The organism is Roseixanthobacter glucoisosaccharinicivorans, assembly GCF_043195095.2.
Classification (GTDB): Bacteria; Pseudomonadota; Alphaproteobacteria; order Rhizobiales; family Xanthobacteraceae; genus NCEH01.
Genome location: NZ_CM195538.1, coordinates 57,672 through 115,342 on the forward strand (window position 1 = coordinate 57,672; position 57,671 = coordinate 115,342).

Annotated in this window: 45 protein-coding genes (1 of these 45 only partly in view); 21 read left to right on the top strand and 24 right to left on the bottom strand. The window is 67.4% G+C overall.

Annotated elements, in window-relative coordinates; translation table 11 throughout:
* Positions 1–805, top strand: the 3' portion of a protein-coding gene (speB, locus tag V5F78_RS00265; protein ID WP_394069589.1) for an agmatinase. It extends 152 nt beyond the left edge of the window; the window shows 805 of its 957 coding nt (coding positions 153–957); its start codon lies beyond the left edge, outside the window; it ends in the stop codon at positions 803–805.
* 2 nt (positions 806–807) lie between these two features.
* On the opposite strand, the gene lhgD is transcribed toward speB, so the two are convergent.
* Both lhgD and V5F78_RS00275 read right to left on the bottom strand, forming a co-directional pair.
* Entirely contained in the window at positions 808–2,007 is a 1,200-nt protein-coding gene (gene lhgD, locus V5F78_RS00270) for an L-2-hydroxyglutarate dehydrogenase (RefSeq protein ID WP_394069587.1), read from the bottom strand.
* Positions 2,008–2,089: 82 nt separating this feature from the next.
* Positions 2,090–3,061: a D-2-hydroxyacid dehydrogenase family protein gene (locus V5F78_RS00275; RefSeq protein ID WP_394069585.1), complete on the bottom strand. Its 972-nt coding sequence runs from the start codon at positions 3,059–3,061 to the stop codon at positions 2,090–2,092.
* Positions 3,062–3,207: 146 nt separating this feature from the next.
* On the opposite strand from V5F78_RS00275, the gene edd reads away from it, so the two are divergent.
* Positions 3,208–5,049, top strand: a complete 1,842-nt coding sequence (edd, locus tag V5F78_RS00280; RefSeq protein WP_394069583.1) for a phosphogluconate dehydratase — start codon at positions 3,208–3,210, stop codon at positions 5,047–5,049.
* A 181-nt stretch (positions 5,050–5,230) separates the two neighbouring features.
* Here the strand turns inward: edd and V5F78_RS00285 are convergent, their stop codons facing one another.
* Both V5F78_RS00285 and V5F78_RS00290 read right to left on the bottom strand, forming a co-directional pair.
* Positions 5,231–6,484, bottom strand: a complete 1,254-nt coding sequence (locus V5F78_RS00285) for a Zn-dependent hydrolase (protein WP_394069581.1) — start codon at positions 6,482–6,484, stop codon at positions 5,231–5,233.
* A gap of 862 nt (positions 6,485–7,346) precedes the next feature.
* Positions 7,347–8,006: a GntR family transcriptional regulator gene (locus tag V5F78_RS00290; protein ID WP_394072131.1), complete on the bottom strand. Its 660-nt coding sequence runs from the start codon at positions 8,004–8,006 to the stop codon at positions 7,347–7,349.
* Positions 8,007–8,118: 112 nt separating this feature from the next.
* Between V5F78_RS00290 and V5F78_RS00295 the strand changes: the two genes are divergently transcribed.
* The 8 genes from V5F78_RS00295 to V5F78_RS00330 all read left to right on the top strand — a co-directional run bounded on the left by V5F78_RS00295 (position 8,119) and on the right by V5F78_RS00330 (position 16,787).
* Positions 8,119–8,526 (top strand): cobalamin B12-binding domain-containing protein, encoded by a 408-nt coding sequence (locus tag V5F78_RS00295; protein WP_394042894.1) that lies wholly within the window; start codon positions 8,119–8,121, stop codon positions 8,524–8,526.
* A gap of 17 nt (positions 8,527–8,543) precedes the next feature.
* Positions 8,544–9,977, top strand: coding sequence for a phenylacetate--CoA ligase family protein (locus tag V5F78_RS00300; protein WP_394072130.1), 1,434 nt, complete (start codon positions 8,544–8,546; stop codon positions 9,975–9,977).
* Entirely contained in the window at positions 9,977–10,963 is a 987-nt protein-coding gene (gene meaB, locus V5F78_RS00305; RefSeq protein WP_394072129.1) for a methylmalonyl Co-A mutase-associated GTPase MeaB, read from the top strand. Before V5F78_RS00300 ends, meaB begins: the two co-directional genes overlap by 1 nt.
* Positions 10,950–12,638: a methylmalonyl-CoA mutase family protein gene (locus tag V5F78_RS00310; protein WP_394072128.1), complete on the top strand. Its 1,689-nt coding sequence runs from the start codon at positions 10,950–10,952 to the stop codon at positions 12,636–12,638. The genes meaB and V5F78_RS00310 overlap by 14 nt, the downstream gene beginning before the upstream one ends.
* Before the next feature lie 2 nt (positions 12,639–12,640).
* Entirely contained in the window at positions 12,641–12,931 is a 291-nt protein-coding gene (locus V5F78_RS00315; protein WP_394072127.1) for a hypothetical protein, read from the top strand.
* Positions 12,928–13,974, top strand: a complete 1,047-nt coding sequence (locus V5F78_RS00320) for a gamma carbonic anhydrase family protein (RefSeq protein WP_394072126.1) — start codon at positions 12,928–12,930, stop codon at positions 13,972–13,974. Before V5F78_RS00315 ends, V5F78_RS00320 begins: the two co-directional genes overlap by 4 nt.
* Positions 13,975–14,077: 103 nt before the next feature.
* Entirely contained in the window at positions 14,078–14,653 is a 576-nt protein-coding gene (locus V5F78_RS00325; RefSeq protein ID WP_394072125.1) for a cob(I)yrinic acid a,c-diamide adenosyltransferase, read from the top strand.
* Positions 14,654–15,086: 433 nt separating this feature from the next.
* On the top strand, positions 15,087–16,787 hold the full coding sequence (locus V5F78_RS00330) for a hypothetical protein (RefSeq protein ID WP_394072124.1): 1,701 nt from the start codon (positions 15,087–15,089) through the stop codon (positions 16,785–16,787).
* A 127-nt stretch (positions 16,788–16,914) separates the two neighbouring features.
* Here the strand turns inward: V5F78_RS00330 and V5F78_RS00335 are convergent, their stop codons facing one another.
* From V5F78_RS00335 to V5F78_RS00380, 10 genes are all read right to left on the bottom strand, one after another.
* Positions 16,915–18,120 (bottom strand): ABC transporter substrate-binding protein, encoded by a 1,206-nt coding sequence (locus tag V5F78_RS00335; RefSeq protein ID WP_394072123.1) that lies wholly within the window; start codon positions 18,118–18,120, stop codon positions 16,915–16,917.
* A gap of 207 nt (positions 18,121–18,327) precedes the next feature.
* Complete coding sequence (locus V5F78_RS00340; protein ID WP_394072122.1) at positions 18,328–18,663, bottom strand: GIY-YIG nuclease family protein; 336 nt, start codon at positions 18,661–18,663, stop codon at positions 18,328–18,330.
* Positions 18,664–18,755: 92 nt separating this feature from the next.
* Complete coding sequence (locus tag V5F78_RS00345; RefSeq protein ID WP_394072121.1) at positions 18,756–19,421, bottom strand: SRPBCC family protein; 666 nt, start codon at positions 19,419–19,421, stop codon at positions 18,756–18,758.
* Between the two features lie 19 nt (positions 19,422–19,440).
* Positions 19,441–20,262, bottom strand: a complete 822-nt coding sequence (locus V5F78_RS00350) for an XdhC family protein (RefSeq protein WP_394072120.1) — start codon at positions 20,260–20,262, stop codon at positions 19,441–19,443.
* A 14-nt stretch (positions 20,263–20,276) separates the two neighbouring features.
* A complete protein-coding gene (locus V5F78_RS00355; RefSeq protein ID WP_394072119.1) occupies positions 20,277–21,485 on the bottom strand; it encodes a vWA domain-containing protein in 1,209 nt (402 codons plus the stop codon).
* On the bottom strand, positions 21,485–22,363 hold the full coding sequence (locus V5F78_RS00360; RefSeq protein ID WP_394072118.1) for an AAA family ATPase: 879 nt from the start codon (positions 22,361–22,363) through the stop codon (positions 21,485–21,487). Before V5F78_RS00360 ends, V5F78_RS00355 begins: the two co-directional genes overlap by 1 nt.
* 55 nt (positions 22,364–22,418) lie before the next feature.
* Positions 22,419–24,857 (bottom strand): aerobic carbon-monoxide dehydrogenase large subunit, encoded by a 2,439-nt coding sequence (locus V5F78_RS00365; RefSeq protein WP_394072117.1) that lies wholly within the window; start codon positions 24,855–24,857, stop codon positions 22,419–22,421.
* On the bottom strand, positions 24,854–25,354 hold the full coding sequence (locus V5F78_RS00370; RefSeq protein ID WP_394072116.1) for a 2Fe-2S iron-sulfur cluster-binding protein: 501 nt from the start codon (positions 25,352–25,354) through the stop codon (positions 24,854–24,856). Before V5F78_RS00370 ends, V5F78_RS00365 begins: the two co-directional genes overlap by 4 nt.
* 27 nt (positions 25,355–25,381) lie before the next feature.
* Positions 25,382–26,248 (bottom strand): FAD binding domain-containing protein, encoded by an 867-nt coding sequence (locus tag V5F78_RS00375; protein ID WP_394072115.1) that lies wholly within the window; start codon positions 26,246–26,248, stop codon positions 25,382–25,384.
* Between the two features lie 193 nt (positions 26,249–26,441).
* Positions 26,442–27,737, bottom strand: a complete 1,296-nt coding sequence (locus V5F78_RS00380) for an MHYT domain-containing protein (RefSeq protein WP_394072114.1) — start codon at positions 27,735–27,737, stop codon at positions 26,442–26,444.
* 188 nt (positions 27,738–27,925) lie between these two features.
* On the opposite strand from V5F78_RS00380, the gene ku (V5F78_RS00385) reads away from it, so the two are divergent.
* Entirely contained in the window at positions 27,926–28,873 is a 948-nt protein-coding gene (ku, locus tag V5F78_RS00385) for a non-homologous end joining protein Ku (RefSeq protein WP_394072113.1), read from the top strand.
* A gap of 236 nt (positions 28,874–29,109) precedes the next feature.
* Here the strand turns inward: ku (V5F78_RS00385) and ku (V5F78_RS00390) are convergent, their stop codons facing one another.
* Positions 29,110–29,916: a non-homologous end joining protein Ku gene (ku, locus tag V5F78_RS00390; RefSeq protein WP_394072112.1), complete on the bottom strand. Its 807-nt coding sequence runs from the start codon at positions 29,914–29,916 to the stop codon at positions 29,110–29,112.
* Between the two features lie 85 nt (positions 29,917–30,001).
* Here ku (V5F78_RS00390) and ligD point away from each other — a divergent pair, with 85 nt between their 5' ends.
* Complete coding sequence (ligD, locus tag V5F78_RS00395) at positions 30,002–32,770, top strand: DNA ligase D (protein ID WP_394072111.1); 2,769 nt, start codon at positions 30,002–30,004, stop codon at positions 32,768–32,770.
* Positions 32,771–32,788: 18 nt separating this feature from the next.
* On the opposite strand, the gene V5F78_RS00400 is transcribed toward ligD, so the two are convergent.
* The 3 genes from V5F78_RS00400 to V5F78_RS00410 form a co-directional block, all read right to left on the bottom strand.
* Positions 32,789–35,077: a TonB-dependent receptor gene (locus V5F78_RS00400; protein ID WP_394072110.1), complete on the bottom strand. Its 2,289-nt coding sequence runs from the start codon at positions 35,075–35,077 to the stop codon at positions 32,789–32,791.
* 49 nt (positions 35,078–35,126) lie between these two features.
* On the bottom strand, positions 35,127–35,549 hold the full coding sequence (locus V5F78_RS00405) for a DUF2946 family protein (protein WP_394072109.1): 423 nt from the start codon (positions 35,547–35,549) through the stop codon (positions 35,127–35,129).
* Positions 35,550–35,797: 248 nt separating this feature from the next.
* Positions 35,798–38,713, bottom strand: coding sequence for a GAF domain-containing hybrid sensor histidine kinase/response regulator (locus tag V5F78_RS00410; protein ID WP_394072108.1), 2,916 nt, complete (start codon positions 38,711–38,713; stop codon positions 35,798–35,800).
* A gap of 359 nt (positions 38,714–39,072) precedes the next feature.
* On the opposite strand from V5F78_RS00410, the gene V5F78_RS00415 reads away from it, so the two are divergent.
* On the top strand, positions 39,073–40,380 hold the full coding sequence (locus tag V5F78_RS00415) for an HdeD family acid-resistance protein (protein ID WP_394072107.1): 1,308 nt from the start codon (positions 39,073–39,075) through the stop codon (positions 40,378–40,380).
* Here the strand turns inward: V5F78_RS00415 and V5F78_RS00420 are convergent.
* The 3 genes from V5F78_RS00420 to V5F78_RS00430 form a co-directional block, all read right to left on the bottom strand.
* Complete coding sequence (locus V5F78_RS00420; protein ID WP_394072106.1) at positions 40,310–41,299, bottom strand: LysR family transcriptional regulator; 990 nt, start codon at positions 41,297–41,299, stop codon at positions 40,310–40,312. The genes V5F78_RS00415 and V5F78_RS00420 overlap by 71 nt on opposite strands.
* An 88-nt stretch (positions 41,300–41,387) precedes the next feature.
* Positions 41,388–42,062 carry a YoaK family protein gene (locus V5F78_RS00425; RefSeq protein WP_394072105.1) on the bottom strand — a complete coding sequence of 225 codons (675 nt, stop codon included), beginning with the start codon at positions 42,060–42,062 and terminating at the stop codon, positions 41,388–41,390.
* A 115-nt stretch (positions 42,063–42,177) separates the two neighbouring features.
* Positions 42,178–42,759 (bottom strand): Dps family protein, encoded by a 582-nt coding sequence (locus tag V5F78_RS00430; protein WP_394072104.1) that lies wholly within the window; start codon positions 42,757–42,759, stop codon positions 42,178–42,180.
* A gap of 607 nt (positions 42,760–43,366) precedes the next feature.
* Between V5F78_RS00430 and V5F78_RS00435 the strand changes: the two genes are divergently transcribed.
* The 7 genes from V5F78_RS00435 to fghA all read left to right on the top strand — a co-directional run bounded on the left by V5F78_RS00435 (position 43,367) and on the right by fghA (position 54,081).
* Complete coding sequence (locus tag V5F78_RS00435) at positions 43,367–45,223, top strand: PHA/PHB synthase family protein (RefSeq protein WP_394072103.1); 1,857 nt, start codon at positions 43,367–43,369, stop codon at positions 45,221–45,223.
* Positions 45,224–45,231: 8 nt separating this feature from the next.
* Complete coding sequence (locus V5F78_RS00440; protein ID WP_394072102.1) at positions 45,232–46,638, top strand: bifunctional enoyl-CoA hydratase/phosphate acetyltransferase; 1,407 nt, start codon at positions 45,232–45,234, stop codon at positions 46,636–46,638.
* Positions 46,632–47,825 (top strand): acetate/propionate family kinase, encoded by a 1,194-nt coding sequence (locus V5F78_RS00445; protein WP_394072133.1) that lies wholly within the window; start codon positions 46,632–46,634, stop codon positions 47,823–47,825. Before V5F78_RS00440 ends, V5F78_RS00445 begins: the two co-directional genes overlap by 7 nt.
* On the top strand, positions 47,822–48,595 hold the full coding sequence (gene fabI / locus V5F78_RS00450; protein WP_394072101.1) for an enoyl-ACP reductase FabI: 774 nt from the start codon (positions 47,822–47,824) through the stop codon (positions 48,593–48,595). The genes V5F78_RS00445 and fabI overlap by 4 nt, the downstream gene beginning before the upstream one ends.
* A 25-nt stretch (positions 48,596–48,620) precedes the next feature.
* Entirely contained in the window at positions 48,621–51,125 is a 2,505-nt protein-coding gene (mgtA, locus tag V5F78_RS00455) for a magnesium-translocating P-type ATPase (protein WP_394072100.1), read from the top strand.
* 1,007 nt (positions 51,126–52,132) lie between these two features.
* Positions 52,133–53,245: an S-(hydroxymethyl)glutathione dehydrogenase/class III alcohol dehydrogenase gene (locus V5F78_RS00460; RefSeq protein ID WP_394072099.1), complete on the top strand. Its 1,113-nt coding sequence runs from the start codon at positions 52,133–52,135 to the stop codon at positions 53,243–53,245.
* Positions 53,245–54,081, top strand: a complete 837-nt coding sequence (gene fghA, locus V5F78_RS00465; protein WP_394072098.1) for an S-formylglutathione hydrolase — start codon at positions 53,245–53,247, stop codon at positions 54,079–54,081. The genes V5F78_RS00460 and fghA overlap by 1 nt, the downstream gene beginning before the upstream one ends.
* Before the next feature lie 76 nt (positions 54,082–54,157).
* Here the strand turns inward: fghA and V5F78_RS00470 are convergent, their stop codons facing one another.
* Positions 54,158–55,099 (bottom strand): 2-hydroxyacid dehydrogenase, encoded by a 942-nt coding sequence (locus V5F78_RS00470; RefSeq protein ID WP_394072097.1) that lies wholly within the window; start codon positions 55,097–55,099, stop codon positions 54,158–54,160.
* A 217-nt stretch (positions 55,100–55,316) separates the two neighbouring features.
* Between V5F78_RS00470 and V5F78_RS00475 the strand changes: the two genes are divergently transcribed.
* Complete coding sequence (locus tag V5F78_RS00475) at positions 55,317–55,709, top strand: hypothetical protein (RefSeq protein WP_394072096.1); 393 nt, start codon at positions 55,317–55,319, stop codon at positions 55,707–55,709.
* Between the two features lie 143 nt (positions 55,710–55,852).
* On the opposite strand, the gene V5F78_RS00480 is transcribed toward V5F78_RS00475, so the two are convergent.
* Both V5F78_RS00480 and V5F78_RS00485 read right to left on the bottom strand, forming a co-directional pair.
* The gene (locus V5F78_RS00480) at positions 55,853–56,998 is read right to left on the bottom strand and encodes a zinc-binding metallopeptidase family protein (protein ID WP_394072095.1); all 1,146 of its coding nucleotides are present in this window, start codon (positions 56,996–56,998) and stop codon (positions 55,853–55,855) included.
* 236 nt (positions 56,999–57,234) lie between these two features.
* The gene (locus V5F78_RS00485; protein WP_394072094.1) at positions 57,235–57,555 is read right to left on the bottom strand and encodes a hypothetical protein; all 321 of its coding nucleotides are present in this window, start codon (positions 57,553–57,555) and stop codon (positions 57,235–57,237) included.
* Between the last annotated feature and the right edge of the window lie 116 nt (positions 57,556–57,671).

A 57,671-nucleotide genomic window follows, 5' to 3' on the forward strand; every position in this document is an offset into this window, starting at 1 on the left:
CGGCGCCCGCTCGGGCCCGCGGGCGATCCGCGACGCGTCGACCCTGTTCGCCTTCGGCCATTCCGGCGCCTATGACCATGAGGACGACGTGGTCTATCTGCCCGCCGGGGCGGCGCGCATCGTGGACATGGGCGATGCCGACATGATCCACACCGACACCGCCCAGAGCCACGCCAATATCGAAGCCGGCGTGCGGGCGATCCTCAAGGCGGGCGCGCTGCCGGTGGTGCTCGGCGGCGATCATTCCATCAACATCCCCTGCGTCGCCGCCTTTTCTGACGAGGCGCCGGTGCATCTGGTGCAGTTCGACGCGCATCTGGATTTCGTCGACGAGCGGCACGGCGTGCGCAACGGCCACGGCAGCCCCATGCGCCGCGCCGCCGAGCGACCCCACGTTACCGGCCTGACCCAGCTCGGCATCCGCAACGTCTCCTCCACCGCGCGCGAGGGCTATGAGGATGCCCGCCGCATGGGCAGCGACATCCTGAGCGTGCGGCAGATCCGCAAGCTCGGAACCGAGGCGGTGCTGGCGCGCATCCCGGCGGGCGCGCGCTATTATGTGAGCATCGACATCGACGGCTTCGACCCCTCCATCGCGCCGGGCACCGGCACGCCCAGCCATGGCGGCTTCGCCTATTACGAGGTGCTGGAGCTGCTGGACGGCCTCGCCAAGCGGGGCACCATCGTCGGCGTCGACCTGGTGGAGGTGGCCCGCGAATATGATCCGGCAGGCGTCACCGCCATCCTCGCCGCCCAGATTCTGCTGAATCTCATCGGCCGCATCCTGCACCAGCGCGGCCGCTGAGTTCAGGCTGCCCGTGCGCCCATGAGCTTGTCGGCAATCATCTCGCCGATGGGCAAGGCGGCGGTGGCGGCGGGTGAGGGCGCGTTGCAGACATGCAGCGAGCGCGGCGTCTGCTCGAACAGGAAGTCGTGCACCAGCGTGCCGTCGGCGAGCACCGCCTGAGCGCGGATGCCGGCTTCATAGGGCTGAAGGTCCGCCATGGTCAGGTCCGGGCAATATTTGCGGCATTGCTCCAGATAGCCCGCGGGCATGAGGGAGTTCTTCAGTTCCTTGATCGCGGCGCCCGGATTGTTGGCGAGCGTGCGCCAGAAGCCGGGAAAGGTGAGAGTATCCGCAAGGTCTGCGGCATTCACCGAGAGCTTGGGATAGCCCTCGCGCGCCATGCCCAGTACCGCATTGGGGCCGACCGTTACCGAGCCGTCGATCATGCGGGTGAGGTGGATGCCGAGGAACGGCAAGGTGGGGTCCGGCACCGGATAGATCAGGTGCTTGACGATGGCATTGCGGCTCGGCGGCAGGCGATAATATTCCCCCCGGAACGGCACGATGCGGTGGGTGACCTTCAGCCCGGCAAGGCGCGCGATGCGGTCGGATTGCAAGCCGGCGCAGGCCACCAGCATCTTGCTGCGATGGGTGACGCCGCCGCTGCGCACCTCCACGTCTTCCGCCCCCTCGCGGATCGCATCCACCTTCGCACCCAGCAGGATGGTGCCTCCGGCGGCCTCGATCTCGCGGGCGAGCGCGGCGCAGACCTGCTTGTAATCGACGATGCCCGTGGAGGGCACGAACAGCGCGCCGATGCCGGTGATATTGGGTTCGCGCCGCCGCAGCTCGGCGCCGTCCAGGCGCTCCACTTCCACGCCGTTTGAGGCGGCGCGCTGGTAGAGCGCATCCATGCGCGCCAGTTCCTCGGCGTCGGTTGCGACCAGCAGCTTGCCGCAGGTTTCAAAGGCGATGTTGTGGGCGCGGCAGAAATCCTTGGTCGCCTGGGCGCCGACGCGGCACAGCTCGGCCTTGAAGCTGCCGGGGGCGTAATAAATGCCGGCATGGATGACGCCGCTGTTGTGCCCGGTCTGGTGGCGCGCGAGGCCGCCTTCCTTCTCCAGCAGCAGCACGCCCGCGCCGGGCTGGCGGCGCAGGATTTCCCGCGCCGTCGAGAGGCCGACGATGCCGCCGCCGATGATGATGAAATCATAGAGCATGATGCTCTTTTCCTCCCACAAGTCCGGGCTGCGAAGCGCCCGTGTTTTTCCGGCGGTGTGTCCCGCCGGCTTTTGGCGTGTCTCAGGGCGCCAGCACGCGGATCGGCGCGCCGCGCTGCCAGGCGGCGATGTCTTCGACGATCTGCGGGAAGGCCGTGCGATAGGTGTTTTCCGTAACATAGCCGATGTGCGGCGTCGCCAGCACATTGGGCAAAAATCGGAACGGATGATCCACCGCCAGCGGCTCGGTGTCGAACACGTCGAGCGCGGCGCCGGCAATCCGCCGCTGCATCAGCGCGTCCACCAGGGCCGGCTCGGAAACGATCGGCCCGCGCGAGGTGTTCACCAGGAAGGCGGAGGGCTTCATCCGGCCGAGCTCCGCCGCGCCGACGAGATCCTGGGTGCGGGCGCCGAGCTTCAGATGGATGGTGAGCACGTCGGCGCGGGCGAACAATTCGTCCTTCTCCACCCGCTCCACGCCGCACTCGGCCGCCCGCTCGGCGGTGAGATTCTGGCTCCAGGCGATGACCTTCATGCCGAAGGCCTGGCCGAACTTCGCCACCTCCGCGCCGATGCGGCCGAGGCCGAGCACGCCGAGCGTCTTGCCCGCGATATCCATCCCGAGGCCCACTTGCCAGCCACCGGCGCGCACGGAAGCTGCCTCAAGGTGCAGGCCGCGCGTGACCGCCAGCACCAGCGCCCAGGTAAGCGCGGGGGTCGCATGGGGCTCGCCGCCGGCGGTCCCGCTCACGACGATGCCGCGCGCCTGCGCCGCCGCGATATCAATGGAGGCATTCCACAGGCCGATGGTGGTGATGAGCTTGAGGTTCGGCAGCCGGGCGATCAGCGCCGCGTCCACCGGCGTACGCTCGCGCGTGAGGACCAGCGCGTCGAAGGGCTGGAGGCGGGCCGCGAGGCGGTCCGGGTCGGCCACGTGATCGTGGAAGAAGACCGCTTCGGCATTGGGCTTCAGCGTGTCCCAATCGGCCATGGCAGCGGCCACATTCTGGTAATCGTCGAGGACGGCGACGCGGGCGGGGGCGGGTTCTGTCATTGAAATGCTCGCTATCGGGCGCATGTGTTGCGGATGCCCTTGATCCGGCTTCGAGGCTAAAATGGCAATCTCTGTCCTTGAATCGGATCGCGCCGGGACCGTCGCGGTTTTCCGCCCTTCCCCCACCCGCCAGCCAGGAGGTCCCCATGACCGCCCAAGCCAATCTCAATGCCCGCATCGGCGAGGTGACGCAGCGCATTGTTGAGCGCAGCCGCGACAGCCGCGGGCGCTATCTGGACCGTATCGCCGCCGCCGGAGAGGCCGGCCCCCGCCGCCGGGCGCTCGGATGCGCCAACCAGGCCCATGGATTTGCCGCCTGCCTGCCCGGCGACAAGGCCGAGCTGCGCACCGGCGAGGGCGGAAATCTCGCGATTGTGACCGCCTATAACGACATGCTCAGCGCCCACCAGCCCTATGAGCGCTTCCCCGAGCTCATCCGGGAAGCCGCCCGCGACGTGGGCGGGGTGGCGCAGGTGGCGGGCGGGGTGCCGGCCATGTGCGACGGCGTCACCCAGGGCGAAGCGGGCATGGAACTGTCCCTGTTCTCCCGCGAGGTGATCGCCCTCTCCACCGCAGTGGCGCTCTCGCACCAGACCTTCGATGCCGCCGTGTTCCTCGGCATCTGCGACAAGATCGTGCCGGGCCTGATCATCGGCGCGCTCTCGTTCGGCCACCTGCCGGCGGTGTTCATCCCGAGCGGTCCCATGACCTCGGGCCTGCCGAATGACGAGAAATCCCGCATCCGCCAATTGTTCGCGGAAGGAAAGATCGGCCGCGACGCGCTTCTGGAGGCGGAGTCCAAGTCCTACCATGGCCCCGGCACCTGCACCTTCTACGGCACCGCCAACACCAACCAGATGATGATGGAGATCATGGGCGTGCATTTGCCCGGCGCCTCCTTCGTCAATCCTAACACGCCGCTGCGCGACGCGCTGACGCGGGAGGGCACCAAGCGGGCGCTCGCCAATAGCGCGCTCGGCAATCACTACACCCCGCTCGGACGGATGCTGGACGAGAAGGCGTTCGTGAACGGCGTGGTCGGCCTCCATGCCACCGGCGGCTCCACCAACCACACGCTCCATATCGTCGCCATGGCGGCGGCAGCGGGCATCGTGCTGACCTGGAACGACTTTTCCGATCTCGCGGACGTGGTGCCGCTGCTCACCCGCGTCTATCCCAACGGCAAGGCGGACGTGAACCATTTCCATGCCGCCGGCGGCATGGGCTTCGTCATCCGCGAACTGCTCTCCGCCGGACTTCTGCACGAGGATGTGGAGACCGTGTGGGGCACCGGGCTTTCCGGCTATACGGCCGAGCCGGGCCTGGACGAAAACGGCGCCCTGATTTGGCGCGACGCGACTGCGGCAAGTGGCGACGAGGCGGTGCTTCGCCCGGTTGCCGGCGCCTTCCAGCCCACCGGGGGGCTGAAGGTGCTGGACGGTAATCTCGGGCGCGCGGTCATCAAGACCTCGGCGGTGGCGCCGGAGCGGCACGTCATCGAGGCGCCGGCCCGCGTGTTCCATTCCCAGGAGGCGCTGCAGGCGGCGTTCAAGGCCGGTAGCCTCACGGGGGATTTCGTCGCCGTGGTGCGCTTCCAGGGGCCCAAGGCCAACGGCATGCCGGAATTGCACAAGCTGCTGCCGCCGCTCGGCGTGTTGCAGGATCGCGGGCAGAAGGTGGCGCTGGTGACTGACGGGCGCATGTCCGGCGCCTCGGGCAAGGTGCCCTCGGCCATCCACGTGACGCCGGAGGCGGCGGCCGGCGGGCCGATCGGCAAGATCCGCGATGGCGACCTGGTGCGCGTCGACGGGGTCGCCGGGCATCTCACCGTGCTGGTGGATGCGGACGAATGGGCCGCCCGCGCTCAGGCGGAGGAGGACCTTTCCGCCTCCCACGTCAATGTGGGCCGGGAATTGTTCGCGCCGTTCCGAAATGCGGTTGGGACGGCGGATACCGGGGCGAGCATCTTTTCGCTCACCGCGGCCTGACGAAACCAAGGCATTGCAAAGGTTTCGCGTCCGAGATGTTTCACGTGAAACACCCAGAGCCACGGACGAACACCGGATTCCCGTGAATGAAACCTGCGATGACGCTCGATTTACGTGAATTTCGTCGCCGAATTCCATGCAGACTTCGGCGACGAACGCATTTCGCCCACGGACCAGCGATTTATCCCTTCGCCTGCGCCTCCAGCTTCGCGTCGAAGGCGAGCACCGCGTTCAGCAGCACGGCCGCGCCGGCGGCGCAATCGGCGGGGGAGGTGTCTTCCGCCTCATTGTGGCTGATGCCGTCCTTGCAGGGCACGAACACCATGGTGGCCGGCGCCACGCGGGCCACATAGGCGGCGTCGTGCCCGGCGCCCGAGACGATGTCGCGATGCCCGTAGCCGAGCGTCTCCGCCGCCGCGCGGATGGTGGAGACCAGGGTCTCGTCGAAATGCACCGGCGGCGCGTTCAGGATGCAGTCGAGTTGCAAGGTCAGGCCCAGCGCGGAAATCGCCGCCTCGATCTGCGCGCACAGCTCGCCATGCATGGTGTCGAGCACCCCCTGGTCGGGGTGGCGCATCTCGATGGTGAGGAAGACTTCGCCGGGAATGACATTGCGCGAATTGGGCGTCACTTCCATCAGCCCAACCGTCGCCACCGCGAGCGGGGGATGGGCAAGGCCCACCGCATTGACGATCTCCACCACTTTGGCGGCGCCCAGCAGCGCATCCTTGCGTCGCGCCATGGGCGTGGTGCCGGCGTGGGAATCGACCCCAGTGATCGTCGCCTCGTACCAGCGGATGCCCTGCACGCCGGTGACGACGCCGATGGTCTTGCCCTCGGCCTCCAGGATCGGCCCCTGCTCGATGTGCAATTCGAACATGGCCGACATGGGATGGCCGCCGAGTGGCTTGTCGCCACGATAGCCGATGGCATCCAGCGCATCGCCGAAGCGGATGCCCTCGCGGTCGCGCTGGTCCATCACATATTGCTTCTCGAACACCCCGGAAAAGCCACCGGACGCCAGCATGGCGGGGGCGAAGCGGGAGCCTTCCTCATTGGTCCAGTTGATCACCTCGATCGGCGCCAACGTCTCATAGCCGCTGGCCTGGAGCGCGCGCAGCACTTCGAGCCCCGCCAGCACGCCCAGCACGCCGTCGAACTTGCCGCCGGTGGGCTGGGTGTCCAGGTGGGAGCCGATGCAGATGGGCGGCAGGGAATTATCGCGGCCGGGCCGGCGGGCGAACATATTGCCGGCCTCGTCCACGGAAACGGTGCAGCCGGCGGCGATGCAGGCGTCCTTGAACCAGTCGCGGACCTGGCGGTCCTCCTCGGTCAGGGTGAGGCGGTTGATGCCGCCCTTCTCGGTGCCGCCGAAACGGGCGGTCTCCATCAGCGCGGCCCAGAGGCGGTCGCCGTCGATCGTCAAATTCGCCATGTCAAACTTCCGTTGGGGTCGGATCGGTTTGCGCCAGTGCATGCAATCGGCATGCCCGGAGAGAATGGTCTCGCGCAATCGTCATGCCCGGGCTCGTCGCGGGCAGCCATGCCGGGAGGCCGGTGCGGTGCGCGAAGGCGGACTCCGGCGGCGCGTGGATGGCCGGGACGCGCCCGGCCATGACGGCGCGAGAGAAGCGAAAGGGGCGGTCCGGGCGCCGGTGCAAGTGCTTTGCAATGGGGCAGGGGACCTGTGCATTCTGAACAATCGTCATGCCCGGGCTCGTCGCGGGCAGCCATGCCGGGAGGCCGGTGCGGTGCGCGAAGGCGGACTCCGGCGGCGGCGCGTGGATGGCCGGGACGCGCCCGGCCATGACGGCGCGAGAGAAGCGAAAGGGGCGGTCCGGGCGCCGGTGCAAGTGCTTTGCAATGGGGCAGGGGACCTGTGCATTCTGAACAATCGTCATGCCCGGGCTTGTCCCGGGCATCCACGCCTTGAGGCCGGTGCGGTGCGCGAAGGCGGACTCCGGCGGCGGCGCGTGGATGGCCGGGAGGCGCCCGGCCATGACGGCGCGAGAGAAGCGAAAAGGGCGGTCCGGGCGCCGGTGCAAGTGCTTTGCAATGGGGCAGGGGACCTGTGCATTCTGAACAATCGTCATGCCCGGGCGTGTCCCGGGCATCCACGCCGTGGGGCCGATGCGATGTGCGAAGGTGAGCTCCGGCGGCGCCGCGTGGGTGGCGGGGACGAGCTCGGCCATGACGGTTGGAAAAGACGACGCCCACGCTCGGGGCAGCGGTCTTGGTGGTGGGCAGGCCGTGGCCGGCGCCTGCGGTTTGGGCCGGCGCCTTTTTTGCGGGCAGGCTCAGGTGATGTCCTTCTCGCCCATCATCACGCGGCGATAGGCGCCCACAAGATGGTTGCGCATGAGGTCCGCCGCGACCTTCGCCTCGCCCCGTATCATCGCTTCCAGAATCTCCTCATGCTCGCGCCACACGCGGATGGAGAGGCCGGGGAAGGAGAGGATTTCCCCCATGGCGCGGCGCAGATGCTGCCAATTGAGGCGCATCGTGTCGATCACCAGCGGATTGGCCGAGAGATCATAGATGAAGGAGTGGAACTCCATGTCCGCATGGACCACGCCCTTCTGGTCGTTGGCGAGCACCAGGTTGCGCCCGTGCACCACGAGGTCGCGGCCCTTGCGGATGTGCTCGGGCTTGAGATTGGCGGTGGCCAGCTCCGCCGCCAGCGGCTCCACGGCGGAGCGGAACTCATAGATCGCCTTCAATAATTCCGGCTGCACCGGCGCCACGGATACCCCGCGCTTGCCCGATTCGATGACGAAGCCCTGGGAGCGCAGGATCACCAGCGCATGGGTCACCGGCTGGCGCGAAACATTGAGGCGCGCGGCGATATCCTCCTGCGTCAGGCGCTCCCCCGGCTTGAGGGTGCCGTCGCAGATGGCGTCGAGGATGACCTCGTAGGTCTGTTCAACCAGGCGTTTCGGTGCGGCCAGAGTTTCCATGAAGTCTGCATATCGCGTGCGCCCGCCGTTTTCCATCTTGACCATCTCCTGGGAACCTGCGACCGTTTGTTGAACTCGGAATTCAGAATTCAATAATGAACGAGGGATGGAAATGGCTCAACCCATTCGCGTGCTGCTCGCCAAGGTGGGACTCGACGGTCACGATCGCGGCGTGAAGGTTGTCGCGCGCACCTTGCGTGATGCCGGCATGGACGTGATCTATTCCGGCCTGCACCGCACGCCGGAGGAAGTGGTCACCGCCGCGATCCAGGAAGACGTGGACGTGCTCGGCGTCAGCCTGCTGTCGGGCGTGCAGCTCACGGTGTTCCCCAAGATCTTCAAGCTCCTGAACGAAAAGGGCGTGGACGATCTGATCGTGGTCGCCGGCGGCGTGATGCCGGACGAGGACGTGGTCGCCCTGAAGGAGATGGGCGTGAAGGAGGTGTTGCTTCAGGACACCCCGCCCGCCGCCATCGTCGCGACCCTGGAACGCCTCGTCACCGAGCGCGGCGCGCGCTGAGCGCGGGAGGATATCCCATGGAAGACTGGTCCTTCCCGCCGCGCTATGACGAAACCTATCTGCCGCCGTCAGACGCGCGCTATTGGTTTGCCAAGCGCGAAACCATGCACCCCGCGGACCGCGACGCGGCGATCCTCGCCCGCCTCCAGCAGGTCTGCGCCTATGCCTATGAGACCGCGCCCTTCTATCGGCGCAAATGGGACGAGGCGGGCTTCCACCCCTCGCACCTGAAGTCGCTGGAAGATTTCGAGGACAAGGTGCCGGTCGTCACCAAGGCGGACCTGCGCGCCAGCCAGGCGGCGCATGCCCCGTTCGGCGATTATCTGTGCGTGCCGGATGCCGAGGTGTTCCACGTGCACGGCACCTCCGGCACCACCGGGCGGCCCACCGCCTTCGCCATCGGCCGCAACGATTGGCGCGCCATCGCCAATGCCCATGCCCGCATCATGTGGGCCATGGGCCTGCGCCCCGGCGACATGGTGTGCGTCGCCGCCATCTTCAGCCTGTACATGGGCTCCTGGGGCGCGCTGGCCGGTGCGGAGCGGCTCGGCGCCAAGGCGTTTCCGTTCGGCGCCGGCGCGCCGGGCATGAGCGTGCGCTGTGCCCAATGGCTCGCCGCCATGAAGCCGGCCGGCTTCTACGGCACCCCCACCTATGCCCTGCATCTGGCGGAAACCGCCATCAAGGAAGGGCTCAATCCGCGCGATTTCGGCCTGCGGGTGATGTTCTTCTCGGGCGAGCCCGGCGCCTCCATTCCCGGTGTGCGCGACCGCATCGAGGATCTCTACGGCGCCAAGGTGTTCGACAGCGGCTCCATGGCGGAGATGACGCCCTGGATGCATGTGGGCGGCTCCGCCGAGACCCCCGGCATGCTGTGCTGGCAGGATGTGGTCTATACCCAGGTCTGCGACCCGCGCACCTTCCGCCGCGTGCCTTATGGCGAGCGGGGAACGCCGGTCTACACCCATCTGGAGCGCACTTCCCAGCCCATGATCCGCCTCGCCTCGGGGGATCTGACGCTGTGGAGCGACGCGCCCAACCCTTGCGGGCGCACCTATCCGCGCCTGCCGCTCGGCATCTTCGGGCGCATCGACGACATGTTCACCATCCGCGGCGAGAACGTCTATCCGAGCGAGATCGATTCCGTGCTCAACCAGACCGCCGGCTATGGCGGCGAGCACCAGATCGTCATCACCCGCGAAGCTGCCATGGACGAATTGGTGCTGCGGGTGGAGGCCGACGCGGTGACGCTCGCCCTCGGGCGCGACCATGTGGAGAAATTCCGCGGCGACATCGCCAAATCCATGCAGAAGCTGCTGGGCCTGCGCGCGGTGGTGGAGATCGTGGAAGGCGGCACGCTGCCGCGCACGGACTTCAAGGCCCGCCGCGTGGTGGACGACCGCGCCGTGTTCCGCGACATGCATGCCCAGCTGAAAGCGGGGGGTGCCTGATGGGCCGCTACGTTCCCTCGCTGGACCTCATCCCGCGCGTTGAAGCCGGGGAGATGGGCGCCATCGGCCGGCTCATCTCGCGCGCGGAATCCGGCACGCCGGAAGCGCGCGAGGCGCTCGCCACCATCTATCGCCGGGCCGGCAAGGCCCATGTGATCGGGATTACCGGCGTGCCCGGCTCGGGCAAGTCCACCCTGGTCGCCCATTTCGCCAAGCTCTTGCGCGAGCAGGGGCTGAAGGTGGGCATCGTCGCGGTGGACCCCTCCAGCCCGTTCTCCGGCGGCTCGATCCTCGGCGACCGGGTGCGCATGACCGAGCTTGCCACCGATCCCGGCATCTACATCCGCTCCATGGCGACACGCGGCGCCATGGGCGGCATGGCCCGCGCGGCTTTGGACGCAGTGGACATTCTCGATGTCGGCGGCTTCGACACGGTGATCATCGAGACCGTGGGCGTGGGGCAGGACGAGGTGGAGATCGCCCGTGCCTCCCACACCACGGTGGTGGTCTCCGCCCCCGGCCTCGGCGACGAGATCCAGGCCATCAAGGCGGGCATCTTGGAGATCGCCGACATCCATGTGGTGTCGAAATGCGACCGCTCAGACGCCAACCGCACGCTCACCGACCTCAAGAGCATGTTGACGCTGGGCGCCCTCACCTCCGAGCGGGGGGAATGGGCGGTGCCGGTGGTGGGCGTGTCCGCCATCAGCGGGGAGGGGTTCGAGCAGCTCCTGGCCAAGATCAACGCCCATCGCCGCGTCGCCTTCGAAACCGAGACCGGCCTTGCCCGGCTCGCCCGCATCGCCCGCTTCCGCCTGGTGAAGACGGCGGAAAATCTCCTCATCGAGCGCTTCACCCATGCGGCGGAGCGCCTGGCCCCGAAGCTCTCCGCGCGCCTCCAGCGCCGCGAGAGCGATCCCTACACCCTTGCCAACGAGATGCTGCTCTCGTCCGCCCAGAAGGAACTCGCAGATGAGCATGCTTGAGACCCGCACCCTCGCCAAGCTCAGCGATGACGTGCGCGACTGGGAAGAAAACGAAGTCGCCGCCTTCCTGAAGAAGCAGGCCGAGCGCAAGGAGCAATTCTTCACCCTCGGCGATTTCCCGGTGAAGCGCACCTACACCGCCGCCGACCTTGCCGAGACCCCGCCTGAGGACATCGGCCTGCCGGGCCGCTATCCCTTCACGCGCGGCCCCTATCCCACCATGTACCGCTCGCGCAACTGGACCATGCGCCAGATCGCCGGCTTCGGCACCGGCGAGGACACCAACAAGCGGTTCAAATATCTGATCGCCCAGGGCCAGACCGGCATTTCGACCGACTTCGATATGCCGACCCTCATGGGCTACGACAGCGACCATCCCATGAGCGAGGGCGAGGTGGGGCGCGAGGGCGTCGCCATCGACACGCTGGAGGATATGGAGGCCCTGTTCGAGGGCATTGATCTCGAGAAGATCTCGGTCTCCATGACGATCAATCCCTCCGCCTGGATCCTGCTCGCCATGTACATCGTGCTGGCGGAAAAGCGCGGCTACGATCTCAACAAGCTTTCGGGAACCATCCAGGCGGATATCCTGAAGGAATACATGGCGCAGAAGGAATATATCTATCCCATCGCGCCGTCGGTCCGCATCGTGCGCGATTGCATCACGCACTGCGCCAAGACCATGAAGCGCTACAACCCGATCAACATCTCGGGCTACCACATCTCGGAAGCCGGCTCCTCGCCGGTGGACGAGGTGGCCTTCACGCTCGCCAACCTCATCGTCTATGTGGAGGAGGTGACGAAGACCGGCATGCATGTGGACGAATTCGCCCCGCGCCTCGCCTTCTTCTTCGTCTGCCAGGCCGATTTCTTCGAGGAAGTGGCGAAGTTCCGCGCCGTGCGGCGCTGCTATGCCAAGATCATGAAGGAGCGGTTCGGCGCCAAGAACCCCGAGAGCATGCGCCTGCGCTTCCATTGCCAGACCGCCGCTGCCTCGCTCACCAAGCCGCAATATATGGTGAACGTGGTGCGCACCGCGCTCCAGGCGCTCTCGGCGGTGCTCGGCGGCTGCCAGTCGCTGCACACCAACGGCTTCGACGAAGCGTTCGCCATCCCCACCGAGGAAGCCATGCGCATGGCCCTGCGCACCCAGCAGGTGATCGCCGAGGAAAGCAACGTCACCCAGGTGATCGACCCGCTCGGCGGCTCTTATTACGTGGAGGCGCTGACCACCGAATATGAAAAGCGCATCATGGACATCATCGCCGAGGTGGACGAGCGCGGCGGCACCATCAAGCTGATCCAGGAAGGCTGGTTCCAGAAGCGCGTCGCCGATTTCGCCTATGAGACCGCCTTGCGCAAGCAATCGGGCGAGAAGCCGGTGATCGGCGTCAACACGCTGGTGGAGAAGGAAGAGGTCCACGATATCGAGACCCATCCTTACGACCAGACCACCGCCGAGCGGCAGGTTTCGCGCACCCAGCGCATCCGCCGCGAGCGCGACAATGTGAAGGTCAACGCCTTGCTGGAGCGCTTGGTGGAAGTGGCCAAGGACGACACGCAGAACATCATGCCCATCACCATCGACCTGGTGCGCGAAGGCGCCACCATGGGCGATATCGTGGAGAAGCTGAAAACCGTGTGGGGCGTGTATCGCGAAACCCCGGTGTTCTGACCATGCGGCTGAAGCGGGCCGACGTGAAGGCCGCGCGCATGCGGGCGCGCGGCGGCGATGTGGGCGCGGCGCGCCTGCTCCTGGCGCATAGCGTGGCGTGCGGCCATGAACGGCTGGCCTTGCGCCGTTATTTCTTCGCGCGGATGCTGGGGGCAAGCGATCTCGCCGAGTTCGAGCCTTTCTGCGGGCAAGTCGCTGCGCGGCTGGCGCAGGACGAACTCAAAGCCATGGCCCGTGATGCCGTGGTGCTGGCGGATCGCTTGCAAAATGGTCTGCACGGGAGCGCCGCATGAGTGATGTCTTATCCACCCCGCCCTTCATCCTGCCCTATCACGGCATTCTTCCGGTGATGCCGGACCTGCGGCACGCGGGCGAACGCTCCGCCGTGATCGGCCGGGTGACGCTCGGGCCGCGCGCCTCCATCGGCGCGCTCGCCTTGCTGCGGGCGGACGGGCATGTGGTGGAAATCGGCGCCGATTTCTTCATCGGCGATCGCGGCACGGTGCATATCGCCCATGAGCTGTATCCCGCCATCGTCGGCGACCGCGTCACCGTGGGCCGCAACGGCGTGGTGCACGCCTGCACCGTGGGCAGCGACTGCGTGATCGAGGAAAATGCCGTCATCCTCGACGGCTCGGTGGTGGGAGACGGCGTGATCCTGGAAGCCGGCGCGGTCGCCTTCCCGCGCTCCAAGCTGGAAGCGGGCATGGTCTATGCCGGCATTCCGGCAAAGCCCGTGCGCGCGGTCGAGCCGGGCGAGATTGCGCGGCGCGCGGCGCGCCTGCGCGCGGTGCCCGACGAGGTGCTCGCGCCCGCGCGGGCGCCGGCGCGGCTGGAGATCGACCCCTCAACTTTCATCGCCGCCACCTCCACCGTGGCGGGAACGTTCAAGGCCGGCGCGCATTCCAGCGTGCTGTTCTCGTGCGAGCTGGATGCCGGCGACAGCGAGATCGTGCTCGGCGCCAATTCCAACATCCAGGACAATTCCATCATCCGCTGCGTCAACGGGCCCTTCGTCATGGCCGCGGACGCGGTCATCGGCCACAATGTGATGCTGGAGAATTGCACCATCGGCACCGGCGTGCTGGTCGGCATGGGCAGCCATGTGGCGGCGGGCACGGTGTTCGAGCCGGACGTGCTGCTGGCGGCGGGCGCGCGCACCGAGCCCGGGCAGGTGCTGGAAAGCGGCTGGCTCTGGGGCGGCAGCCCCGCCCGCAAGATTTCGCCCATGGACGAGCGCAAGCGCGCGATGATTCCCTGGATCATCGGCACCTATTGCGACTACACGGCCGGCTTCCTGGCCAGCCAGAACGCGCTGAGATCGGTGCCGGCCTAGGCGCCGCAGTCCACACGAACGCGCGTCGGGCCTGCGCCCGGCGCGTGAGGGCGGACCGCCCGGAACAGGGCGGCCGCCTGGCGCAAGCCGAGGGAGAAGCGACATGAGCAGTCTTGCAAGCTGGAGCACCGCCGCCGGCGATGGCGGCATGACACGTCTCGCCACCGGCGCCCGGGTGGAGAAGGATAGCCCCACCGTCGAGCTGATCGGCGCTGTGGAGGAACTTGCCGGCTGGCTCGCCGTGCTGGCCGAGGGCGGCGCCTCCGGCGAAGCCGGGCAGGCGCTCGCGATCGCGCAGAACGACGTGCACGAACTGCTTCAGCAGGTGGCCGCGCCCGGCGCGGCGCAATTGTCCATGGCCTATGTGCGCCGGCTCGACGGCCTCATCGGGCGCCTGGAGGCGGATCTTCCCGTGGTCGCCGCGACGCTCATTCCCGGCGGCTCGCTGCCGGCGGCCCACGCGGCCGTCGCCCGCGCGGTGTGCCGGCGGGCCGAGCGGCGGCTGGTCTCCCAGGCCGAGATCGACCCACCCGCGCCGGGCAGCGCGGGCATCGCCTATGTCAACCGGCTGGGCGATCTGCTGGCTTTGCTGGCCCGCGCCGCCAATCGCGACGCCGGCCGCCCCGAGCCGCGCTTCGACCGCGCATTGAGCCTTTCGGCGGGGGCGGCGCTGGACTGAAGCGCGGCCTGCGCGCCGGCGCGCTTTTCCCGGCGCGCCTTCCGGCCTGCCAAATGGCCCGCGCTGCGGGCAATCCCGCGCGTCCCATCGCGGCATCGCCACGCGGCGTTGGACCGGCGGAACAAAGCGCGATCCGCCGCCGCGCGCCGATTCGCGCCCCATCCGTTCTCCCCCTGTTCGCCCGCCTGTTCGGCTCGCGACCGCCGCCGTCCCGCGATGGCACGGACCTTGATGCGCCAGAATGCGAAACCGTCCGCGTTCGCCACCCGATGCGGCGTTGCATCGGTGCAGGCGGCGGAATAAAGCTGGCACTGCGGCGCGATCGTGAGCACTAAAAAGCGTGTGGGCTCACGTAATATTACGAATGTGCGACATTATCGGGGGGCCGATGGCGTTCGAGAACACTGCATCCTTGGCCGGCGGGGGCCGGGTCATGATGTCTCGCGTCTTGCCCTATGTTCTAACCCTCATCGCTGCCGTATGCGCGGCGCTTGTGGTGATGACCACCTTGCGGGCGATGTATGATGCTTACATCCCGCTTCCGTTCATGGACCAATGGGCGGTCCTCTCCATCCAAGACTGCATGGATCAGCTTTTCGCCCAGCATAATGAGCATCGCATCGTCGTCTTCCGCCTGTTGTCGATTCTGGATTATCTCCTGGCGCGCGGAACCTATCTGGTCAATTTTTACGCAAGCATCCTCCTGCAGCTGATCCATGCCTTCACCCTTGCGGCCCTGGTCTATTGGGCGGGAGTGCGCGGGCGTGTGAATGCCGTTCTGGCGGGTGCCATCGCGCTCGGATATATGTTCTGGGGCGGGCAGTGGGAAAACTTCCTCTATAGTTTTCAGACCCAGTTTTTCGCGGTCTTCCTTGCGGGAACGCTCGCTTTCGCGGCGCTCGCGGCCGTGCGGGGATGGGCCGGGGTGGGCGCTGCATCGCTGTGCGCGGCCTTGGCGGTCGGGTCCCTGTCCAACGGCGTTCTCGTGTGCCTCCTCCTTCCGCCGCTGGCGGTCTGGCTCGGCCGGCCCTGGCGCGAAACCGCCGTGGGTGCAGGCGTGGCAGTGGGGCTGATCGCTCTCTATCTCGTCGGTTATCAATCCCCCGACCCGGACTTGACCCCGTTCGCCGCACTGCTCAAGCCGCTGACCTCGCTGCGCTATACGCTCGCTTATCTCGGCCAGCCGCTGGAAGAGCTGCTGCGGGTGCAGATCGCCGCCGTGGAGGGCCATCGCCACCTGATCGCCATCGCGATGGGCGCAATCGGGGTCGGCCTGGGCGTTTTCGCCGGCGTCGTGCTGGTGGCTCGCCCCTCCCATGCGACACCGGCACGGCTGGTGCTGCTGCATGTCATCGTGTTCATCGCCGCCTCCGCCGCCTTGACCTCGCTCGGGCGGCTGACGTTCGGCGTGGGCCAGGCGCTGGCCAGCCGCTATCTGACGCCGAGCCTGGTGTTCTGGCTCGCGCTGACCTTTCTGTGGTGGAGCCTGCTGCCGGGCCGGATCCGCATCCTCGCGCCGGCTTCGGCGGTGTGCGCGCTGGTGCTCATGGCCGGCTATGGCCACCATGTGGACGCCGTGGTTCAGGCCCTGCGGCTCTCCCGCGACGGAGCGGCGACCGCATTGCTGTCGAACGTGCGGGACGATGAGGAATTCGCCAAGATCTTCCTGGATCCCGAGGTGGTCGCCGAGCGGGCCGAACTGCTGCGCCGGCGGCAGCTGGCGCTGTTCGCGGAACCTTGGGCGAGCTGGAGGGGGACGCCGCTTTCGGCCCATGCCACGCTCCGCCCCGCCTCGGCCTGCCTTGGCGCGTTCGCGGGCGCGCAGCCGGTGCCGGGCACCGCGCCGGGAACCGCCTTCCGGGTGACGGGCTGGGCCTGGGATCCGGCCCGTGCGGGGGCGCCCGACAAAATCCTCCTGGTGGATGCCGGCGGAATCATCGTCGGCTACGGCCTGACCGAGGGCCCGCGGCCCGTTATTGCCGCGACCCTTCCTCCGGGTACGCCGCAGGAAGTGAGCTGGCGCGGGCATGTGAAGCTGACCGGGTCGACGCAGGTGGCGGCCTTCATCCTGCTGGACGACGGGCGCTCGGCCTGTCCTCTCGGCGGACCCCGCCTTCTGGACGGGCCGCTTTAGCTCGAAGCGTCTGCGTCTGCGCGCCCTTGAATGCAAAAAGCCCCCTCCCGGCGGGGAGGGGGCGGTCTTGCGGCTTAAAGGTTCTTGTCGCTTAGCGGTCTAGTGGCTTAGCGGTCTTGCGGCGCGGTCAGCTCTTCACGAGCGGGCAATGGCCTTCGCTGAGGGGGCGGAAGGCGTCGGCGGCCGGGATGGTCGCGAGGGTCTTGTAGATATCCCACTCGCCCTTGGATTCCGCCGGCGTCTTCACCTCGAACAGGTACATATTGTGGATGTGGCGACCGTCGGCGCGGACCTGGCCCTTGCCGAACAGCGGATCATCGGTGGGGATCGCCTTCATCTGCGCAACCACCTTGTCGGAGTCCTTGGACTTCGCCGCCACGATCGCCTTCAGATAATGGGTGACGGCGGAATAGACGCCGGCATGCACCATGGTGGGCATGGTGCCGCCCATGCGTTCGCCGAAGCGCTTGGAGAAGGCGCGGGTGCCGTCATTCTGGTCCCAATAGAAGGCCTCGGTCAGCACCAGGCCCTGCGCCACCTTCAGGCCGAGTGAATGCACGTCGGTCAAGAAGATCAGGAGGCCGGCGAGCTTCTGGCCGCCCTGGGTGATGCCGAATTCGGAGGCCTGCTTGATGGTGTTGGTGGTGTCGGCCGCCGCATTGGCGAGGCCGATCACCTTGGCCTTGGAGCTTTGCGCCTGGAGCAGGAAGGAGCCGAAATCCGACCCGCCCATGGGCGCGCGGGCGCTGCCGAGCACCTTGCCGCCGGATTCCGTCACGACCTTCGCCGTGTCGCGCTCCAGCGCATGACCGAAGGCATAGTCCGCCGTGATGAAGAACCAGGTATCGCCGCCGCGCTTCACCATGGCACTGCCGGTGCCGTGCGCCAGCGACCAGGTATCGAAGGTCCAGTGAATGGTATTGGGCGCGCATTTCGGCCCGGTAAGATCGGACGTGCCGCCGCCAGAGACGATCAGGACCTTGTTCTTCTCGCGCGAGACTTCGTTGACCGCGAGCGCGACGGCCGAATTCGGCACATCCACGATCATGTCGACGCCGTCTTCGTCATACCATTTGCGCGCGATGGCGGAGCCCACGTCCGCCTTGTTCTGGTGGTCGGCCGCGAGGATCTCGACCTTGATGTCGGGATGGGTCTTCTGGAAATCCTCCACCGCCATCTGGGCGCCCACGACCGAGCCCTGGCCGGCGAAATCCGCATAGATGCCGGTGCGGTCGTTCAGCACGCCGATCTTGATGGGCGGCACCGTCTGGCTGAAGGCAGGCCCGGCCACGGCGGCGCAAAAGGCTGCAATCACGAGGCGTGATGCGATCATAAGGTTTTCTCCCGCAATGTTTTTCATTTCGGCTTTGGCGAGCCTTAACTGAATTCGGAATTCAGTGTTCAGATCGTGGCTGAAACGACGGGGGAGTCAACCTTTGAACGGCGGGTGGGGACATTTTTGCGCCCGGAAGCGGACGAAAAGACGTGATGCCGGAGTTACCGCAAGGTCACTTCGCTGCTTGCGGTGGCGTGTCGGAATTCAAAGCGCGGCCGCGCCCAGCACCGCGCGCCAATGGGCGAGTCGCTCCTTCAGCAGGGCGTCGCGCACATAGGCGCTTTCCTCTACCTCAAGCCGCTCGATCGCTTCGAAGGTGAAGGCTTCGGCCCCGTGGGCCTGCCAAGCCGCCTGAAGAGCGCGGTTGGATGCGCCGCCGTGTTGCAGGCTGAACCAGATGCGGGTCTGGATGGTGGCAAGGTCACGCGCCCGCCCCAGCCAGGATTGGCCGGTGGGTGCGCAGCGCACGGCATAAATTCCCGCCGCCGGCTTGCGCTCCTTATATGCGGCCACGGCCGCCTTGCGCGCCTCGCCCTTCATGTCCGTGTCTCCGCGTCTTTTGGGGAAGACGCGTTATATCCGGGTAATATAGGGTATGCAATATTACCCGGATATTTTTTGCGCGAAGCGCGTCACCCCTTGCCGTGGCAGATGGGGAAGGCGAATTCCCCGGCCGCATGGGCGTGCGTGCCATTCAGGCAGCAGGGCGGCACGAGCAGGAAGCCCGCCACCAGCGCGCCCGCCGTGGCCTTGCCGAACAGCCCGCCGAGCCAGCCCTTGCCCGCCTTCTCCGTGCCGGTGGCGGGCGCCGCCTCCGCCTCCTCGCCGGATTCCGCCGGAGCTTCGGCCGCGGCCGGCGGCGGGGCGACCACGGCGCCGAAATTGGTAAAGAATTCGCCCGCCAGCTTTTTCGCCGTGGCATCAATGAGGCGCGCGCCGAGCTGGGCGAGCTTGCCGCCCACGTCCGCCTTCACCTCGTAATGCAGCAGCGTGGCGTCGTCCTGCGGCTCCAGGCGCACCTTGGCCGAGCCCTTGGCATAGCCGGCAAGCCCGCCCGAGCCTTCGCCGGTGATGGTGTAGCCCTGTTCGGGCACGATGTCCGACAAGGTGACGGCGCCCTTGAACGAGGCCTTCACCGGCCCCACGCGCAGCACCACCACCGCTTCCATCTGCGTGTCGGAGGTCTTGGCGATGCTTTCGCAGCCGGGGATGCATTGCTTCAGCACCTCGGGGTCGTTCAGCGCCGCCCATACGGCCGCCGGGCTGGCTTCGATGCGCTGTGAGCCGCTCATGTCCATGGCGATGGTCTCTCTTGTTTCAGGAAACGGCGCCGCGCTGGTCGCGCCTGCGCACGAGCACCAGTTCGGCAAGGATGGAAAGCGCGATCTCCTCCGGCGTGATGGCGCCGAGATCGAGGCCTGCCGGGGCTTTCAGCGCATCGAGCCGGGCCTGCGGCACGCCGGCTTCGCGCAATTTCTCGCTGAGCGTCTGCGCCTTGCGGCGCGAGCCGACGAACGCCACGTGGCGCGCCTCCAGGCTGAGCGCGGCGGTGAGCACGGCAAGATCGCCGGCACCCTGGGTGGAGACCACGACGAAGCGCGGCCCGCTGGCCGGCGGCGGCGCAAAGCCTTCCGCCATGCGATCGGCGCCGGCGAATTTCCCATGGTCCGCCGCCGGCGCGGCGGCGGTGACGCTGAAGCCGAACTGCGGCGCCAGCGCAACCAGCGCGACCGCAACGGGGGAAGCGCCCATCACCACCAGCTCCGGGCGCGGCAGCACCGGCTCCACGAAGATGTCCATGGTGCCCTTGGAGGGGCACATGTTGGAGACGTAGCGCACGCCCTCGCGGGTCTCCCCGGCGTGCACGCCGAGGTCTTCCAGCAGGTCTTCCGGCTGGATCGAGACCAGGCGCGGCTGGCCGTCGGCGAGCGCCTCGCGGGCCGCCTTCAGCGTCGCCCCGCGCGCGCAGCCGCCGCCGATCCAGCCGGCGAGCACCGTGCCGTCCGGCAGGATCAGCGCCTTCGCGCCCGCCTTGGCGGCGGTGACGGAGACCGTGCGCACCACGGTCGCGAGGGCGAACGGCTGCTCCTTCTGCTTCATGCCGTCCATGAGCGCGAACATGTCGATGGGACTGGTCATGGCGCCTCCTCCCGTCATAGCCGGGCCAGATAGGGTTCGAGGGCTTCCAGGCTCTCCAGATTGTGGGCCGGCGCGAACAGGTCCACGAACGGGAGTGCCGCCTTCATGCCGGCCGCCTCCGGGGCATAATCGCGCCAGCCGATCATGGGGTTGAGCCACACGATGCGGCGGCAGCGGCGGTGCAGGGCCGCCATCTCGCGCGCCAGCAGTTCCGGTTCGCCGGTGTCATAGCCGTCGGAGACGATCAGCACGGCGGTGCGCGAATGCAGCGTGCGCGCGGCGTGCCAGCGGTTGAAGGTGGCGAGGCTCTCGCCGATCCGCGTGCCGCCGCCCACCCCCTGGGCCATCAGGCCGAGGCGGTCCATGGCGCGCTGCGGGTCCTTCTCCTTCACCGCGTCGGTCACGTCGATGAGGCGGGTGTGGAAGACGAAGGCGGAGGCCTCGCGAAAACTGTCCAGCGCGCCGTGGATGAAGCGCACGAACACCGCCACATAGGGGCTCATGGAGCCGGAGGCATCCAGCAGGATCACCAGCTTCAAGGGCTTGGGACGACGGCGGCGCTGTACCAGCTCCACCGGCACGCCGCCGCGCGCCACGCTGCGATGGAGCGTGCGCCGCAGGTCCAGCCGGGCACCGGTGCGGGCGGCGCGGGCGCGCCGGGTGAGGCGGGCGCGCATGGCCTTGGCGAGGCGCTGGGCCAGCGCATAGGCGCGCTCCAGCTCCTGTGGGTCGGCGATATGGCGGAAGTCGGTGGTCTCCAGCCGCTCGGCGTGGGAGGCCCCGGCGCGGCGCTGCTCGGCGCCTTCGTCCTCTCCCGCCTCGCTGCCCGGCACCCGGTCCACCCGGCTCACCGGGCCGCTGCCTCCGGCCTCGGGCGCATCCGCCCCCGGGCGCAGCGGCAGATTGGTGGGGGTGCGGCGCTGGTCCGCCAGGCGCACGCTGGCGCGCAAATGCTTCTCGAACCAATAGGCGTCGAACAGATCGTCGAATTTCTCCCAATCCGACCGGCGCGAGGCGAACAGGGCGCGCAGGGCGGCGCGCAGGCGGGTCTTGTCGGCAAGGCCGGGCGCGGCCAGCACGCGCAGCGCGTCGGCGCTCTCGGCAAGGCCGGTGGCGAAGCCGTTGTCGCGCAGCGCCCGCACGAAGCCCGCGAGCCGCGTGCGCACCATCGCGCCCGCCGGATCCGGGGCCGGGAGAGGGGCGAGGGGGGCGGAGGCGGGCATCACGCCACCTGTTCCAGCAGGCGGGAGACCACTTCGCGCGGCAAGGCGCAACGGTCTTCGTGGGTTTTCAGCAAGGTGATGAGCAGGTCATAGACGCTCTCGGGGTCGTGCCGCAGGTCTTTCAGCCCGATGCCGGTGAGGGCGGCAGCGAAATCCATGCTCTCGGCGACGCCCGGCACCTTGCGCAAATCCTCGCGCCGCACATCGCGCACGAAGCGCGCCACTTGCAACGCCAGCGCCGCGTCGATGCCCGGCACGCGGGCCTTCAGGATGGCCGCTTCGCGGTCCACCTCCGGGAAATCCACGAAATGATAGAGGCAGCGGCGGCGCAGGGCGTCGGAAAGTTCACGCGTGCCGTTGGAGGTGAGCACCACACGCGGAATGGAGCGCGCCGTCACCGTACCCAATTCGGGAATGGTCACCTGGAAATCGGAGAGGATCTCCAGCAGGAAGGCTTCGAATTCCTCGTCCGCCCGGTCCACCTCGTCGATCAGCAGAACCGCGGGGGTGGTGCTGCGGATCGCCGCGAGCAGCGGGCGTTCCAGCAGATAGTCCTGCGAGAAGATCTCCGCCTCCACCGCGCGTGGGCTCTCGCCGCTGCCTTCGCGGGCCTTGAGCGCGAGGATCTGGCGCTGGTAGTTCCATTCATAGAGGGCGGCGTTCTGGTCGAGGCCCTCGTAGCATTGCAGGCGGATCAGCGGCGCGCCGTGCACCTGCGCGAGCGCCTGCGCCACCGCCGTCTTGCCCACCCCGGCTGCGCCTTCCAGCAGCAGCGGACGGTGCAGCAGGTCCATCAGATAGAGCGCGGTCGCAAGGTCGCGGTCGGCGAGATAGCCGGCCTCGGCGAGGCGCTGCGCGATGATGTTCCGCTCGCTCATAGGTGCGTCGCCATTAAAAAAGAGGGGAGGGCGCCCCTGCGCCCTCCCTGGAGGATCAGGCGGCGGCGGCTGCGCTGGCGTGCAGGCCGAGCTTCTCGGCGGTTTCCCACATGCGCCAGGCGTCGTGCGGCATGTCGATATGGGTGGTGCCGAGGAAGGAGAAGGCGTCGTTCACCGCATTGGAGAAGCACGGCACGCCGCCCACATGCGGGCTCTCGCCCACGCCCTTCGCGCCGATGGGATGATGCGGCGAGGGGGTCTCTGTGAAGTCGGTCTCCCAATGGGGCGTCTCCACCGCCGTGGGCAGGAAGAAGTCCATGAAGGACGCCCCCATCACATTGCCCATGGCGTCGTAGCGGATCTCCTGGCCCATCGCGACGGCGAAGGCTTCGGTGAGGCCGCCGTGCACCTGCCCCTCGATGATCATGGGGTTGATGCGGGTGCCGCAATCGTCCAGCGCGTAGAAGCGGCGCACTTTGAACACGCCGGTGTCCACATCGATGTCCATGACGCAGAAATAGGCGCCGAACGGATAGGTCATGTTGGGCGGGTCGTAATAATTCACCGCCTCCAGGCCCGGTTCGAGATTGGGGATCGGCTGGTTATAGGAGGCCCAGGCGATCTCCTTCATGCTCTTGCGCTTCTCCGGCAGGCCCTTCACCTGGAAGCCGTCCACGTCCCATTCGAGATCGTTGTGGTGCACTTCCAAAAGGTGCGCGGCGATCATCTGCGCCTTTGCCCGGATCTTGCGCGCGGCCATGGCGGTGGCGGCGCCCGCCGTGGGGGTGGAGCGCGAGCCGTACGTTCCGAGGCCGTAGGGCGCGGTATCGGTATTGCCCTCCTCGATCATGATGTCGTCGGCGGGAATGCCGAGCTCGGTGGCGAGGATCTGGGCATAGGTGGTCTCATGCCCCTGGCCCTGGCTCTTGGTGCCCATGCGGGCGATCACCGAGCCGGTGGGATGGATGCGGATCTCGCAGCTGTCGAACATGCCGATGCCGAGGATGTCGCAATTCTTGGACGGCCCCGCGCCGACGATCTCGGTGAAGAAGGAGACGCCGATGCCCATGATCTCGCGCGTCTCGCCGCGCTTGAACGCTTCGCGCTTTGCCGCCTGTTCTGCGCGCAGGCCGCGATAATCCACCGCGTTCATCGCCTTTTCCATGGCGAGATGGTAGTCGCCGGAATCATATTCCCAGCCGAGCGCGGCGTGATACGGGAATTGGTCGCGGCGGATGAAGTTCTTCACGCGCAGGTCCGCGCTGTCCATGCCGAGCTTCTGCGCCAGAACTTCCACCGCCCGCTCGATGGCATAGACCGCTTCCGTCACCCGGAACGAGCAGCGATAGGCCACCCCGCCCGACGCCTTGTTGGTGTAGACGCCGTCCACCTCCAGATGCGCCACCGGGATATCGTAGGAGCCGGTGCAGATGTTCATGAAGCCCGCCGGCCATTTGGACGGGTCGGCGCAGGCGTCGAAGGCGCCATGGTCGGCCAGCACGTAGCAGCGCATGGCGAGGATCTTGCCGTCCTGGGTCGCGGCCAGCTCCGTGGTCATGTGATAGTCGCGGGCGAACGAGGTGGTCGAGAGGTTCTCCATCCGGTCCTCGACCCATTTCACCGGCTTGCCGAGCACGATGGAGCCCACCACCGCGCAGACATAGCCGGCATAGGCGCCGACCTTGTTGCCGAAGCCGCCGCCGATGTCGGGCGCGATCACGTGGATCTTGTGCTCCGGCAGGCCGGAGATGAGCGAGACCACGGTGCGGATGACATGCGGCGCCTGGAAGGTGCCGTAGAGGGTCAATTCGCCCTTGATCTTGTCCATGGAGGCGAGCGCCTGGCAGGTCTCCAGGGGCGAGGGATGGGTGCGGTGATAATAGAAGGTCTCCTTCACCGTCACCGGGGCTGAGGCGAAGGCTTCGTCCGTGCCGTCCTTCTCGCCCACCTGCCAGTTGAAGATGTGGTTCGCATGGCGGCGCGGGCCGTGGGCGCCAACCATCTTGTCCAAGATGTCCTCGCGCAGGATCGGCGCATCCGGCAGCAGGGCCTTGGACGGGTCCACCAGGACCGGCAATTCCTCATATTCGCAGTCGATCAGCTCGATGGCGTCGGCGGCGATATAGCGGTCGTCGGCGATGACGAAGGCGACTTCCTGGTTCTGGAACAGCACCTTCTCGTCCGCCAGCACGGCCTGCACATCGCCCGCAAGGGTGGGCATGTAGTGCAGGTTCAGCGGCTTGAGATCGGCGGCGGTGAGCACCGCGCGCACGCCGGGCAGCGCTTTCGCGCGGGAGGTGTCGAGCTTCTTGATGCGGGCGTGGGGATAGGGCGAGCGGTAGAAATCGCCGAACAGCATGCCGGGCAGCTTGATGTCGTCGACATAATTGCCGCGGCCTTGCGTGAAGCGGATGTCCTCCACGCGCTTGCGCTTGCAGCCCATGCCCTGGAGGCGTGCCTCGCGCTCCGCCTTGGTCGGTGTGAGGTCGTTCATTCCGCAGCCTCCTGGAACGGCACGCCGTTGATCTTGGCGGCGGCGTATTGAATGGCCTTGACGATGTTCTGGTAGCCCGTGCAGCGGCAGATGTTGCCGGCGATGCCGAAGCGGATTTCCTCTTCGCTCGGGTTGGGATTTTCCAGCAGCAGGCGGTGCGCCCGCAGGATCATGCCGGGGGTGCAGAAGCCGCATTGCAGGCCGTGCATCATGCGGAAGCCTTCTTGCAGGGCGTGCAGCGTGCCGTCGGGCGCGGCCATGCCTTCGATTGTGGTGATCTGCGCGCCCTCGGCCTGCACCGCGAACAGGGTGCAGCTCTTCACCGACTTGCCGTCGAGATCCACCGTGCAGGCGCCGCAATGGGAGGTGTCGCAGCCGATATGGGCGCCGGTGAGCAGCAGGTTTTCGCGGATGAAATGGATGAGCAGCGTGCGCGGCTCGACGAGCCCTTCGACCGCATCGCCGTTCACCGTCATGGAGACGTGAACCTTCGCCATTTTTGGGTTCCTCGCGGAGTTGAGGGGTCAGCCGGCGGCGCGGGCGAGCGCCCGCGCCAGAGCGCGCTGGAGCATGATTCCCGCCATCTTGGTGCGGTAGGCGGCGGTGCCGCGCCCGTCGGTGGCCGGTTCCGTGATGGCCTCGGCAGCGGCGATGGCGCGGGCGAGGCTCGAAGCGTCCGCGCTGGTGCCGGTGAGGATGTGCGCGGCTTCTTCCGCCAGCAGCGGCGTGTCGCCCACATTGGTGAGCGCGATGGCGCAGGTCGCGATCCGCCCTTCCGCCTTGGTGAGCACGACGGCCGCGGCGGCGGTGGCATAATCGCCGATTTTGCGCTTCAGCTTCTCATAGGCGGCGCCATGCCCCTGCGGCGGCACCGGAATGGAGATTGCGGCGAGCATCTCGCCCGGCTCAAGGGCGGTGAAATAGGCGCCCTGGTAGAAATCGCGGGCGGCCACCTCGCGCGGCCCCTTCTCTCCGGCCAGCTGATAAGTGGCGTTGAGCGCCATCATGACGGCCGGCATATCGTTGCCGGGATCGCCATTGGCCACATTGCCGCCGAGCGTGCCCACATAGCGCACCTGCGGATCGGCGATCAGCAGAGCGGTTTCCTTCAGGATCGGCAGGGCGGCGGAAAGGTCGGTGGAGGCGATCAGCTCGGCCTGGGTGGTCATGGCGCCGATCAGGATGCGCCCGCCCTCGTGGCGGATGCCCTTCAGGTCGGCGATGCCGGCGAGGTCCACCAGATGCTCCGGCGTTGCCATGCGCAGTTTCATCATGGGGATCAGGCTGTGGCCGCCGGCGAGCGGGCGGGCATCCTCGCCGAGCTTGGCCAGCAGCGCGACGGCCTCCGGCAGGCTTTTCGGCCGGTGATATTCGAAGCGACCGGGAATCATGGCGTCTTCCCCTTTGGACAGACAGGTCAATCGACTTGGTCTTGTTCCAAAGAGGCTCGCCGCTCTCGCGCCGCAGCAACAAGAGTAAAGGAATCAACGGCTTCGTATGGTCATGAAGCGCGGTGGTTGGTGCATGAAATGCGGCAGGGCTGCTGACATTCCGGCATGAAGTGCGGCAGGCCTGTTGCCCGTTTCACGCCTTGGCGGCGCTCACACGCTGCTTCAGCGTGGAGAAGCGCGCACGTGCAACAGGAATGCTGCGCTGCAGGACCGCGTCGATCTCCGCCGCCCCCGCATCCCCCACCCGCCGCACCGCCTCGATATGCGCCAGCGCGACGATATAGCTGCGGTGGACGCGCATGAAGGCGGAGGGATCGAGCAGGCCATCCACCTCGCCGATGGTGTGTTGGCAGAAGAATTCGTGCGCGCCGTCGGAGATATAGGTGTAGCGGGCGTTGGCCCGCACGAACACGATATCCCCCACCGGCAGGGCGCGGCGTTGGCCGTCCTTCTCCACCTCGATCTCGCGGGCGAATCGCGGGGAAGCTCCGTTCGCGGCCGAGGGCGGCGCGGCGGGGGGCGCCTCCTCCAGGAAGGCGTTGAGGTCTGCCGCGTCTCCCGCGGCCGGGGTGGCCGTGAGCGGGCGTTGCGGCAGTGGCGGCGGGGCATGGGGGGCGGAATCGCGCGGGTGCAGGCCTCCTTGCCCTTGCGGATGCGGTTCCGCCGCGCGGCCGGTGGCCGGATGCGCGGTGGCCAAGGCGGCGCCCGCTTCGGCGACCGGCGCGCGCTCCGGCATCAGCGAGAGCAGGAAGCCGCCGGAGATGAGGAACGACACCACCGCCACGATCATCGCCATCAGATCGTGCGACAGGCTCGGCGTTACCGTCGAGGACATCGGGGCGCCGTGGTCGGCCATCACGCTCATGCCGGCCATGGCGGTATAGTGCATGCCGGAAATGGCGAGCCCCAGCAGCACCGCAGAGGCCATGCGCGAGGCGCTGACGAACGGCCGCTCGATCTGCCACAAGGCGAGCGCGCTCGCGGCCACCGCCACCACGCCCGCCGCCAGCACATAGCGCGGCTCATGGTGCATGTGGCCGGGCATGTCGATGGCCGACATGCCGATATAATGCATGGCCATCACCCCTGCTCCCATGGCGAGCGCCCCGCCGGCGATGCGCAGCGGGCGGGGATGGGGCGTGTGCACGATCAGCACGCCGGCCCCCACCATCAGCACGCAGATGAGGAACGACACGAGCGTCGGCAGCACCAGGAAATCCACGCCGACGGGAAACTTCGCCGCCAGCATGCCGACGAAATGCATGGACCAGATGCTGACCGCCAGCGTCATCGCCGCTGCCGCAAGGGCAAGCCGCCGGCGCACGCCGACGCTGCGGTCCACCTGGTCCGCCAGCAGCAGGCTCACATAGCTGCCCTGGGCCGCGATCAGCAGCGACAGGGCCACCAGCCAAGGATTATGGGCGAGCACGTCACCTCTCCCGGCATGACGCGCGCGGCGCGTCCTTCTCCCGAATTGCGGCGCCGTTCGATCCGGGCCATTCTTATGCTCCTTGAGTAAAATCGCGCGGCGCGCCGGTCAATGCAGCTCTTCGCGAGGTGGGGCGGAACGCGCGCGGTGCGGCCGCGTTTAAGGGGATCTGCGCACCGGAGCTGTCCATGTCGCCGCGGGCCAATTGGAAGGGTTTCCTCAAGATCGCGGAGCTGAGCTGCGCGGTGGGGCTTTATTCCGCCGTCTCCCAGTCCGAGCGGGTGGCGTTCCATACCGTCAGCCGCGCCAGCGGCCACCGGCTGAACCGCCTGTTCGTGGACGAGGAGACCGGCGAACCGGTGGAGCGCGACCAGCAGGTGAAGGGCTATGAGACCGGCAACGGCGATTATGTCGTGCTGGAGCCGGAGGAGATCGCCGCCGCCGTCCCGGACGCCGACAAGACGCTGGATATTTCCGCCTTCGTCTCCTGCGGCGACATCGACCTCGTCTATCTCGACCGGCCTTATTATCTCGCGCCCACCGACGATGTGGCCGCCAAGGTGTTCGCGCTGATCCGCGCCGGCATGGAGGCGAAAAAGGTGGCGGCGCTGGCGCGCACGGTGCTGTTCCGTCGCGTGCGCACCGTGCTGCTGCGGCCCTACGAGGCCGGCATGATCGCGACCACGCTGAATTTCGACTATGAGGTCCGTGCCGCCGCCGATGCCTTCTCGCATGTGCCGGCGCTGAAGGTGAAGGGCGAGATGCTGGATCTCGCCAAGCACATCATAGCCACCAAGGCCGGCAGCTTCGATCCCACCGCCTTCGAGGATCGCTATGAGGCGGCGGTGGTGGATCTGGTGCGGGCCAAGCAGGAGGGCCGCAAGATCGCCCCGCCGAAGGCGGCCGCCAAATCGAACGTGGTCAACCTACTGGATGCGCTGCGCGCGAGCGCCGGCGGCGGGGCCAAAGCGGGGACGAAGGGCGAGCCGAAGGTGGGCGCGAAGAGCGCGGGTTCAGCCAAGGGCAGCGCCAAATCCTCGGCCAAATCCTCGGGCGAGTCGAAGGCGCCCAAGGCAGGAACGACAAAGGCAGGAACAACAAAGGCGAAGGCGGCTTCGGTGCGCAAGGCCGGCTGAGGCAAAGGCCCTCGCGCGAGCGCCCCTTATCTCTTTTCCTTCGTCGCTGGTCTTCGGTCGTCATGGCCGGGCTGGTCCCGGCCACCCACGCCGGGCCGCTGGCGCGGACCCGGAACGCGAAGGCCAGCAGTGCCGCGTGGATGCACGGGACAAGCCCGTGCATGACGATGTCTTGCTGCAAACGCGCCGCACCCTGACTGTCGATCGCACCTCGGGCGCATCCGTGCGCCAGTCCTTCACTTGCCGCGCTTGCCGCTTCCTTCTTCCGCCTTCAGGCTGCGCTTCAGCGCATCCATGATGTTGACCACATTGCCCGGGGCCTCCGCCGGGGCCTTCGGCTTCGCGCGGGCGCGGCCCTTCTTCTTGGCGGCGATGATCTTCTTCAGCTCCGCCTGGACGGGATCCTTCACCAGATCCGCGCTCCAGGGCTGCGCGCGCTCCGCGATCAGGGCCTGGACCAGCTTCAGTGAGGCCGCCTCGGGCTTGGCGGCGTCGACGGTGTCGAATACCTCGTCCGGGGCGCGCACCTCATTGCCATAGCGCAGGGTCCACACCACCATGCCCTTGCCATCCGGCTTCACCAGCACCGCGCGCTCGCGCCGATAGAGCACGAGGCGGGCGATGCCGGCGGTCTTCGTGGCGGCCATGGCGTCGCGGATCACCGCGAACGCCTCCTCGCCGACCGGATCGTTGGGGAAGAGATAATGCGGCGTGTCGTACCAGAGCCAGCCGATGGAAGTGTCGGGCACGAAGGTTTCGATGTCGATGGTGCGGGTGCTCTCCAGCGCCACCGCGTCCAATTCCTCATCCTCGAAGGTGACGTAGCTCTCCCCGTCGCGGGCATAGCCCATCACCTGGTCGTCGTCGTCCACGGGCTCCTGGCTTTCGCTGTCCACATATTGCGCGCGGACCCGATGGCCGGTTTCGCGGTTGAGGGTGTGGAAGCGGATTTTCTCCGCCTGGGTGGTCGCGGGCATCATGGCCACCGGGCAGGTGACGAGGGAGAGCTTGAGGAAGCCCTTCCAGAAGGACGGCGTGGCCATCGTCATTGCTCCGGCGGAATTGTGCGCTCGCGCAGTGAACCCTTAGGCTCAAGCCGAGTTCCCGTTGCATCGGACGGAGACGAGCGTGGCACAGACGAACAAGCTCTCCAAGTATCGCGCCAAGCGGGATTTCAAGCAGACCGCCGAGCCGAGCGGCGCGCACGCCGTGGCACCGGGGAACGCGCTGCGCTTCGTGGTGCAGAAGCACGACGCGACGCGCCTGCATTATGATTTCCGCCTGGAACTGGACGGGGTGTTCAAATCCTGGGCGGTCACGCGCGGACCCTCCCTCGACCCGGCGGACAAGCGCCTCGCGGTCGAGGTGGAGGACCACCCGCTCGATTACGGCGATTTCGAAGGCACCATTCCCAAGGGCCAATATGGCGGCGGCACGGTGATGCTGTGGGATCGCGGCACCTGGGAGGTGGAGGGCGATCTTTCCGCCGAGGAGGCCTTGGCCAAGGGCGATCTGAAATTCACCCTCCAGGGGGAAAAGCTCCATGGCAGCTATGTGCTGGTGCGCATGAAGACCGATCGCACCGGCGGCAAGCGCACCAATTGGCTGCTCATCAAGCATCGCGACGCGGACGCCCATCCCGGCGACAAGGATGCCTTGCTGAAGCAGGACCGCTCGGTTGCCTCGGGTCGCGGCATGGAAGAGATCGCCGCCGGCGAAGGACCCGCACCCACCCCCTTCATGACGGCGCGCGGCGGCAAGGTGGCGGCCGATGCGGTGTGGGATTCCCGCGCCGGCCTCGCTGCCGATGCCCGCGCGGCCAAGGCCAAGGGCGCGAGCGCCGCAGATGCGGCCGTGGTGCGGTCCAAGCCCGTGGCTGCGCCAGCGAAGACTGCGGCGCGCAAACGCGCCGCTCCTGCGCCCGCCGCGATGCCGGATTTCGTGCCGCCCCAATTGTGCACCTCGCTGGAGCGCCCGCCTTCCGGGAAGGGGTGGGTGCACGAGATCAAGCTCGACGGCTACCGCATCCAGCTGCGGGTGGAGGGCGGAAAGGCGGCGCTGCGCACCCGCACCGGGCTCGACTGGACGGCGCGCTTCTCAGCCATCGCCGAGGCGGCGGGCACCCTTCCCGATGCGCTGATCGACGGCGAGGTGGTGGCGCTCAATGCCCATGGCGCGCCGGATTTTCCCGCGCTCCAGGTGGCGCTCTCGGAAGGGCGGACGCAGGACCTGATCTATTTCGCCTTCGACCTGCTGTTCGCGGGCGCCGAGGATCTGCGCGCGCTGCCGCTGGAAACCCGCAAGGAGCGTCTCCAGGCCCTGTTGGACGCGCAGGGGGAGAACGCGCGCCTGCGCTATGTGGAGCATCTCGACAATAGCGGCGACGCGGTGCTGCGCTCCGCCTGCCAGCTCGATCTGGAGGGGATCGTCTCCAAGCGCCTCGATGCCCCTTATGCCTCCGGCCGCAGCGGCGCCTGGACCAAGGCCAAATGCCGCGCCGGCCATGAGGTGGTGATCGGCGGCTGGTCCACCACGAACGGGGCGTTCAGATCGCTGTTGGTGGGCGTGCATCGCGACGACTATTTCGTCTATCTCGGCCGCGTCGGCACCGGCTATGGCGCCGCCAAGGTGAAGACCTTGCTGCCGCGCCTCGAGGCCGTGGAGGCGAAGGCTTCGCCCTTCACCGGCGCCAACGCCCCGCGCAAGGAGGCGGGGGTGCATTGGACCCGGCCCGAACTGGTGGCGGAAGTGGAATTCGCCGGCTGGACCACCTCCGGCATGGTGCGGCAGGCGGCCTTCAAGGCATTGCGCGAGGACAAGCCGGCGGCCGAGGTGGAGGCCGAGCGTCCCGCTCCGGTGGACACGGCGCAGATGTCCCAGCCGGCGCCGGGCAAAGCGAAACCCGCCCGCTCCGGGGCGGCGAAGGACCCCGCTCCGCCGGCCGCCCCTGCGCCCGCGCCGTCCGGCAAGCCGAAGGTGATGGGCGTGCTGCTCTCCAATCCCGCAAAGCCGCTCTGGCCCGACGCGGGCGATGGCGTGCCCGTGACCAAGTTCGACCTTGCCCGCTATTTCGAGGCCGTGGGTGCCTGGATGCTGCCGCACATCCAGGGCCGCCCGTGCTCCATCGTCCGGGCGCCCGACGGCATCGACGCGGAAACTTTCTTCCAGCGGCACGCCATGAAAGGGACGTCCAACCTCTTGAACCTCATCACCGTCTCCGGAGACCGCAAGCCCTATCTCCAGGTCGATCGGGTGGAGGGCCTTGCGGCGGTGGCGCAGGTGGCGGGGCTGGAATTGCACCCGTGGAACTGCGCGCCCAGCCGCCCGGAGGTGCCGGGGCGGCTGGTGTTCGATCTCGATCCGGGGCCGGAGGTGGATTTTGCCGCCGTGGTCGCGGCGGCCCTGCACCTGCGCGAGGCGTTGGAGGCGCTCGGCCTTCCGACCTTCTGCAAGACCACGGGCGGCAAGGGGCTGCACGTGGTGGTGCCGCTTGCGGCGCCGAAATCCGGCGGGCCGGACTGGGCGCAGGCGAAGGCGTTCGCCCGCGAGGTGTGCGCGCGCATGGCCCGCGACGCGCCCGATCTCTATGTGGTCAACATGGCCAAGAAGCTGCGCACCGGCCGCATCTTCCTCGATTATCTGCGCAACGACCGCATGGCGACGGCGGTGGCGCCGCTCTCGCCGCGCGCGCGACCCGGCGCCACCGTCTCCATGCCTTTGCTGTGGGAGGAGGTGAAGGCCGGGCTCGATCCGAAGCGCTTCACCGTGCGCACCGCGCCCGCTTCGCTGGAGGAGCGGCGGCCCTGGGCGGATTATGAGGCCGCCGCAAAGCCGCTCGCCCCGGCGATCAAGCGTCTCGATGCGGGGAAAGCCGCCGGGCCGAGGGCAAAACGCTGACCCTCGGCCCGGCGTACATCAGAAGGTGATCTTCGCGTCAGCGATGAAGGTGCGCTGCGGGAAGGGGTGGAACAGCGTGTAGGATTCATTGCCGATATTGTCGATGCCGAGGCTGATGGAGGCCTGCTCGTTGAATTTGTAACGGGCCTTCACGTCCACGACGAAGAATTTATCGAACGCGCCATAGACGTTGGGGATGATGTCAGTGTTGTCCAGCGTCGAATATTGCTTGCCGCTGTAACGCGCGGCGATGGTGTAGGCCCAATATTGATCCGGCGTATAGGTGGCGCCGATGGTGGCGCGCCAATCCGGCACATAGGGCACGTGCTTGCCCACGACACTGGTGCCGGTCGCGCTGGCCCAGGTGGGATCGGCGAGAATGCGCGAATCCACATAGGTCACGCTGCCGAACATCTCCAGGCCGGCAATGAACATGTCCTTCTTCGAGGCGGCGATTTCGACGCCCGTGTTGCGGATCGCCTGCACGTTGGTGACGTAATTCACCGGCACGGGATAATTGGCCAGGAATGCGGTCTGCTGGATCAGCGCATCGTCCACATGCTCGTTGAAGAATGAGACACGGATCTTGCCGCCGTCGAAGCTGCGCTCGATGGCGAGTTCCTCGCTCAGCGCGTTTTCCGGCGCGAGGCTGGGATTGGGGATCGCATAGACCGAGCCGGTCTGCACGATCTGGTAGAGTTCGGTCACGGTCGGAAAGCGATAGGCCTGCCCGAACGAGGCGGTCACCAACCAATCCTGCGGCGCCCAGCTTAGCGAGGCCTTGGGCGAGAAGCGCGTCGCGTCCTGCTCCGGCTGGAAGGTGGCGGTGGTGCCGGTGATTGTCCCCGCGGAATTGGCGGTGGTGGCGAGGTTGAAGCCCTGGGTCGCCTGCCAATTCTCCAGCCGCCCGCCCAGCGTCAGCTTGAAATCGGGGGCGAAGCGCCAGGCATCCTGGCCCCAAAGCGCCGAGGTGCTCGTGGCGCCGATGCTGTCGGTATACATTTTCGACGTGGCGTCCGGGCCGGAATTCCAGATCGTCGAGGCATAAGTGGGGTTGTTGAGATAATAGCGGTCGGCGTGGAGGCCGAAACTCACCTCATGGGCCTCGTTCGGCCGCCAGATGAATTTCGCGTCGCCATTCATCCAATTGGTGCCGTCGAGCCGGGCGATCTTGCCATTGGTGGTGAAGAACGGCCCGGTGGAACTCACGCCATAGGGGCTGCGCTGGATGTCTTCGAGATAATCATAGCGCGAGAGCGCGAGGTCGAAATCGAACAGGCCGCCGGTGTCGCTCTTCAGCGTGAAGGCATTGGCGAGGTGCTGCTGGTTGATGGTGTAGTTGGAATTGGCAAAGCCCGCGATGCCGCCGAATGTCGGCACGCCGCCGAGCGTGCGTAGATAGGTTTGGACGGAAGAATCCCCATCGTTCGCCCACAGGCCGATCATGTATTTGGCTTGCAGCCAGGGCGTGATGTCCCAGGCGAACTTGCCGTTGAGATTGGTCATCTCCGTGTGCAGAAGCCCGCCCGCGCCGGCGACATTGGCCACTTGCCCAAGCTTGTTGAGTTGGGGGATGAGGCCGGTGGTCTTGGCGGGCACGCCCGGCGTGGTGATCCAGGATAGCGGCTGGCTGTAGCTGTTCTGGTAATTGCCGGTGATGAGGAAGGAGAAATTCTCGTTCTTGTTGCCGGTGGAGAGATTGGTCTGGTCGGTGCGATAGGTGCCGTTGGTGTCGTAGCGGGAGAAGGTCTGGAAGGCCTCGGTCTGCTTGAGGCTGGCCTCGAACTTCTCCGGCATCTTGGTGGTGATCAGAAGGACGCCGCCGATGGAATTGCCGGGATAGGCGGCGGCAAACGGGCCGTACAGGAAATCCACCCGCTCGATCTCGTCCGGGGTCACGAGCCCCCAGCGCGGCGCGCCGATGGTATTATTGTTCGCGATCAGCGCCGAGAGCAGCAGATCGTCCGCATAGACGAGGCTGCGGGCGGAGGAATTCACGCCCCAGGTCCGCGTGGCCAGCACCGGCTGGGTGTCGCCATTGTTGCGCTTGCGCACGAACAGGCTGGGCAGGTATTTCACCGCGTCCTCGGTATCGACGATGTTGATCGTCTGCTCCACCTGCTGGGCGGTGACGCTGGCGCTGGTCTGGGGAAGCTGGAACTTCTCCTTGACGGGCGGAACGTCGGACGAGGCCTTCTGGTCGGTGTTTACGGTGACTTCCGGCAGATCAATGGTTTGGCCGAGGACGGCCGTGGACGATGCGGCAAGCATCGCCACGGCGCCGGCCGCGCGGAACAGGCGGGACATGGGACAACTCCAGGAATGAACGTGCGGATCGGCGCGAAGCCGGTTCGGATCACGCGGTCCTGGGTGGTCCCTGGGAGAGGCGGGGCGTGGACGCCGGGCTGCGTAGCGCGAACACCCGCTCCGTGGCGTTGGTGATGCGCTGGAAGGCCCGCGCGAGCGGCACGAAATCGGCCGCCGAGGGAGCATCGAAACCGGCGCCGGCAAAGGCGCACAGCGCGCAGGAGGCGACCGGCACACTCTTGCCGGCCGGGTGGTCGCCGCCCTTGGCATCTCCCTTGGCGCCTCCTGGGGCCTCCACGGCTTCGTGGCTGGCGAGGCACAGGATCTGCGCGGGATCGGCGGCGAGCGCGGCGCGGCTGACATGGGCGGTGGAAAGGCTCAGCGCCAGCACGGTCTGGAGCACGAACACATAGGCCATCGCCAGGGCGAACCCTGGGCGCAGCCATGCCTGTGTTGTGCGTGCCTGTGACACGATGGGTCCGCCTCACTCCCCTCGCCCCACATGGAGCGGGGGCGTTCTGTCTCGCTAGCATCACGCGGCCGGGTGGGAAACATGGGTGCCCCGCCCGCTTACCGGAGCGCGGACGTGTTTTTGCTGTATTTGCGCCGCAATTCGGCGTGCAAGCGCATTTATCGCGGGCCGTGCGCCTGCTCACCTTTTCGTGATCGTTATGTCCCCGGGCGCTCCGATGCCCGGCGATGCCATGGGACGGGCGCGGCCTAGCGAATCTCCGCGCGCTCCATCATCTCCCGCAGCCGCAGGGCGAGCGCATCCAGCGGGAAGGGCTTGGTGATCATCTCCATGCCCGGCTCCAGGAAGCCGTTGGCCATGGCGGCGTTTTCCGCATAGCCGGTCATGAACAGCACCCGCAGGTCCGGCCGCATCACCCGCGCGGCATCGGCGATCTGCCGGCCGTTGAGGCCCGGCAGGCCGATGTCGGTCACCAGCAGGTCGATGCGCGCGTCCGATTGCAGGATTTTCAGGCCCTCCGGCCCGTCGCCCGCCTCCAAGGCGTGATAGCCCAGTTCGTGCAGCACCTCGACGATGAGGCCGCGCACCACCGGCTCGTCCTCCACCACCAGCACTGTCTCGTCCGGTTCCGGGCGCGGTGGGACAGCCGGGGCACTGACTTCCTCATCCGCCGCCGCCGCGCCGCGATAGCGCGGGAGATAAAGCTTCACCGTCGTGCCCTTGCCGGCCTCGCTGTAGATCTTGGCATAACCCTCCGACTGGCGGGCGAAGCCGTAGATCATGGAGAGGCCGAGCCCGGTGCCCTGGCCGATGGGCTTGGTGGTGAAGAACGGATCGAAGGCGCGGCTCATCACCTCCGGCGACATGCCGGCTCCGGTATCGGTGACGCAGATGCAGATATATTGCCCCGGTCGCACGTCCCGCACGCTCGCCGCATAGGCGCCGTCCAGATGGGCATTGCAGGTTTCAATGGTCAGGCGGCCGCCTTCGGGCATGGCGTCGCGGGCGTTGATGCACAAATTGAGAATGGCGTTCTCGAGCTGGTTGGGATCGCACAGGGTCTGCCACAGCCCGCCCGCGAGGACGAGTTCGAGCGCGATCCGCTCGCCGAGGGTGCGGCGCAGCAGGTCTTCCATGGAAGCGACCAGCGGGTTCGCCTTCACCGGCTTGGGATCGAGCGGCTGGCGGCGCGAGAAGGCGAGCAGGCGGTGGGTGAGGGCGGCGGCGCGGTTGGCCGAGGTCATGGCGCCGGAGATGAAGCGCTCCAGCTCGCCCATGCGGCCCTGGGCGATGCGCCGCTGCACGATATCCAGCGAGCCCGTGATGCCTTGCAGCAGATTGTTGAAATCATGCGCGATGCCGCCGGTCAGCTGGCCCACGGCCTCCATCTTCTGGGATTGGCGCAGCTGCTCTTCCATCTCGCGCTGCTCGGTGATGTCGCGGCCGATGGCATAGAACAGGCCCGCTTCCGGGGATGCGGTCCAGGCGATGCGGCGGTAGCCGCCCTCGCGGGTGCGATAGCGGTTCTCGTAGCGCACCGTCGCCGCGCCGCCGTCCAGGAGCGCGATCTTCTCGCGCGCGGCGTCGGCATCGTCGGGATGGATCAGGTCCGGGACACGGGCGGAGAGCAGTTCCGCCTCGCTCCAGCCGAGCACGCTGGTCCAGGCGCGGTTGACGGCGATCAGCCGGCCCTCGACGTCGAACACATTGAGCAGGTCGCCCGAAAGGCGCCACATGCGGTCGCGCTCGCGGGTGCGCTCCTCCACCCGCTGTTCCAGGGTTTCGCGCGCGGCCTGCACGCTCTTGAACAGATTGGCATTGTCGATGGCGATGGCGGCCTGGGCGGCGAGGCCCGACATCACCCGCTCGGATCGCGCGCTGAACATGTCCGGCTCGGGATGGCCGAACAGCAGCGCGCCCACGCCGTCTCCCGATCGAGAGACCACCGGCACCGCCAGATAGGATCGCACCGGCAGATGACCCTGTGGCAGGCCGAAATGCGGGCCAGTGCCGCCATAACGCGGGTCGGTGGAAATATCGGGCGAGCGCACGACGCTGTGGCCACGGAACGTGGGCTCGAACATGGGCGTGACGCGCGGCGCGCCGAGAACGGTGAACGCCTCGGCATCCGCGCCCGCCAGCGACACCAGGGTGAAGCTATCGTCCGCCGCGCCCGGCACCTTGTAGAAAAACGCCCCATAGGCCGCCTGCGTCAGCGCGACTCCGGCCTCCACCACCTGCTTCACCAGCTTGTCCGGATCAAGCTCGGCGGCGAGCGCGCTGGTGGTGCGGTTGAGCAGTTCGAGCACTTCGCTTTCATTGGCGAGCTGGTCGCGGCTCTCGCGCAGGTCGGCTTCCGCGCGCTTTTGCGCGGTGATGTCATAGGTGACGCCGAAATAGCGGCGGGCGCCGGTGGCGGTGTCGGACACCGGCTCGCCCTGCCGGGCGATCCAGCGCACTTCGCCGGTGTCGGGCCGGCGGATGCGATATTCGACATAAGCGAGCGCATCGCCCGGCAGGGCGTTGGACAGGGTCTTGAGGCGGGGCCGGTCCTGCGGCACCACCAGTTCGGAGAGTTCGCTCAGGGCGAAGGTATCGCGCACGTCCAGGCCCCAGAGGCGGCAGAAGGCCTCCGAGACATTGACCGTGCCGGTTTCCGCCACCAGCTCGAACGTGCCGATGCGCCCCGCTTCCTGGGCGAACCGCAGGCGCTCCTGGCCGTCGCGCAATTCCTCGATCCGTGCCCGCGCCTCATATTGCCGCCGCCGCCCGCGCACCGCGGTGCGCGCGAGGCTCAGCAGCGAGGTCGGCTGGAACGGGCGCTCCACGAACGAGACGTTGCCGAGAATGTCCGACAGATGGACCGTGAGCGGGTTGCGGTCGGTTTCCGCGCGGTCGGTGAGGATGATGAAGGGAAAATCCGACCACGACGGCTGGCCGGCGATCCAGTCGCGCAGCCCGGAGAGATCGGTATCCACCAGCGCCTGATCGGCGATCAGCGCGAGCCCGGCCCCGCCCGCGAGATCGCGGGCGACGAGCGCCGGCAGGTCGTCGCACACCGCGCACGGCATGCGGGCATCGGCCAGCAATTGGGCGAGCAGCGCGCCTTCGCGCGCATCCGGGCATAAAATGAGCGCGCGCTCGGAATTGGGACCCGGCTTCATGCGTTGGCCCGGGCGATATTTCCGCCCCGATCGCGCGCCATGGCCCGCGTCCAACCGGGCGGGCGATGGCAAGGCCGATCGACCGCGGCGCGCGGTCCCGGCAGGGTCGAAGGGAAGCAGAACATCGAACCTCGCATCACGCACTGTGTCCCACCATAACGCGGCCCGGGCAAGATCACATCGGCTTGCGAAAGATTTGCTATCTGCCAACAGCTTAAGCGGGGCCGAAAAAATCCGGCGCCCCCGCTCCAGAACCATTTAAAGGTATCATTTAACAGCGAGACGCTCGACAGCGCGGGCGAAGCTTGAAATAAAGCACACTGAGCATTTCCGGCCGTGGATGATCGGAGCCCGGTTCCTTGATTCAGGTTCTTCTTCTTCTTCTGGGTGCGCGGCTGCTGCGGCGCCGGTGGTGGGTTCTTGCGCTCGCGGGTGTGGTTTGGCTGATGCTGGGCATGCTGTTCTTCGCCGATGCCTTCATCGAGGAAATCCGCATTCCCCCGACGGTGTTCGCCATTCCCCTGCTGGTGGACGGCGCCTTTTCACTCTTCACCTTCTTCGGCCGGATCGGCGGCACGCGGCCGTTGCGGCTCGCCAAGGGGGTGGTGTTCCTGGCCATCGGCCTGCTGATCATCGATTCGCCCTGGCACAGCGACATGATCATCGGGCTCATCGTCGGCAGCTTCCTCGTCACCGATGCGACGTTGCGCGCCGTGAGCGGCTATGTCGTGCGCTTTGTCGGATGGCGCATGTCGATGTTCGCCGCCGGCGTGGAATTCCTGCTCGGCGTGTGGTCGCTCGTGCCCTGGCCCACCCAATGGCAGGCGGAAGTGGGCGCCGACGTCGGGCAATTGATCATGGTCTCCGGCTTCGGCATCTGCGCGCTTGCGCTCCGCATTCGCCACCTGCCGGAGGACATGCCGATTTCGACCGTCCTCAGCCGCGGCTGGCCGCGCATGGATTGGAGCAAGGCGCTGCGTTCCGGCGCGCCGGCGGAGCCGATGGAGCAGACCGAGGAAGCGGAACGGGACGTGATGATCGTCCATGTGTGGACGCCCACCGGCCACATGGTCTCGCTCAACCACGGCGTCAGCCGCTACATCGCCGCGCGCGACGAGAAGGGCGTCATCTCCACCGGACACGCGGCGCTGGAACTGCCGCCCGATGTCTATATCAGCCATTATCCCGGCCAGGAGATCGACCGCTCGCCGAGCGATTTCTCGCGGGTGCTGCGTGCGACCGAGGAAAACGATGCGCCGGGCGTGTTCCAGCCGAGCTATGCGCAGGAAAGCGCGGACTGGTGCCCGTCCACGTCCGAGGTGCGCCTCGTCGGCCTCAACACCACGGCGGTGCGGACGTTCTGGGCGCACTATCGCCTGGACACCACCTATAATCTCACCAATCGCAATTGCTCCAGCGTCGTGGCGAAGGCGCTGGATGCGGGGCTTGACGGCTTGTTCGAGGAGCGCGGGCGCTCGTACCTCTTCGTGCTGCGGCTGAGCTTCAGCGTGGAGCTCTGGGTCGCCGGTATTCTGCGCACGCGCGCGGCGGCGATGGCCTGGACACCCGGCCTGGTGCTGGATTATGCCCGCGCCGTCAAGGACCTGGTGGAGTTGCCCCAGCGCGGCGGCGCCCCGGCGGTGTCTCAGCTGGCGCGGCGGGGTTAAGCGCGTCGGCGGGCAGGGCGAGACGCGCGAACGCGGCCTTGAGGCGCGGCACGGCGAAATCCACGAACGTGCGGACCTTCGGCGCCGAGAGCCGGCCCTCCGGCATGATGAGATGAACCGGGAACGGCGGCGGCTCGTGCTGCGCCAGCAGGATCGACAGCCGCCCGGCGCGCACATGCTCGGCCACCTGATAGGACAGGACGCGCGTGACCCCGTGCCCCTCCAGCGCCGAGCCGACGGCCGCCTCCACGCTGTTGACGATCAGGCGCGGGGCGATCTGCACGCTCTGGCCGCCCGTGCCGGTTGCGCCCGCGAACGCCCAGGCTTCCTGTCCGAAGCTGGTCATGGCGATGCACCGGTGGGCGGCAAGATCCGACGGGTGCAGGATCGCCGGCCGGTCCGCCAGATAGGCGGGGGATGCGCACACAACCCGCCGCACCTCGCCGATCTTGACCGCGATCAGGCTGGAATCCGGCAGATGGGCGATGCGCAGGGCCACGTCCACGCCCTCGTCCATGAGGTTCACCGACCGGTCGAGCAGCAGCAGGCGCGCGCGCACCGCCGGCTGGGCGTCGAGGAAGGCGTCGAGAATGGGGCGCAGCACCTGGGCGCCGCTCACCAGCGGCGCGGTGAGGGTCAGGGTGCCGCGCGGCGCCGCGCGCTCCCCGGCGGCCAGCATGTCGGCTTCCTCAAGATCGGTGAGGACGCGCCGGCAGGCGGCGGCATAGCGCTCCCCGGCCTCGCTCAGGCGCAGCGCGCGCGTGGTCCGGTGCAGCAGCTGGACCCCCACATGGGCCTCCAGAAATGCGATGGCGCGGGTGACGGCCGCCGGCGAATGGCCGAGCCGGCGCCCGGCTCCGGCAAGGCTGCCTTCGTCGAGCACGGTCACGAACACGCGCATGGCATCAATCCGGTCCATCATCGCTCCCCGGCCGCGCGGGCCGATCTCTCGGTGGGTGGGCGCGTTTTCGCCGGGCGCGCCGGGCGCCACCGTGCGCCGGCGCGGATCAACGAGCCGGGGCCTGCGCGCCCACAGCGGCGGCCAACAGCGCGAGAAGGGGCGGCACCGCGAAGCACCACATGCCGATGGCCACATATAGCAGCGCGGCGAGCCCGCAGCCGAGCGCGAACGCCGCGACCGCGCCCGACATGCGCCCGAGCCGCCCGCGCGCGGTCGCCGCCTGGTCCGGCGGCAGGCCGCGCGCCAGATCCACGATGTCGATCATCACCTGGGTGGTGGTGCCGGTCATCAGCGTGGTAGGCGGGGCGCTGGCGAGATGGATGCGGTGGATGGCGTTCTGGATCGCCATGGCGGACACCAGGGTCATGCCGGTGAGCATCGCGCGCCAGGCATCGGAATTGGCGAATGGGCCGAATGTCACCGCCATGATGCCGGCGGCGGAAAGAAGGCCGAACTTCAGGCCCAGCAGGGTGCGCAGCTGCGGCAGGCCGCGCGCTTCGAGCGCGTAGCCCAGCAGGCGCACCAGCATCACCACGATGCAGAACACCGGCAGCGCCAGCAGCTTGGCCCATGCCCCCGAGGTTCCATGCACCATGGCGGCGCCGAAGGTAACGAAGTTGCCCGTGACATGGGCGGTGAACAGGCCCTGGAGCGCCAGGAAGCCGGCCGTGTCCACATAGCCGCCGTTCAGGCTGAGAATCGCGGGCAGGCTGGGCTTCATGGGTGTCCCCGGACGTGATGGGGTGAGGGAAGGGCGAGGAACGGGCACGCCGTTTGCGGCGCGCCTCGGCTCGAGGGCGGCGGGGCCGGTCCTCGAGCCTGTCTTGGCCGCGCGATCAGGCCTCGCGGCGGGTGGTCTCGAACAAGAACCAGGCGCGGCGCTCGGTCTCGTCGATCCAGTTTTCCAGCAGGCTGGCGGTGGCGACGTCCTGGTTCTCGTCGCACAGGTCGTGCACCTCGCGCATGGACGCGACGAGCTGAACATTGTCGTCGCGCAGTTCGCTCAGCATGTCCTGCGGGGTGACATATTCGGCGTCATTGTCCAGCAGGCGCTGCTGGCGGGCGATCTGGCCGATGGACTTGATCGTGATGCCGCCGATCTTGCGCACGCGCTCGGCGATCGGATCGGTCATGGCGAAGATCTGGTCGCTCTGCTCGTCCAGCAGCAGGTGATAATCGCGGAAATGCGGGCCGGACATGTGCCAGTGGAAGTTCTTGGTCTTGAGGTAGAGCACGAACACGTCGGCCAGCAGGCCGTTCAGCGCGCCGGCGATGTCCTGCACCGCGTTGGAGGAATAATTGCTGCGGGTCTGCAAGGGGGCGGCGACGCGCGACTTCGCGGCGTCCAGCTTTCCCTCGGTCTTCGCCTCGGTCTTGGCCTTTTTGGGCTTCGGCGCCTGGGACTTGGTGTCACTCATTTGACAGCTCCTGGAACTGAGGCGCGGCCGAGCCGGGCCTCGCGTGGGGACGGCGGTGCACCGGCCGTATCTCCCGGGCGTGCAAGCGTGCATGTCCGGCGGCGGGGTGGGCAGGGCGGATGTGGGCACCCGGGTTCAAAGTCTGTATCGACGCATTCTTGCACATCCGTGTGTCACGCCGCCAAGAGGTATCAAGTTCGAATCTACAGCCAAGTTCCCCGCGCCGGTCCGTCTCTCGCAGCGGCAGCTTCATTTTCACGCGGGCGGCGCTTTGGCGGAGGCTGTCGCGGCCGCGCCCACCCTCGTGCACTGCGCTGCGTCACCTGTCCGTGGGTCACCGCCGCGCGGGACGCTAGCCCTTTATCGGCAAGCACTTAGCCGGCATGTCAATCCTGCTTACGTAGTTTCCGAGGCTGTTGCGGTGCACCTGACGTCGCTAGGTTGCGGGCGGCCGCGAAGCATCGGCCGGCGGGGATCCGCCGCCGCGTTTCGACTGTTCGGCCGGGCGCGGTCCAGCGCGGACCGGGCACGCATGTCACCGTTCTGAACGCCCGGCGGCGCGCGTCCGATGCTATCGTTCAGCTGAGAGATCAAAGGCGATACGAAAATGGCAGAGACGGTCCTGAAGCTTGTCAGCGACACGAACGCGCCCGCCCCGGCTTCGCTGCCGGCGCCTGCGCCCGCTGCTCCCGCCCCGGCGCATGAACTCCCCCTCCCGCTGCCCGCCGGGAACGCGGATGTCGACCACGAGGGCTTGCGCCTGTTCGATCGGCGCGTGGGCGCCGCCATCGCGGAAATGACTGGCGGCCTCTCGCCTGCGGCGCTCGCGCTCGCTTACACCGATTGGGCGCTGCATCTGGCCTCCGCCCCCGGCAAGCGCACGGAACTCGCGCTGAAAGCCATGTTCGGCGCACGCGAATTCGCTGCCCACATGCTCAATCCCGCCGCGCCGACCACGTTCGAGGCGGCTGGCCCGATCACCGGCGACGAGCGGTTCCGGGGCGAGGGCTGGAGCCGCTGGCCCTATTCCATCTGGCGCGAAGGCTTTCTGCGCACCCAGCAATGGTGGCATGAGGCGACCAGCGACGTTCCCGGCATGGCGCCCCACCATCAGGAAGTGGTGTCCTTCACGGCCCGCCAATTGCTCGACATGGCTTCGCCCGCGAACCTGCCGTTCGCCAATCCCGAGGTGGCGCAGAAATCGGTGGCCAGCGGCGGGGCGAATTTTGTCGCCGGTGCCAAGAACCTGATGGAAGATCTCGCCCGCAAGCGCGCCCACAAGCCGCCGCTCGGCGTGGAGGCTTTCAAGGTCGGGCGCGATGTGGCCGCGACGCCGGGCAAGGTGATCTATCGCAACCGCCTGGTCGAGCTGATCCAATACAGCCCCGCAACGCCGGGGGTGTATCGCGAGCCGGTGCTGATCGTGCCCGCCTGGATCATGAAATATTACATCCTCGACCTCTCCCCCAACAATTCGCTGATCCGCTATCTGGTGGGGCAGGGGCACACGGTGTTCGCCATCTCCTGGCGCAATGTGACGGCGGAGGACCGCGATCTCAGCTTCGAGGATTATCGCCAGCTCGGCGTTGCTGCGTCATTGGACGCGATCAGCGCGGTGGTGCCGGGCGAGAAAGTCCACGCGGTGGGCTATTGCCTCGGCGGCACGCTGCTGACGGTCGCGGCGGCGGCCATGGCGGATGCCGGGGACACGCGCCTCGCCTCCATGACCTTGTTCGCGGCCCAGACCGATTTCACCGAGCCGGGTGAGCTGGAATTGTTCATCGACCACAGCCAGGTGAGCCTGCTGGAGGACATGATGTGGGATCGCGGCTATCTGGACAGCACCCAGATGGCCGGCGCCTTCCAGCTGCTTAAGTCCAACGATCTGGTCTGGTCGCGCATGGTGCATGATTATCTCATGGGCGAGCGCTACCCCATGAACGATTTGATGGCCTGGAACGCCGACGCCACCCGCATGCCCTACAAGATGCATTCGGATTATCTGCGCAAGCTGTTCCTGAACAATGATCTCGCCTCGGGCCGCTATGTGGTGAACGGCCATCCGATCGCGATCCAGGACATCCGCGTGCCGATCTTCACCGTGGGCACCGAGCGCGACCACATCGCGCCTTGGCGCTCGGTCTATAAGATCCACTATCTCACCGACACCGACGTCACCTTCGTGCTGACCAGCGGCGGGCACAATGCCGGCATCGTCAGCGAGCCGGGCCATCCGCATCGCCAGTTCCGCTTGCGCGAGAAGGGGGCCATGGACCCTTGCCTCGGTCCCGACGAATGGTTCGCCGGCACGCCCGTGCAGCCGGGCTCCTGGTGGCCCGCCTGGCAAAGCTGGCTGGCGCAGCGCTCTTCCCCCGGCCTTGTCTCTCCCCCGCCCATGGGCGCGCCGGGGGCGGGTTATGCCCCGCTCGACGACGCCCCCGGCACCTATGTCCTGCAAGCGTGAGATCCATCATGAACGCGCCTTTGCTGCTGAACCGCACGTTTGACGAATTGAACGTGGGCGATTCCGCCTCGCTGACGCGGGTGGTCAAGAATGAGGATATCGAATTGTTCGCCGCCGTCTCCGGCGACGTGAACCCCGCCCATCTCGACAAGGCCTATGCCGCCACCGACATTTTCGGCCATGTGGTGATCCACGGCATGTGGACCGGCGGGCTGATCTCGACCTTGCTCGGCACGGAACTGCCCGGGCCGGGCACCATCTATCTGTCGCAGGACCTGCATTTCAGGAAGCCCGTGGCGCCCGGCGACACCATTACCGCCACCGTGACGGTGCTAGAGAAGAAGCCGGAAAAGCGCATCGTCCTGTTTGACACGCGCTGCATCAACCAGACCGGCAGCGACGTGCTGACCGGCACCGCCACCGTGATCGCCCCGTCGGAAAAGCTCGCCCTGCCGCGCATCGCCGTGCCCGAGGTGCTGCTGCGCGGCGGCGAGCGCTATTCCGAATTCGTCCAGCGCGCCCGCTCCCTGCCGCCCATGCGCGTGGGCGTGGTGCATCCCTGCAGCATCGAGGCGCTGCAAGCTGCCATCGAGGCGCGCGACGAGGGGCTGATCGAGCCGATCCTGATCGGCCCGGAGCACAAGATCCGCGCGATCGCGGAGAAGGCGGGCATCTCGCTCGCGGGCCTGCGCATCGAGGCGGTGGAGCACAGCCACGCCGCCGCCGTGCGCGGGGCGGCGCTGGCCGCTTCCGGCGAATGCGCGGCGCTCATGAAGGGCAGCCTGCATACCGACGAACTGCTCGGCGCGGTGGTCGCGGCCGCTTCCGGCCTGCGCACCGAGCGGCGCATCAGCCATGTCTATGCGCTGGACGTGCCGTCCTATCCCAAGCCGCTGATCGTCACTGATGCCGCCATCAACATCGCTCCGACCCTGGAGCAGAAGCGCGACATCTGCCAGAACGCCATCGACCTGCTGCACCGCCTCGGCGTCGCCGAGCCGCTGGTGGCGGTGCTCGCGGCGGTGGAGACGGTGAACCCGGACATGCCGGCCACCATCGATGCGGCGGCGCTCACCATCATGGCGGCGCGCGGCCAGATCACCGGCGCCAAGGTGGACGGGCCGCTCGCCTTCGACAATGCCATCAGCCTCGATGCCGCGCATATCAAGCAGATCGTCTCGCCCGTCGCCGGGCAGCCGGACATCCTGCTGGTGCCGAACCTGGAGGCCGGCAACATGCTGGCCAAGCAATTGATCTATCTGGCCGGCGCCGATGCGGCCGGGCTGGTGCTCGGGGCGCGCGTGCCGATCATCCTCACCAGCCGGTCGGACGCGCTGAAGGTGCGCCTCGCTTCGGTGGCCCTCGCCAAGCTCTCCGTCGCCGGCCAGCCCAAGCTCGACGGGGTGACATTGTGAGCGACCATATCCTGCTGACCTTCAACCCCGGCTCCTCGACCTTGAAGATGGGCCTGTTCGCGGTGGAGGGCGACCATGCCCGTCGGCTTGGCCGGGGCATTATCGACCTGCGCCACAGCCCGCTGGTTCTCAGCCTCAGCGAAGGTGGCGAGGCGCGGGATATTCGCCTGACCAGCGCCGTCACCGAGGATTTGCGCGAGGTGATCGACGAGACGTTGCGCTGGCTGGTGGACCATTTCGGCGTTGCCGATCTCACCGCCGTGGGGCACCGGGTGGTGCATGGCGGCGACCGCTTCGCCGGTCCCGCGCTGATCGACCATGAGACCTTCAAGGGCATCGAGAGCCTGGTCCCGCTCGCGCCCCTGCACCAGCCGCAGAGCGTGCGCATCATCAAGGCGCTGCATCACCTGCGGCCGGATTTGCCGCAGGTGGCCTCCTTCGACACCGCCTTCCACCGGACCCAGGCGGACTTGGTGCGCCGCTTCGCCCTGCCGCGCGAGATGTTCAATGCCGGCGTGAAGCGCTACGGCTTCCACGGCCTCTCCTACAAATACATCGCCCGCGAGCTGGGCCGGCATGATCCGACTTTCGGCGGGCGCGTGGTGGTGGCGCATCTCGGCAGCGGCGCCAGCCTGTGCGCGCTCTCCGGCGGCATCAGCCGCGACACCTCCATGGGCTTTTCCACCCTCGACGGCATCCCCATGGCGACGCGCTGCGGCACGCTCGATCCGGGGGTCGTGATCCATATGCTGAAAGAGGAAAAGCGCCCGCTGGAGGAGGTGGAAGACATTCTCTACCACCGCTCGGGCCTGCTGGGCGTCTCCGGCATCAGCGCCGACAGCCGCGCGCTGCTGGCCTCCCATGCGGAGGAAGCGCGCGAGGCGCTCGAATTGTTCACCTTCCGCATCGCGCGCGAGACGGCGGCGCTCGCCAATACGCTCGGCGGGCTGGATGGGTTCGTCTTCACCGCCGGGATCGGCGAGCACCAGGGCGAGATTCGCAGCGCCGTGGCGGCGCGCCTCGGCTGGCTCGGCATGAAGCTGGACGAGCAAGCCAATGCCGCCAATGCCGCGATGATTTGCAGCCTCGACAGCAAAATCAAGGTCTTCGTCATCCCCACGGACGAGGAACAGGTGATCGCCGACGAGGCGGTCAGCATCATCCAGCATCTGGAGCCCGTACGATGAGCCCTATCGTCGATCTCGCCGGAAAGCGCGGCCTCGTGGTCGGCATCGCCAATGCCGAGAGCATCGCCCATGGCTGCGCGCGCGCGTTCCGCGACGCCGGGGCGGAACTCGCCGTCACCTATCTCAACGAGAAGGCGGCGCCTTACGTGCGCCCGCTGGCGGAGAGCCTGGAGGCCTCCATCATCGTGCCGTGCGACGTGCGCATTCCCGGCCAGCTGGAAGAGGTGTTCGCCACCATCGAGCGGCAATGGGGCAGCCTGGATTTCGTGTTCCATTCCATCGCCTTCGCCCCCCGCGAGGATCTGCACACCGGCCTTGTGAACTGCTCCGCCGAGGGCTTCGCCATGGCCATGGACGTGTCCTGCCATTCGTTCATCCGCATGGCGAAGCTGGCGCTGCCATTGATGAAGACCGGCGGCTCGCTCCAGACCGTGAGCTTCTTCGGCAGCGAGCGGGTGGTCGACAATTACAATCTCATGGGCCCGGTGAAGGCGGCGCTGGAATCCACCGTGCGCTATCTGGCGGCCGACCTCGCGGCGGCGGGCATCCGCGTCCATGCCCTCTCCACCGGCCCGGTGCAGACCCGCGCCGCCTCCGGCATCGAGCGCTTCGACGAATTGCTGGACAAGGTGCGCGCCCGCACCCCGGCGAACCATCTCGTGTCCACAGAGCAGATCGGCAAGGTGGCGGCCTTCCTGGTGAGCGAGGCCGGGGCGCCGCTCACCGGCTCCGTGGTCTATGCCGACGCGGGTTTCCACATCGTCGCCTGAGGGGGATGAAGGGGTCCGCGATATCATGGCCGCATCGGACAAAGCTTTCTGGACCTTGCCCGTTGCGGCGCTGCTCTCGGGGCTCGGCTGCACGTCGGGCGGCCTGAGCGCGGCCGAGGTCGAGGACCGCCGCGCCCGCTATGGCGTGAATGCCGACAGCCAGCCCAAGAAGGTGGGCGCGGTGCGCGCCGTGGTGCGGCGCCTGCTGGAGCCGCTTTCGCTGATCCTGCTGGCCGCCGGCGCTGTGTCGGTGGCGACCGGCGATGCGGTGGGCGGGACGATCATTCTCGCCATCCTTGGCCTTTCCATCATTCTCGACACGGTGCAGGAGGGCCAGGCGCTCAAGGCCGCCGAAATGCTGCGCCGCTCGGTCGCCGTGAAGGCGGAGGCCAAGCGCGACGGTGCCTTCGTCGAGGTGGACGTGGGCGATCTCGTGCCCGGCGATCTGGTGCGCATCCGCGCCGGCGACATCATTCCCGCCGACGCGCGGGTGCTGGAGGCCAACGCCTTCACCTGCGATGAGGCGGCACTGACCGGCGAACCCTATCCGGTGCGCAAGCAGCCGGGCGTGATCACCTCCGCCATGCCTGCCGAAGCCGACAATGCGGTGTTTCGCGGCGCGGTGGCGCAGACCGGCGAGGCGGTGGCGCTGGTGGTCCACACCGGGCGCGACAGCCTGTTCGGCGAGGCGGCCTCCGCGCTCGCGCAAGCCCAGACCCCGTCGCCGTTCCAGCGCGACCTCCACGCCTTCGGCCTGCTGACGGCCCGGCTCACCCTGGCGCTGGTGCTGCTGGTGCTGACCGCGCACATGCTGTTCGGCCGGCCGGTGCTGGAATCGCTCATGTTCGCGGTGGCGCTGGCGGTGGGGCTGACGCCCGAACTGCTGCCCATGATCACCACCGTGACCCTTTCGCGCGGCGCGCTGCGCATGGCGGCGCGCAAGGTGATCGTGAAGCGCCTCGCCGCGATCCACGATCTCGGCGCCATGAACGTGCTGTGCACGGACAAGACCGGCACCCTCACCGAAGCCCGCATCACGCTTGCGAAAAGCCTCGATCCCGAAGGCGCGGAAGACCCGCGCGCCGCCACCCTCGCCGCCCTTGCCGCCCATCTCGGCGGTGATCGCGGCGCGCTCGATGCCGCGCTGCTGGACTGCCGTCACGATCCGGCGGCCGGCTGGGTGATGGAGGAAGTGCACGCCTTCGATTTTTCCCGCCGCATCGGCTCTGTGCTCGCGCGGGGGCCGGACGCCCATCTGCTGATCGTGAAGGGCGCGCCGGAGGCGGTGCTGAATCTGTGCACCACGCGCCGCGACGGCAGCCCCATGGACGCCACCGCGCAGGATGCGGCGCATGCTTTGGTCCAGGCGCTGGCGGGCGAGGGATTGCGCGCGGTGGCGGTGGCCTCGAAACCCTGGACCGGTGCGCCGCGCGAACTGACCGTGGAAGATGAAGCCGGGCTGGTGTTCGAGGGCCTGTGCGCGTTTGCCGATCCGCCCAAGGCCACCGCCGCCGCCGCCATCGCGCGCCTCGCCAAGGCCGGGGTTCGGCTGAAGATCCTTTCCGGTGACGACCCGGTGGTGGTGCGGCGCCTCGCCGGCCTCGTCGGGCTGAATGCGGCCGAAGTGCTCTCCGGGGCGGACGTGGCGGCCTTGAGCGACGATGCGCTCGCGGTGCGGGTGCGCGAAGTGGATGCCTATGGCCGCCTCGCGCCGGACCAGAAGTCGCGCATCGTCAAGGCGCTCCAGGCGCGCGGCGCGGTGGTGGGGTTCCTCGGCGACGGCATCAACGACGCGCCGGGGCTCAAAGCCGCCGATATCGGCCTTTCCGTGGATGGCGCCACCGGCGTCGCCCAGGCGGCGGCGGACATGATTTTGCTGGAAAGCGATCTCGGCGTGGTGGCGGACGGGGTGGAGGAAGGGCGGCGCACCTTCGTCAACATCCTCAAATATGTGCGCATGGCCGCCAGCTCCAATTTCGGCAACATGCTGTCCATGGCGGCGGCCTCCCTGTTCCTGCCGTTCCTGCCCATGCTGCCGACCCAGATCCTGCTCAACAACCTGCTCTACGACCTCTCGGAAATCGGCATCCCGTTCGACCGGGTGCGCGCCGAGGCGCTGGCGCGGCCGCAGGTGTGGGACATGTCCGGGCTGGTGCGGTTCGCGGCCATCATGGGCCCGCTCTCCTCGGTGTTCGACCTGCTCACCTTCGGCGGCCTGATCTTCCTGTTCCACGTGACGCCGGATGCCTTCCGCACCGCGTGGTTCCTGGAATCCATGGCGACGCAGATCCTCGTCATCTTCATCATCCGCACCCGCGCGCGGCCGTGGGCGGATTTGCCCCATCCGCTGCTTGCCGCCTCCTCGCTCGGCGCGCTGCTCGTGGCCATGGTGCTGCCGTTCACGCCATTCGGCGCCTGGTTCGGCTTCGCCTTGCTGCCGCCGGCCCTGCTCGGGGCATTGGCGCTGCTGGTCATCGCCTATCTCGCCATGGCCGAGGGGCTGAAGCGCTTCGCCATGGCGCGGGTGTAGGGGCGGGTTTCTCCTCTCCTTGTGGGAGAGGGCGCATCTCATCCCAGCCTCAGTGTTTCTCCTCCCCCCTTGCGGGGGAGGGCAGGGAGGGGGCTCTCCGCTTGTCCGGGCGAGTGGTGTTCGCGGCCCCAACCCCCCACCCCATCCCTCCCCCTCAAGGGGGGAGGGCGCATCTCGTCCCTGCCTCAGTGTTTCTCCTCCCCCTTGCGGGGGAGGGCAGGGAGGGGGGTATCTTTCCGCTTGTCCGGGCAAGGGTGGTGCTCGCGGCGCCCAACCCCCCACCCCAACCCTCCCCCTCAAGGGGGGAGGGGGCATCTCATCCCAGCCTCAGTGTTTCTCCTCCCCCCTTGTGGGGGAGGGCAGGGAGGGGGGTGTCTCTCCGCTTGTTCGGGCGAGGGTGGTGTTCGCGGCCCTACCCCCCACCCCATCCCTCCCCCTCAAGGGGGGAGGGGGCATCTCATCCCGACCGCTGCTTTTCTCCTCCCCCCTTGCGGGGGAGGGCAGGGAGGGGGGTCTCTCCGCTTGTCCGGGCGAGGGTGGTAATCGCGGCGCCATACCCCCCACCCCATCCCTCCCCCTCAAGGGGGGAGGGCGCATCTCATTCCGGCCTCAGTGTTTCTCCTCCCCCCTTGCGGGGGAGGGCAGGGAGGGGGGTGTCTCTCCGCTTGTCCGGGCGAGGGTGGTGCTCGCGGCGCCATACCCCCCACCCCATCCCTCCCCCTCAAGGGGGGAGGGGCATCTCATCCCGGCCGCCGCTTTTCTCCTCCCCTCTTGCGGGGGAGGGCAGGGAGGGGGGTGTCTCTCCGTGTGTCCGGGCGAGGGTAGTGTTCGCGGCCCCACACCCCCCACCCCATCCCTCCCCCTCAAGGGGGGAGGGAGCATCTCATCCCTGCCTCCGCTTTTCTCCAGCCGGCACCGGGTGTCGCAAACGCGATTCCCTGTCGGAAAGAAGAAAGCTATAGGAGCGCAGGCCCGCGCGGCGGGCGGTCACATCTGCGGAGAACGCCATGAAGACGCGCGCTGCGGTCGCCTGGGAAGCCAAGAAGCCCCTCACCATCGAGACCATCGAGATCGGCGGCCCCAAGGCGGGCGAAGTGCTGGTGGAGATTATGGCCACCGGCGTCTGCCACACCGACGCCTATACGCTGGACGGGCTGGATTCGGAGGGCAAGTTCCCCGCCATCCTCGGCCATGAGGGCGCGGGCATCGTGCGCGAGGTGGGCGCGGGCGTAACCGGCCTGAAGGTCGGCGACCATGTGATTCCGCTCTACACGCCGGAATGCCGGCAGTGCAAAACCTGCCTCTCCCAGCGCTCGAACCTCTGCACCTCCATCCGCGCCACCCAGGGGCAGGGCCTGATGCCGGATCGCACCAGCCGCTTCTCCTGTGATGGCGGCGAGATCTTCCATTACATGGGCTGCTCCACCTTCTCCAATTTCACCGTGCTGCCCGAGATCGCGCTGGCGAAGGTTCGCGAGGACGCCCCCTTCGACAAGATCTGCTACATCGGCTGCGGGGTCACCACCGGCATTGGCGCGGTGGTCTATACTGCCAAGGTGTGGCCGGGCGCGAACGTGGTGGTGTTCGGCCTTGGGGGCATCGGCCTCAACGTCATCCAGGGCGCGCGGATGGTGGGCGCCGACAAGATCATCGGCGTGGACATCAACCCCGCCAAGGTTGAGATGGCGAAGCGCTTCGGCATGACCCATTTCGTCAATCCGCGCGACGTGGGTGCCGACAAGGTGGTGGCCGCCATCCAGGACCTGACCGACGGCGGCGCCGATTTCTCCTTCGACTGCACCGGCAATGTGGATGTGATGCGCCAGGCGCTGGAATGCTGCCATCGCGGCTGGGGCACCTCCATCGTCATCGGCGTGGCGCCGGCGGGGGCGGAAATCTCCACCCGTCCGTTCCAGCTTGTCACCGGCCGCAACTGGCGCGGCTCGGCGTTCGGCGGCGCGCGCGGCCGCACCGACGTGCCCAAGATCGTCGACTGGTACATGGAGGGGAAGATCGAGATCGACCCCCTGATCACCCACACCATGCCGCTGGAAGAGATCAACACCGCCTTCGATTTGATGCACGAGGGCAAGTCGATCCGCTCGGTGGTCCTGTTCTGATGGAGACGCTCTCGCGGGCGAAGGCGTTCGGCGGGGTGCAGGGCGTCTATCGCCACGACTCGCGTGAGACGCGCTGCCCCATGACCTTCGCGGTCTATGTTCCGCCCCAGGCGGAGCACGGGCCGGTGCCGGTGCTGTGGTATCTCTCCGGCCTCACCTGCACCCATGCCAACGTCGTGGAGAAGGGCGAGTATCGCCGCGCCGCCGCCGAGCACGGCCTCATGATCGTCTGCCCGGACACCTCGCCGCGCGGCGAAGGCGTGCCCGACGAGCCGGACAATTGGCAGTTCGGCTCCGGCGCCGGCTTCTATCTCGATGCCACGCAGGCGCCATATGCTGAAAATTACCGTATGGCGCGCTATGTGGGGCACGAATTGCCGGCGCTTCTGGCCGCGCATTTCCCTTGCGACATGGCGCGCCAGGGCATTTTCGGCCATTCCATGGGCGGGCACGGCGCGCTGACGCTGGCGCTGAAAAATCCCGGCCGCTTCAAGAGCTGTTCCGCCTTCGCACCCATCGTCCACCCGATGGATGCGGGCTGGTCACGCCCGGCGTTCGAGAAATATCTCGGCCCCGACGCTGCGGCATGGCGCGCCTATGATGCCTGCGCCCTCATCAAGGACGGGCACCGCTTCCCTGAGTTTCGGGTGGACCAGGGGGCGGCGGACGGCTTCCTGCAGGACGGCCTGCGCCCCTGGCTGCTGGAAGAGGCCTGCGCCAAGGCCGGCATCCCGCTCGCCCTGACGCTACGGGATGGTTACGACCATTCCTATTATTTCATCTCCACCTTCATGGCCGACCACGTGGCTTACCATGCGGCACGCCTGAAGGGGTGAGCCCCCCGGAACGCGGGGATACCCCCGGATCGCGGAGATTCCTCCACGATCCGGGCGTTTCCCTCATCTGCGGGGCTCAATAGCCGAGGTGCGGATCGACGCGGTTCAGCACTTCCTGCCCCGCGCGCACCCGGCGGATGTTTTCCGCGATCTGCGCCGCCGCCGATTTGGGAATGGCGACCGAGGCGAGATGCGGCGTGATCAGCACGTTTTCCATGGCCCAGAGCGGGCTTTCCGGCGCCAACGGCTCGTGCGCGAACACATCCAGCGTGGCTTCGCCGATCTGGCCGGACTGGAGCGCGGCGATCAGCGCTTCCTCGTCGACGATCGGCCCCCGGGCAACATTGATGAAAGTCGCGCCGCGCGGCAGCTGGGAGAGGCGTTTTGCGTCGATCAGGCCGTGGGTTTCCCCCGTGAGCGGCAGCATGACCACGAGAATCTCACATGACCCAAGGAAAGATTCGAGCGAATCAAGCCCGTGGAAGCAGGTGATTCCCGGTAAATCCTTGGCGGAACGGGACCAGCCGCGCACATTGAAGCCCTGTCGGGTCAGTTCGTGGGCCGCCATCGCCCCCAATTCGCCCAGTCCCAGCACGCCGACAGTGATCTCGTCCGCCGTGCGGGGGTGCACATAGTGCCAGCGGTGCTCCCTTTGGGCCTTCTCGAAAGTGGGGATGTTTCGTGCGTGACGTAACACCGCCATGAGCACGAACGAGGCCATCATGCGGCCCATGTCCGGGTCCGAGACGCGGGTGATGGGAACGTTGGGTAAATCATCCCGCGCCATCAGCGCATCGACGCCGGCACCTAGGTTGACGACCAGCTCAAGATTTTGAAATTCATTGAAAAACCCGTGCGGGGGCTTCCAGACGAGGGCATATCTTACCTCCGCCGGATCGCCGGTGTCGGGCGCGATCCGCACGTCCAGGTCCGGCATCTGGTCCCGCAGGGCCTGCGCCCAAGGGCCGGCCACATCCACTCGACTATAGAACACCAACGCCCGTTCGACACCGTTCATGGTCACCCCCGTGTATTGCCGGAAAATAGCCTGATGGGGGGTGACCCGCCACGTACCGTAAGGCAGCTTCGCGCAAGCTTGCTCCCGCAAGGTGCGTCATAGACGGCATTCGTTTCAATTTTTGGCTGCACGCTCGGCGGTATGGGAGGATAATGGCGCCGACCAAATGCGGGTGAGCCAGTACGTAAAGAACAAGGGTCTTCTCGTGGAGAGGCATATGCCTAATCAGACCACCGACATCGACGCCGTCACAAAGGTTACCCTCGCCGCCTTGCTCAATCTGATCCGCCTCCTTGGTGCGGAACTCGTGGCCGGCAAGCACCGCGACGATGTCGATCATCTCGAGCTCGCGCTGCGGGCGAAGTTGAATTTCGTTAGGGAAGGCGTCGACAAGGCGGATGCCGAAGCCGGCATCGCCCTCGCGCATCAATTGCTGACGCCCGTGCTGCGCCAGATCCGCGCGCAGGCCGACTTGGTCAATTCCGGGCCGCAGGTGGTCCCCATGGACGCTGCCGTGGCGGCAGCCGCAGCGATGCCGGCCGCAAAGGCGGGGCGCGCGAAACTGTCGTCCGCCCGCGTCACGCGGGCCAAGCGCGCCAGCATGAACTGAGCCGCGCGGCCGCTCGAAAAAATTCGCGTGGGGCGGAACCCGCCTTTGTCCTGCGCGTTCTTAGGGTGTCACCGCCCCCCACGGTGACACCCCAAGGCCCCGCTCTCTTCCCCCCGGAGAGCGGGGCATTTCTTTTTTGGGCCTCAGCCCGGCTGGCTTTCCATCTTGGTCGCGCCACCCGCCGACGGCGCGGCCTTGCCGATCGCCGGGGCGAGCGAAGGCGCCTCCTCGGCGTGCACCAGAAGGTCGTGGATGAACTGGAGCTTCTGGGTGACCGGCAGCGACAGCACGAACGGATAGAGGTCCGGTTGCCCCATGGAGCGGTTGATGGAATTCACCGCGACCGTCAGGGGAACGAAGGCTTCCACCAGATCCTCTGCATTGGGCGCCTGGTAGGGCTTGAAATCCACCTCCAGCGCGAGTTCGGCGGCCTTGCGGATCTTCGGCCGCAGCTTGATGCCGAACGCCCCGGCGGTCTCCAGCGCATCCACCATGTGCAGATAATGCGCCCAGGTCTCGGCGAAATCCTCCCACGGATGGGCGGTCGCGTAGGAGCTGATGAAGGCGTCCTGCCAGCCGGCCGGCGGGCCCTGGTCGTAATGACGCTGAAGCGCCTCGCCATAATCGGGGCGCTCGTCGCCGAACACGGCCCGGAAGGCTTCGAGCTTGCCGCCGTCGCGCACCAGCCGATCCCAATAATAATGGCCCACCTCGTGGCGGAAATGGCCCAGCAGGGTGCGGTAGGGCTCCTTCATGCTGGTGCGGCGCGCCTCGCGCTCGGCATCGTCCGCCTCGGCGATATTGATGGTGATGATGCCGTTGTCGTGTCCGGTGAGCACCCGTTCCTGATCGCCGCTCGGCGTGGTGACGTCGGCGAGGAAATCGAACGCGAGGCCGCTTTCCGGCTCTTCCGTGCGGTCGGGCATGGGCAGGCCCCACCGCAGCAGGGAATAGAACAGATGGTGCTTGGCCTGCTCCATCTTGCGCCAGCGCGTCAGGTTCTCCTCGATGGAGAGGTCCGGCACCGTGCGGTTGTGGCGACAGGCCTCGCAGGTGGTGCGGCCGGCATCGGCCGGGATCAGCCAGTTGCAGGCGTCATATTGGGCGTTGTCGCAAAACAGATAGGGCCGCGCGCGATCCGCGAGCGCGGTCCATGTGGTGCCGTCCGGCTCCACGGCGGAGACGGTATTTCTTTCCGGCAGGTAGCCGAGCCGATATCCGCAATTCACGCAGAAGCGATTATCGAAATGCACCGGATTACGGCAATTCTGGCATTCGAAGAGTTTCATGTCAGGGTCTCGAACGGTCAAGCAGTGGGCCGGGCGCGAGAACCGCTGCCGGCGCCCCGTCTAAGGACGACGCAGGCATGCTTCGGTTCCAACCGCAAGCGCGATCGGACGCATTATCGCCGTATGCGCCCGCGGTGTGGCCGGTTGGGCGCCCTCATGCGGCTCTGTGCGCGCGCGGGGCGGATGTCGGGATCCCGGGGAACCGCTTCGCTCAGGCCGTCCGCTCTCCCGCCGCTTCAGCCCACCAAGGGATCGCGCTCGTGGTCCGGCTCGGTTTCCATGGCCATGGTTTGCGTGCTCGCAGGGGAGGTGTTTTCCACCGGCCCGCGAAACAGCATCGAAATGCCCACGATGGCCCCGATCACGATGAGCACGGGATAGGACAGCGTCGCCCAGACCAGGGACGAGCGCAGGGTAAAATGGCCGAACAGGCGCAGCACCATGCCGATGCTTGCGGGGGCGCTCACAAATCCCAGCATGGCGAAGGCGAATTTGGCGCGCGGCAGGAATGCCTCCCGCACCTTTCCGCCCGCCTTGCCTGCATCCGTCGTACCCATCCACGGCTCTCCCGCACCCGGCGCGGCGCAGCGGGTGTTCCGCGCTTTTATGGGGCGCGCAGAATGGCGCCAATATGGCGAGGCCTCCAGCCGCGCGGTTGCGTCGGCTTTTCAAG

Excerpts from the sequence above, each read along its gene's own strand:
- lhgD (WP_394069587.1), bottom strand. The coding sequence starts at position 2,007 with ATGCTCTATGATTTCATCATCATCGGCGGCGGCATCGTCGGCCTCTCG.
- V5F78_RS00275 (WP_394069585.1), bottom strand. The coding sequence starts at position 3,061 with ATGACAGAACCCGCCCCCGCCCGCGTCGCCGTCCTCGACGATTACCAG.
- edd (WP_394069583.1), top strand. The coding sequence starts at position 3,208 with ATGACCGCCCAAGCCAATCTCAATGCCCGCATCGGCGAGGTGACGCAG.
- V5F78_RS00285 (WP_394069581.1), bottom strand. The coding sequence starts at position 6,484 with ATGGCGAATTTGACGATCGACGGCGACCGCCTCTGGGCCGCGCTGATG.
- V5F78_RS00290 (WP_394072131.1), bottom strand. The coding sequence starts at position 8,006 with ATGGAAACTCTGGCCGCACCGAAACGCCTGGTTGAACAGACCTACGAG.
- V5F78_RS00295 (WP_394042894.1), top strand. The coding sequence starts at position 8,119 with ATGGCTCAACCCATTCGCGTGCTGCTCGCCAAGGTGGGACTCGACGGT.
- V5F78_RS00300 (WP_394072130.1), top strand. The coding sequence starts at position 8,544 with ATGGAAGACTGGTCCTTCCCGCCGCGCTATGACGAAACCTATCTGCCG.
- meaB (WP_394072129.1), top strand. The coding sequence starts at position 9,977 with ATGGGCCGCTACGTTCCCTCGCTGGACCTCATCCCGCGCGTTGAAGCC.
- V5F78_RS00310 (WP_394072128.1), top strand. The coding sequence starts at position 10,950 with ATGAGCATGCTTGAGACCCGCACCCTCGCCAAGCTCAGCGATGACGTG.
- V5F78_RS00315 (WP_394072127.1), top strand. The coding sequence starts at position 12,641 with ATGCGGCTGAAGCGGGCCGACGTGAAGGCCGCGCGCATGCGGGCGCGC.
- V5F78_RS00320 (WP_394072126.1), top strand. The coding sequence starts at position 12,928 with ATGAGTGATGTCTTATCCACCCCGCCCTTCATCCTGCCCTATCACGGC.
- V5F78_RS00325 (WP_394072125.1), top strand. The coding sequence starts at position 14,078 with ATGAGCAGTCTTGCAAGCTGGAGCACCGCCGCCGGCGATGGCGGCATG.
- V5F78_RS00330 (WP_394072124.1), top strand. The coding sequence starts at position 15,087 with ATGATGTCTCGCGTCTTGCCCTATGTTCTAACCCTCATCGCTGCCGTA.
- V5F78_RS00335 (WP_394072123.1), bottom strand. The coding sequence starts at position 18,120 with ATGATCGCATCACGCCTCGTGATTGCAGCCTTTTGCGCCGCCGTGGCC.
- V5F78_RS00340 (WP_394072122.1), bottom strand. The coding sequence starts at position 18,663 with ATGAAGGGCGAGGCGCGCAAGGCGGCCGTGGCCGCATATAAGGAGCGC.
- V5F78_RS00345 (WP_394072121.1), bottom strand. The coding sequence starts at position 19,421 with ATGGACATGAGCGGCTCACAGCGCATCGAAGCCAGCCCGGCGGCCGTA.
- V5F78_RS00350 (WP_394072120.1), bottom strand. The coding sequence starts at position 20,262 with ATGACCAGTCCCATCGACATGTTCGCGCTCATGGACGGCATGAAGCAG.
- V5F78_RS00355 (WP_394072119.1), bottom strand. The coding sequence starts at position 21,485 with ATGCCCGCCTCCGCCCCCCTCGCCCCTCTCCCGGCCCCGGATCCGGCG.
- V5F78_RS00360 (WP_394072118.1), bottom strand. The coding sequence starts at position 22,363 with ATGAGCGAGCGGAACATCATCGCGCAGCGCCTCGCCGAGGCCGGCTAT.
- V5F78_RS00365 (WP_394072117.1), bottom strand. The coding sequence starts at position 24,857 with ATGAACGACCTCACACCGACCAAGGCGGAGCGCGAGGCACGCCTCCAG.
- V5F78_RS00370 (WP_394072116.1), bottom strand. The coding sequence starts at position 25,354 with ATGGCGAAGGTTCACGTCTCCATGACGGTGAACGGCGATGCGGTCGAA.
- V5F78_RS00375 (WP_394072115.1), bottom strand. The coding sequence starts at position 26,248 with ATGATTCCCGGTCGCTTCGAATATCACCGGCCGAAAAGCCTGCCGGAG.
- ku (WP_394072113.1), top strand. The coding sequence starts at position 27,926 with ATGTCGCCGCGGGCCAATTGGAAGGGTTTCCTCAAGATCGCGGAGCTG.
- ku (WP_394072112.1), bottom strand. The coding sequence starts at position 29,916 with ATGGCCACGCCGTCCTTCTGGAAGGGCTTCCTCAAGCTCTCCCTCGTC.
- V5F78_RS00400 (WP_394072110.1), bottom strand. The coding sequence starts at position 35,077 with ATGTCCCGCCTGTTCCGCGCGGCCGGCGCCGTGGCGATGCTTGCCGCA.
- V5F78_RS00410 (WP_394072108.1), bottom strand. The coding sequence starts at position 38,713 with ATGAAGCCGGGTCCCAATTCCGAGCGCGCGCTCATTTTATGCCCGGAT.
- V5F78_RS00420 (WP_394072106.1), bottom strand. The coding sequence starts at position 41,299 with ATGGACCGGATTGATGCCATGCGCGTGTTCGTGACCGTGCTCGACGAA.
- V5F78_RS00425 (WP_394072105.1), bottom strand. The coding sequence starts at position 42,062 with ATGAAGCCCAGCCTGCCCGCGATTCTCAGCCTGAACGGCGGCTATGTG.
- V5F78_RS00430 (WP_394072104.1), bottom strand. The coding sequence starts at position 42,759 with ATGAGTGACACCAAGTCCCAGGCGCCGAAGCCCAAAAAGGCCAAGACC.
- V5F78_RS00435 (WP_394072103.1), top strand. The coding sequence starts at position 43,367 with ATGGCAGAGACGGTCCTGAAGCTTGTCAGCGACACGAACGCGCCCGCC.
- V5F78_RS00440 (WP_394072102.1), top strand. The coding sequence starts at position 45,232 with ATGAACGCGCCTTTGCTGCTGAACCGCACGTTTGACGAATTGAACGTG.
- fabI (WP_394072101.1), top strand. The coding sequence starts at position 47,822 with ATGAGCCCTATCGTCGATCTCGCCGGAAAGCGCGGCCTCGTGGTCGGC.
- mgtA (WP_394072100.1), top strand. The coding sequence starts at position 48,621 with ATGGCCGCATCGGACAAAGCTTTCTGGACCTTGCCCGTTGCGGCGCTG.
- V5F78_RS00460 (WP_394072099.1), top strand. The coding sequence starts at position 52,133 with ATGAAGACGCGCGCTGCGGTCGCCTGGGAAGCCAAGAAGCCCCTCACC.
- fghA (WP_394072098.1), top strand. The coding sequence starts at position 53,245 with ATGGAGACGCTCTCGCGGGCGAAGGCGTTCGGCGGGGTGCAGGGCGTC.
- V5F78_RS00470 (WP_394072097.1), bottom strand. The coding sequence starts at position 55,099 with ATGAACGGTGTCGAACGGGCGTTGGTGTTCTATAGTCGAGTGGATGTG.
- V5F78_RS00475 (WP_394072096.1), top strand. The coding sequence starts at position 55,317 with ATGCCTAATCAGACCACCGACATCGACGCCGTCACAAAGGTTACCCTC.
- V5F78_RS00480 (WP_394072095.1), bottom strand. The coding sequence starts at position 56,998 with ATGAAACTCTTCGAATGCCAGAATTGCCGTAATCCGGTGCATTTCGAT.
- V5F78_RS00485 (WP_394072094.1), bottom strand. The coding sequence starts at position 57,555 with ATGGGTACGACGGATGCAGGCAAGGCGGGCGGAAAGGTGCGGGAGGCA.